This is a genomic window from Mesorhizobium sp. ORS 3428 (assembly GCF_001854785.1).
Lineage (GTDB): Bacteria > Pseudomonadota > Alphaproteobacteria > Rhizobiales > Rhizobiaceae > Mesorhizobium.
This window is the reverse complement of record NZ_MDFL01000126.1, coordinates 457082-514752: the sequence shown is the minus strand read 5'-3', so window position 1 is coordinate 514752 and position 57671 is coordinate 457082. Positions and strand designations below refer to the sequence as shown.

Sequence of the window (57671 nt, the reverse complement as noted above, 5' to 3'; positions counted from 1 at the left end):
TCCAATCGGCATTCACGGCATCGAGAAGCGCTTCGGCGCGCTCTCCATCCTCAGCGATCTCAGCCTCGATGTCGCGGCGGGTGAATTCCTGACGCTGCTCGGCCCGTCCGGGTCAGGAAAGACGACGCTCTTGATGATCCTGGCCGGTTTCGTGCGGGCCAATTCCGGCTCGATCAAGGTCGGCGGCGAAGAGATCATCACCGTGCCGCCGCACAAGCGCAACATCGGCATGGTGTTCCAGAACTATGCGCTCTTTCCCCACATGAACGTCTTCCACAACGTCGCCTTCCCGCTGAAGCAGCGGCGCGTTTCGGCGGCCGATACAAGGCAGCGGGTGGAGAATGCGCTCGACCTCGTGCGCCTGCAGGGGCTGGGCGAGCGCCGGGTGGACCAGCTCTCCGGCGGCCAGCGCCAGCGCGTGGCCTTGGCTCGCGCCATCGTCTTCGAGCCGCGCATCGTGCTGATGGACGAGCCGCTGTCGGCGCTGGACAAGGGCTTGCGCGAGCATATGCAGATCGAGTTGCGCAATCTGCACCGCCGGCTCGGCATGACGACGGTCTACGTCACCCACGACCAGCGCGAGGCGATCACCATGTCGGACCGCATCGCGGTCATGAATGCCGGCCGCATCGAGCAGATCGATCAGCCCGAGGCGCTCTACGCCAGGCCGAAGACCAAGTTCGTCGCCGGCTTCATCGGCGAATCCAACTTCATCCCTGTCGAATGCCGCGATGGCAGCGTCTGGTATGAGGGAAGCAGGCTGCGCATGAATGATCCGGCGCCGACCACCGGCCGGCATCTGATGGTGGTGCGGCCGGAGAAGCTGCGGCTTATCACCGATGCGGAACAGGCGGGCAACGTCAACGCACTGCCGGCAACCGTTGGCGACGTCATCTATCAGGGCGACAGCTTCATCTGCTACGCGACGCTTCTTGGAGGTCGGCAGATGACGCTGCGCGATTATTGCCGCTCCGACGTGCTGGCGAAACTTCCGGCGCCGGGCGAGCCGATCACGCTCGGCATCGACGCGCATGATGTCGTGCTGGTGGCGGATCAATGAGTGTCGGGTCCGCCAGCCTTGACCATGCCGGCAGGCCGGACGGCGCGCTGAACGCCGATGCGCTGCGCGCCGATGCAAGGCGGCAGGCGCTGGGACTTCTGGCGCTGCTGTCGCCCGGGCTGTTCCTTGTCTTCGCCGTCATCATCGTGCCGATCGGCTGGCTGTTCTGGCTCTCGCTCTTCGACGAGACCGGCCAACTCAGCCTCGCCAACTATGCGCGCTTCTTCGAGCAGGCGTCCTACATCAAGACCTTCGCCACCACCTTCAAGGTGGCCTTCGTCGTCACCGGCGCCTGCGTGCTGTTCGGCTACCCGCTGGCTTACATGCTGTCGCAACTGCCGCGCCGCGCCGCCTCGATCTGCCTGATCTTCGTCATCCTGCCGTTCTGGACATCGGTTCTGGTGCGCACCTATGCCTGGCTGGTCATCCTGCAGCGCAAGGGCCTGATCAACAACTGGTTGATCGATCTGGGCGTGATCGGCCAGCCGCTGCCGCTCGCCAACAACTTCGCCGGCGTCGTCATCGGCATGACCCACATCATGCTGCCGTTTCTGGTGCTGCCGCTCTACGCCTCGATGAAGACGATCGACACCGACTGCCTGCGCGCAGGCATGAATCTCGGCGCCAGCCCGGCAGCCACCTTCCGGCAGATCTTCTTCCCGCTGTCGCTGCCCGGCCTGGCGTCAGGCGTCGTCATCGTCTTCGTGCTCTGCCTCGGCTTCTTCGTCACGCCGGCGCTGATGGGCGGCGGCAAGGTCATCATGTGGGCGATGCGCATGGAGCAGGCTACCAGCCTCTATTCCAACTGGGGCGCGGGTGCTGCGCTCGGCGTCGTTCTGCTCGCCGTCACGCTGGCCCTGCTCGGCCTGTTCCAGCGGCTGCTCGGCGCGCGCGCCACCGGCGTCTGGAGCCAGCGATGAGTGCGGAAAACAGCCTGCCGATCACGCATTGGCAACGCCTCTGGCTCTATCTACTCGGCGGCCTCGTCATGCTGTTCCTGATCGCCCCGTCGGTGATCATCGTCATCATGTCTTTCTCCGGTTCGACGCTGCTGCAGTTCCCGCCCGAGCAATGGTCGCTGCGCTGGTACGAAAGCTATTTCGGATCCGTCGAATGGCGCGACGCGACCATCGTCTCGGTCAAGGTGGCGGTGATGACGGCGATCGTGGCAACGCCGCTCGGCACCGCCGCCGCTTACACCATCAATGCCGGCACGCTGCGGCTGACCGGCGCCATCAACGCGCTGCTTACGGCGTCGCTGATCATCCCCGTCATCCTGATCGGCATCGGCACCTTCTTTCTCTACGCGCGCATCGGCCTCAACAACACGCTGACCGGCCTCGTGATCGCCCACACGGTGCAGGCGCTTCCGCTGGTCGTGCTCACCGYCCTGTCGGGGCTGCGCTCCTACGACATGAACCAGGAGATGGTGGCGCGCAGCCTCGGCRCCGGCCGCTTCGCTGCCTTCTTCCAGGTGACCATGCCGCAGCTGCGCTTCTCGATCGTCTCCGGCGCGCTATTTGCTTTCATCACCTCCTTCGACGAGGTGGTGGTCTCGCTATTCATTTCGGGCGGCGACACCACGACGCTGACGCGCCGCATGTTCAATGCGCTGCGCGATCAGATCGACCCGACGATTGCCGCCATTTCGACTTGTCTGATCGTGCTATCGATCGTCTTGTTGTCCGCCGCTCAGCTTTTCGGCCGCGGACGTTGAATAGAGGGATATCCAATACCAGCATGCGTGATTTCCAGTTCCCAGGCCGCTCGCCGATCCGCGCCRCGGAAGCCATGGCCGCGACCTCGCATCCGCTGGCCACACTTGCCGCCATCGACATGYTGCGCTCCGGCGGCAATGCCATGGACGCGGCCRTCTGCGCGGCGGCCGTGCAGGCCGTGGTCGAGCCGCAATCGACCGGCATCGGCGGTGACTGCTTCGTGCTCTACTGCCCGAAAGGCGAAGGCAAGGTGCTCGCCTTCAACGGTTCGGGCCGCGCGCCTAAGGCTGCCACGGTCGACTGGTATCTGGAGAAGGGCTTCAGCGAGTTGCCCAAGCAAGGCGCCCACGCGGTCACCGTTCCCGGCGCCGTGGATGCCTGGTGCCGGCTGCTGCAAGACCATGGTCGCAAGGGGATCGCCGACGCGCTCGCTCCGGCCATCCGCTATGCCGAAGAAGGCTATGTCGTGCACGACCGCGTCGCCTTCGATTGGGCGGACCCGGAAACCGATCTGTCGGCCGACGAGGTGGCGTCGCGAATCTTCCTGCCGGGCGGCAAACCGCCGAGCGCCGGCGACATCCATCGCCAGCCGGAACTCGCCGAGACGCTGCGCATCATCGCAAAAAAAGGCCGCGCCGGCTTTTATGAAGGCAAAGTCGCGGAGGATATCGTCGGGCGGCTCCGCCAGCTCGGCGGCCTTCATACACTGGACGATTTCGCTGCAACGGAGGGCGACTACAAGACGGCGGTAAGTACCTCCTATCGCGGCTACGATATCCACCAGATGCCGCCCAACAACCAGGGCCTGACTGCGCTCCTGATGTTGAACATGCTCTCCGGCTTCGATCTCGGCGCGCTCGATCCGAATGGCGCAGAGCGCCTGCATCTGGAGATCGAGGCCGGCCGGCTGGCCTACCGGGATCGCGACAACCTGCTTGCCGACCAGGACCATGTCGCGGTGCCGGTGAAGGAACTTCTGTCCAAAGCCTATGCCGACCGGCTGCGCGCCGAGATCGACCCAGAGTGCGCCATGACGCATTTGCCGCCGGTCGATTTGCCGGGCAGCGACACGGTCTACATCACCGTCGTCGACCGCGACCGCAATGCGGTGAGCTTCATCAACTCGACCTACTATTCCTTCGGCAGCGGCGTCGTCGGCCCGAAGACCGGCGTCGTGCTGCAGAACCGCGGCACCAGCTTTCGGCTCGACCCGAAACATCCGAACGCAATAGCGCCGGGCAAGCGGCCGCTGCACACGATCATGCCGGGCATGATGACCAGGAACGGCCGCGCGGTGATGCCGTTCGGCGTCATGGGCGGCGGCTACCAGCCCTTCGGCCATGTGCATCTTTTGACCAATATGATCGACTTCGGCATGGACCCGCAGCAGGCGCTGGACGCGCCGCGCGTGTTCTACAACCACGACGTCGTAGAGGCAGAGCGAAGYGTCCATGCCGACGCAGTGGCGGGCCTGCGTCGAAGGGGGCATCAGGTGGTGGAACCCGATCATCCGCTTGGCGGCGGGCAGACCGTGCTCATCGATTGGGAAAAAGGCACGCTGACCGGCGCCTCCGATCCGCGCAAGGACGGGCTGGCGCTCGGCTATTGAGCAGGCTGTTGCTGGACATCCGCCGATCGTTCGAAACATAGTCTGGGAACCATGACCAAAAACGAAACTTCCATCGATCTTGCCCATCGCCTTGCCCCCGGTGATGAAGGCGCGCCGGCAATCCTGGCGCCCGACCGGACAGTGCTTTCCCATGCCGGGCTGCGCCGGCTGATCCATGGGACTGCTGCCCGGCTGAACGCGCTCGGTGTCGGCCGGGGCGACCGGGTGGCAATCGTGCTGCCCAATGGTCCGGAAATGGCGACCGCCTTCATCGCGGTGGCGGCAGCCGCTTCCACCGCGCCGCTCAATCCGGCCTACCGCGCCGACGAGCTCGACTTTTATCTGAGCGACATCGGCGTGAAGGCGATCCTTGTCGGCAAGGGCGAGGACGGCCCGGCGGTCGAGGTTGCGAAGCGTCTCGGCATCCCTGTGCTGCGTCTGATCGTGCCGGCCGGCGCGCCGGCCGGCGTGTTCACGATCGAGGGCGATCCGGTCGGTCCGCCTGCTTCGTCGGGCCTGGCGGAGGACAGCGACACCGCACTTCTCCTGCACACCTCAGGCACCACCTCGCGCCCAAAGCTGGTGCCACTCAGCCACGCCAACCTTGCCGCTTCGGCCGCGCATATCGGCGCGACGCTCGGTCTGACTTCCGCCGACCGCTGCCTCAACATCATGCCGCTGTTTCACATACACGGGCTGATCGCGGCGGTGCTCTCCTCGCTCGCCGCCGGCGGCAGTGTCTTCTGCACGCCTGGCTTCAACGCGCTGYGCTTCTTCCATTGGCTCGGCGAAGCGAAACCCACCTGGTACACCGCGGTGCCCACCATGCATCAGGCGATCCTGCCGCGCGCCGCGCGCAATCCCGAGCAAGTCGCCGAAGCAAATCTGCGCTTCATCCGCTCGTCTTCCGCATCCCTGCCGGCGCAGGTTATGGCCGAGCTGGAGGCGACCTTCGGCTGCCCCGTGATCGAAGCCTATGGTATGACCGAGGCCGCRCATCAGATGGCGTCGAACCGCCTGCCGCCCGGCCGGCGCAAGCCCGGCAGCGTCGGGGCGGCGGCCGGACCGGAAGTCGCCGTCATGGCGCCGGACGGACGGCTGCTCAAGGCCGGCGAGATCGGTGAGATCGTCATCCGCGGCCCGAACGTAACCGCCGGCTATGAGAAGAACCCCGATGCCAACGCCAGCGCCTTCGCCCATGGCTGGTTCCACACCGGCGACCAGGGCGTGCTCGACGAGGACAATTACCTGCGCGTCACCGGCCGGCTGAAGGAGATCATCAATCGCGGCGGCGAAAAAATCTCGCCGCTCGAGGTGGACGGCGTGCTGATGGACCATCCGGCCGTGGCGCAGGTCGTCACCTTCGCCATGCCGCATGACAAGCTTGGCGAGGAGGTCGCGGCCGCGATCGTGCTGCGCGAAGGCCAGAGTGCCAGCGAGGCCGACATTCGCACCTTCGCCGCGACGCGGCTCGCCGACTTCAAGGTACCGCGCAAGGTGGTGATCCTGGACGAGATCCCGAAGGGCGCGACCGGCAAGCTGCAGCGCATCGGCMTCGCCGCCAAGCTCGGTCTCGGCTGATGCGCATCACCGTCTTCGGCGCCGGCGCGATCGGCGRCTATCTCGCTGCCAAGCTGGCGATCGCGGGCTCGGTCGACCTGTCGATCGTGGCGCGTGGCGCGCATCTCGAAGCGATCAAGGCAAACGGACTTCGCCTGATTGAGGACGGCAAGGAAACAGTAGCTTCGGTGAGGGCGACGGCACGGGCCGGGGAGCTTGGCGAGCAGGACTATGTCGTGCTGGCGCTGAAGGCGCATTCGCTGGCGCCGGCTCTTCAAGAAATCGCGCCGCTGTTGGGCGCGCGGACGGCCGTCGTCACCATGCAGAACGGCGTGCCCTGGTGGTATTTCTACAAGGCCGGCGGTGCGCTTGAAGGCACGCGGCTTACCGCGGTCGATCCTGCCGGAAGGATCTGGGAGCGCATGGGGCCGGAACGCGTTATCGGCTCCGTCGTCTATCCGGCCGTCGAGGTCGACGCGCCCGGCCTGATCCGTCATGTCGAGGGCACGCGCTTTTCGCTCGGCGAACCTTCGGGCGAGAAGAGCGACCGTGTCGCAGCACTCGCGCGCGAACTGGTCAAGGCCGGGCTGCAGGCGCCGGTCCGCGAGGACATCCGTAGCGAAATCTGGGTCAAGCTCTGGGGCAACCTCTCCTTCAATCCGATCTCGGCGCTGACCGGCAGCACGCTTGCGGCAATCGTCGCCGACGAAGGCACGCGCGCCGTCGCCCGCACCATGATGCTGGAGGCGCAGGCGATCGGCGAGAGCCTCGGCGTACGCTTTCTCATCCCTGTCGACCGGCGCATCAAGGGCGCCGGCGATGTCGGCGAGCACAAGACCTCGATGCTGCAGGATCTGGAGCGTGGCCGCCCGATGGAGATCGACGCGCTGGTCACGGCCGTGCAGGAACTCGGTCGCCTGACCGGCCAGCCGACGCCGACCATCGACAGCGTGCTGGCGCTGGTGCGGCGGCTCGCAACAGAGCGCGGGTGTTATCGGTAAGACAATCCATCCCTCCTGACACGGATTGTCAGCTACCGGCAGGCCGGCGGTGGGCGGCGAGTATGTGGCGCCCTACTTGGTGTCCGTCTGAACAGGGAGGAAATCATGACCATCGCCGAAATTGCCAAGGATTTCACCGAACTCCTCAAGCGGGGCGACAGCCACAGCGCTGCCGCGAAATACAATGCCGACGACATCGTCAGCTACGAAGCGATGGAAGGRCCGATGGCCGTCTGCAACGGCAAGGAAGCCGTCAAGCAGAAGGGCRAATGGTGGGAAGCGAACCATGAGGTTCACGGCGGCTCGGTCGAGGGCCCGTATGTCAATGGCGACCAATTCGCATTGCGCTTCACCTTTGACGTGACGCCCAAATCTACCGGCGAACGCGTCAAAATGGATGAGGTTGGCCTCTATACGGTCAAGAACGGCAAGATTAGCGAAGAGCGCTTCTATTATTGAAGCCGCAGTAAGACCACCCTCTGCATGTCGGCCGGGACGATACCCGGCCGCCATGTGATCCATCTCAAATCGTCGTCACATCGGCGAGCTGGTCGAGCGCCGYGCCCCGGCCGTCGAAGAAGCCCATCTTGGCAAGCGGAATTTCTGTCGATCCGCTGGCAATGGAAAAGCGGTGATTCTAGGGTGCCGGCGAATCCAAAGCCCGCCCGAGGAGCATCTCTTGACGATCACAATGTACGGCATCACCACCTGCGACACGATCAAGAAGGCGCGCGTCTGGCTGGAGAGCCGTGACGTTCCCTACCGCTTCCACGACTACCGGGCCGAAGGGATCGAGGCGGGAAGACTGAATGGCTGGGTCGGCAAGGTCGGCTGGGAAAAACTGCTCAACAAGGCAAGCACCACTTTCCGCGAGCTGCCGGAGAAGGACAGGCAAGCGCTCGACGAGAAGAAGGCCAAGGCGCTGATGCTCGCCAAACCGACGATGATCAAGCGCCCGGTGCTGGAGGTCGGCGACCGCATCCTGGTTGGGTTCAAGCCGGAGACTTATGAGGAGGCGGTTGGTGGGTAGGAGGCAAGCTTCCTACGCCGCATTCCTTCGCGCCCCCCTCTGTCCTGCCGGACATCTCCCCCACAAGGGGTGAGATTGGCAGTTTCCGCGTCCCGCTCATTCTACAACGTTGGAGATTGGCGAAAGCCGGCATAACGGCTGATCTCCCCCCAAGTGGGGGAGATGTCCGGTAGGACAGGGGGGGGCGCTGTCCCGCCGGCGTCTCAATGCTTACGCATGCGTTTGCAAATATCCCATCAGCGCCACCGCATTGTTGTGCGCCTCGTCATGCGCGCCGTAGAGCAGCGTCACCTTGCCTTCGCCAAGCAGGCCGCGCAGTTGCGCCACCGCGTCCTCGTTGCGGTCGAGCTCGGCGCGATACCGCTTCTGGAATTCGGCCCAGCGCTCGGGATCATGCCCGAACCATTTGCGCAGCTCGTCGCTCGGCGCGATCTCCTTCAGCCAGAGCGCAAGCGCCGCGTCCGCCTTGCTGACGCCGCGCGGCCAGACGCGGTCGACCAGCACCCGCTGGCCGTCGCTGTTCTCCGGCGCTTCGTAGACGCGCTTTACCGCTATGTCCAAGCTCATCACGCCTCTCAGGCCCACTCGCCCTTGCGCATCACCGGCACGCGGCTGCCGTCCTTGCCGACGCCGTCGATGTCGACCTTGGCCGAGCCGATCATCCAGTCGATATGGATGAAGCTCCTGTTGCCGCCGCGCTGCGCGATCTCGTCCTGGCTCAGCGAGGCGCCGTTGACGAAGCACTTCGAATAGCATTGGCCGAGCGCGATGTGGCAGGCGGCGTTCTCGTCGAACAGCGTGTTGAAGAACAGCAATCCGCTCTTCGAGATTGGCGAGGAATGCGGCACCAGCGCCACCTCGCCGAGGCGGCGCGCGCCCTCGTCGGTGTCGAGCACCTTCTTCAACACGTCCTCGCCCTTCGATGCTTTGGCCTCGACGATCCGCCCGCCCTCGAAGCGCACCGAGATCTCGTCGATCAGCGTGCCCTGGTAGGAAAGCGGCTTGGTCGATGTAACATGACCCTCGACGCGCCAGGCATGCGGCGTGGTGAAGACTTCCTCCGTCGGGATGTTTGGGTTGCAGGTGATGCCGTTCTTCGCCGTCGAGGCGCCACCCATCCACTCATGGCCTTCCGCCAGTCCGACGGTCAGGTCGGTGCCCGGCCCGGTAAAATGCAGCGCATGGAAATTGTGGTCGTTCAGCCAGCTCGTACGCTCGGCCAAAGTGGCGTTATGCGCCTTCCAGTTGCCGATCGGGTCCTCGACGTCCACGCGCGAGGCCGAGAAGATGGCATCGGCGAGCTTGGCCACCGCAACATCGTCGGGCTCGCCCGGAAACACTTGGCGAGCCCAGGCAAGATCCGGATAGGCGACGATGTTCCAGTTGATGTCGAAGCCGGTGATCTTCTCCAGCGCCGGCTGGTAGGCCATCGAGTTCGCCTTGTTGGCGCGCGCAACCTTGGCCGGGTCCTGTGCGGAAAGCAGCGACGGGTCCTCGCCGCGCACCGCAAGCCGCGCCGCGTTGTTGGAGAAGGCTTTCGCCATGCCTTCATAGAGCCAGCCGGCGGCGCGGTCGAAGCCGGCATCGGCGCCATAGCGGAAGCGCGCCAGCGTGATCTCGTCGTCGTTGAAGATCGGCGTCACCAGCCCGGCGCCAGCCTTGTAGGCGTGTTCGACGATACGCCGCGTCAGCGGCAGCGCCGCGATCGACGATGTCAACACCAGATCCTGTCCCGGCTGCAGCTGCAGGCCGACCTTGACGGCGACCTCAGCCAGCCTGTCGAGCTTCACCGGGTCGATCGTTGCTGAGACGCCGCGCGAATGTGTGGTCATGATCGTGACTGCCGTTGTGTTGGGGTCTAGCCCTTACATAGACCGCTGCCGTTGGCCTTTCCACCGCGATCGACTGGGCCTGTTAAAAGCATGGTCCCGAAAAGTGCGCAGCGGTTTTTGCTGCGCTGACCTTCGGTTCGGACAAGATCATGCTCAAACGAGCTTAGGCCGCGCTGTCCAACGCCCTGAATTGCGCCGTGGTCGCCTCGATCTCTTCGCGGATCCAGGCCTTGAAATCGCGCACCTTGCGGCTTTCGCTTTTTGTCGCCGATGTCACCAGCCAGTAGCCCAGTCCGCTCTCGGCCCGCACGCCGAAGGGCGCCACCAGCCGGCCGTCGGCGAGCGCATCGGCGGTCAGCAATTGCCAGGCGAGCATCACGCCATGGCCGGCGATCGCCGATTCCAGGCAAAGCATCGGATCGGTGAAGCGCGCGCCCTTCAGGAAAGTGACCGGCTCGACGCCGGCCGCCTCGAACCAACTGTCCCAGCTGATCATGGCGCGCTCGTCGGTGATGGCGCAGGTCTGCGCCAGATCCTCGATCGACTTCAGCCTGGCTGCAATCGAGGGCGCGCAGACCGGAAAAACCTCCTGCGCGAGCAGCAGTTCGGCCCGGCCGCCCGGCCAATTGCCGTCGCCCAGCCGGATGGCGATGTCGATGTCGGAATGGTCGAGATCGGCGATCCTGACCGAGGCGTCGATGCGCAGCAGGACATTCGGGTGGCGGGCGAAATGCCGCGACAGCCGGGGCAGCAGCCATTTCGAAGCAAAGGCCGGCGCCACCGACACCACAAGCGTGCACTCGCTCGCCTCGTCCGCCAGTGCCACCGCTTGTGCCAGCTCGCGGAAGCCGGAGCTCAGCCGGGCCGTGAAGACGGCACCGAATTCTGTCGGCACCAATCCGCCTGGCGTTCGTTCGAACAGTGCCTGCCCCAGTTGCTTTTCCGTGCGCTTGATCTGCTGGCTGACGGCGCTTACCGAGACGTTGAGCTCGGCGGCCGCGGCGGCAAGCGAGCCCAGCCGGGCGACGGTTTCCACGGCGCGCAGGCCGTTGAGATGGACGCGGTTCAGCATAGCCATTCAGTTTTTCTAAAATGGCGGGACCGAAATCTCAATTGAATCCTGGCGGAAAAAGGCGGAATTTTACCGGGTGCAGGCCATATCTTTGGAGGCATCCGATGAAGATTTTGTCTTTGCTGAAGGGGCTTTCCGGTGCGGAGCCAAGACAGGTCCGGCGGGACGACGGCGAGGTCGCCCGCTGGGTAGTCGACCCGCTGTCGCATCCGGTGCTCGACACCATGTCGGAGCGCGAACTGGGCGACCTGCCGTTTCGGCTGACCGCCGGCCGTACGGCATACGAGACGGCTGGAGCGGGCTGCCGCTGAATCTCCGCGGGGCCGAAGATTGCTCTCTGCTTCTACAAAAGGCGCCAAACCTCATCGAAGTCGGCGCCGCCCCTCACCGGCCTGCCGGCATCCTCTCTCCATATAGTGACGGGGAGAGGGGGTGCTCTCATCGAGGGTTTCGCCAATCTCAAGCGTCGCAGGAAGGAAGCCAGCATTGCGACCAGCCTCTTCTCCCCGTCACTATACGGGGAGAAGTGCCCGGCAGGGCGATGAGGGGCGGCGTCGGAAGTTTCACCTTCAAGAGCCAAGGCGTTCGAGGCGCCTTGCCACCGTTCTGGCCCAACGCAAGCACGGTTGTTTCGCCTGCGCACACATCTATGTTGCGCTGCAATGAACACCGCCTCGCCATCCCCGTTGCGTCTCGCCCTTGCCGGCATGGTCGCGCTCGCCGTCGCCATGGGCATCGGACGCTTCGTCTACACGCCGATCCTGCCGGGCATGATGGAGGAACTGCACCTGACGCCGGCCGATGCCGGCTGGATCGCTTCCGCCAACTATCTCGGCTACCTCATCGGCGCGCTTGCCGCGGCAGGCGGCTGGGCGCATGGCCGCGAGCGTCTGCTGATGTTCGTCAGCCTGGCTGCCAGCGCCGTGCTTGCCGGCCTGATGGGACTGAACGAGACGATGGCGRCATTCATCGTCATCCGCTTCCTCGCAGGACTGGCCAGCGCCTTCGTCATGGTGTTCATGTCGTCGATCGTCTTCAGCCATCTTGCCTTGACCGGCCGTGGTGACCTGCAGGCGCTGCATTTTGGCGGCGTCGGCTTGGRCATTGCGGCATCATCGGCGCTGCTGGCCTTTCTCGTCACCGAACATGCGGGCTGGCCTGCGGGCTGGCTGTGGTCGGGTGCGATCTCCGCTGTCGGCCTGCTGCTTGTTGCRCTGCTTGCCGGCTCCGCCACCTCTGCCAACGGCGTCGACGGGCCCGAGCCGGCCTTGCCGAAGGACAGGTCGCTGACAAGAATGATCCTTGCCTACGGGCTGTTCGGTTTCGGCTATGTGGTGACTGCGACTTTCCTGGTCGCCATCGTTCGGCAGGGCGGCGGCGGGCGCGTCTTCGAGGCCGCGGTCTGGATGGTCACCGGCCTTGCCGGTTTTCCGTCGACCTGGTTCTGGCAGAAGCTTGCCGGCAGGGTCGGGCTCTCCGAGGCTTACTGCGTGAGCTGTCTGGTCGAGGTGGTGGGCGTCACCGCCAGCATCGTCGTCAAGGGATTCACCGGGCCGCTRCTCGCCGGCGTGCTTCTCGGCGGCACCTTCATCGCCATCACCGCGCTCGGCTTGCGAGCGGGACGGCAGCTTGCGCCGCAGGCGCCGCGCCGCATCTTTGCGGTGATGACCGCCGCCTTCGGTCTCGGCCAGATCGTGGGCCCGATCGCCGCTGGTCTGCTTGCCCAGGCCTCGGGCAATTACGTGCTTGCCTCGATCATGGCAGCCGTCGCCCTATTGTTTTCTGGCGTCATTGCCTGGACGGCGGCACCAAAATCGCCATGATTGTGGTCTTGCTCCGTGCCGGGCATCGGGCAGGGCATTTTCTTTCCCACTAATGTGTGAATTTATGCTCGCCGAACAGCAACGCCGCTGATTGCGATTCAATCGAGGAAACCCGCCACAGTGTTCGTATCCTTTTTCCCGCAGCCGAAACTCTTCTTCATCTCGGCCGCCGTCTGGAGCCTTCTTCTGGTCCTTGTTTGGTTCTTCGGTGGTGCGGACGTCGGCGCCATGGTCGGGCTGCCCCAAGCCGCAGCCGACGCGCCGCCGATTATCGGCGTCGCGGTCTTTTGGTCGCCGCCCTTTCTTTGGTTCTACGTGTATTTTGCCCTGGCGGTCGGGATCTTTTACGCGCTCTGGAGATGGTATTCACCGCACCCATGGCGCAGCTGGTCGATCCTTGGCTCCTCGCTGATACTTTTCACCACATACTTTCAAGTGCAGGTGAGCGTAGCAATCAACAACTGGTATGGCCCATTCTACGATCTCATCCAGGCGGCTCTGTCCAAGTCGCGCCCGGTTACGAATGCCGAATTCTATCATGACCTTGCGGACTTCGCCGGCATCGCATTTGTCGCGGTTGTCGTTGGCGTGTTGRCCCGCTTCTTCGTCAGCCACTACATCTTTCGTTGGCGTACGGCGATGAATGAATACTACATGGCCAACTGGGAGCACCTGCGCAACATCGAGGGGGCCTCTCAGCGCGTTCAAGAAGACACGATGCGGTTTTCAACGACGATGGAGGGCCTGGGCGTCAGTCTGGTCGAGTCAGTCATGACGCTGATCGCCTTCCTGCCGGTGCTGATGCGGCTTTCGGCCAATGTCACCGACCTTCCGTTGGTCGGCCAGGTGCCGAACGCCCTTGTGGTGGTCGCTATTATCTGGTCGCTGTTTGGAACGACTTTCCTGGCGATAGTGGGYATCAGGCTGCCAGGGTTGGAATTTCGAAATCAGCGCGTCGAGGCGGCCTACCGCAAAGAATTGGTCTACGGCGAGGATGATATAGAGCGGGCGCAGCCGCCGACGGTTGCCGAACTTTTCCAAAATGTCCGGAGAAATTATTTCAGGCTCTATTTCAACTACATGTATTTCAATGTTGCCCGTATCTTGTATCTGCAGACAGACAACATTTTCCCTTACATAGTACTTACGCCAACAATTATTGCTGGAAAAATTTCGCTTGGCGCCTTGAATCAGATTCTTAACGCGTTCGAGCAAGTGCGGACGTCATTTCAGTATCTGGTCAATTCTTGGACGACGATCGTCGAATTGTTGTCGATCTACAAGCGCCTGCGCGCGTTTGAAGCCACGATCAAAGGCGAGCCGCTGCCGGCCATTGACCGTCGCTTCATCGAGCACCGGGCCGAGGAGCCGGATCCCGCCTGATGCTATCGAAAAGGTGGGCGGCTCAGCCGCCCACCGCGGCCTGCGCTTCGCCCGGGTGTTGCCGCGCGAGATAGTCGCGGAAGCTGATGCACTCGACCTGCTTCATGACGCAGACCTCGCCGGCAAAACGCTCCAGCGCGTCCCAGTAGGCGCCGTTGTTCATTTGCGTGAAATGGAAGCCGAGTTCGAGTGGAATGCGCTTGCCATCGTACTGCGCATCGAAGGCGGCGCGGAACGTACGATAGGCGCGATCGGCGAACTCGTCCGCCATGGCCGGCTTCTCGACGCCGCCCGAATGGCGGAAATAGAGATTGTAGTCCATGGCGACCACCGGCTTCGATTTCGTCCCGTCCGGGATCTGCGGCAACGCAAAGCGGGTGATGCCGTTCTTCGTCGGCGGCAGGGCAGGGCCAGGCGAGACTCCGCTTGCATCGAACGCAAATCCGGCTTCCGGCAGCGCTTCGTAAAGCGCCTTGTCCGTGGACAGATACGGTGCGCGAAACCCGATCACCGCATGGCGCGCGAAATCCCGCCAATCGGCCGGCTCGGGTGAAATGCCGTTGATCGTATAGGCGTTCTCGAGGATGCGCCGGAACGCACTGAACTCGGCAAGCCAGTCGGCCTTGCTCCAGTTCTTGCCGTCGAAGTGGCCGCAGGCATGGCTGCCTATGTCATGGCCTTCTGCGGCCGCGAGCCGGATCTGTTCCAGCCTGTCTGCGACTTCCTGCTTCGAGGCGGCAAAGCCGATATTCGATTTGCCGGCCCCCTTGCCGGGCGCGATGTATTGCTGGCGTGTTTCAGGCGAGAGCAGGAAGACGCAGGACAGAAAATAGGTGAAATGCGCGCCGGTGCGTTTTGCCAGCGCTCGGCTGCGTTCCCATTGCGAAATCTCGCGCGCGCTGTCGAAGGAGATGAGGACGATCTGCTTTGGCTTTGCCGGCATGGGCTCTGGCGACTGGGGCGGGTCGGCGAAGGCTGCGGCAACGGAAGTGGCAAGCGAGGCGAGGCTGAACGCCAGGACGCGGAACGGATGTGGCACTGGAACCTTTCGGGGGGCGATCTTCGGACGGTTGGACAGCCGGCTATTGCCCAATTGTGGCATCGGTGCGTTCCGGCCCACCTGAAAGCCGCCTGGCCTGTCCCGCCGATTTTGCGGCGGTCCCTCTTCCATGCCGACAAAATTTCGCTAAAACGCGGGCTCAAGAAGCGCCCCGCCACGGCAATAGCTTGTGGCTGCAATGGTTTTTGATTGATGTCGGACGACAGTTTTATCCGGGAAGTCAACGAAGAGATTCGTCGCGAGCAGGCGCAGGCGCTGTGGGATCGTTTTGGTCCGGCCCTGCTTGGCCTCGCGATCCTGATCGTGGTGGCGACGGCCGCCGTCGTTGGCTATCGCTATTGGGATGAGAGCCGAGCCAACCGCTCGGGCGATGCCTTCTCACAGGCGCTCAAGCTCGCCAATGACGGCAAGAACGACGAGGCGATCGCCGCTCTCGATCAGCTGGAAAAGGACGGCTACGGCGCCTATCCGCTGCTCGCCCGGATGCGCGCCGCCACCGTCAAGGCCGACAAGGGCGACGTCGCCGCCGCCATCAAGGACTTTGACGAAGTTGCCGCCGACGGCGCCATTCCCGCCGGCATCCGCGACATGGCGCGGCTGAGGGCGGCATTGCTTCTCGTCGATCACGGCTCCTTCGCCGATGTTTCCAGCCGGGTCGAGGCCCTGACCGCCGACACCAATCCGCTGCGGAGCTCGGCGCGCGAGGCRCTCGGCCTTGCCGCCTGGAAGGAAGGCAAGTCGGCGGACGCGCTCAAACTGTTCGACCAGATCGCTTCGGATGACGGCGCCCCGCGCAATGTGCGCCAGCGGGCGCAGTTGATGGCCGAGCTGATCCGCGGGTCGGGCAACGCGTCGTGATCTTTGATGAGCTTCAAAGTTGCCATCATCGGCCGGCCTAACGTCGGCAAGTCGACCCTTTTCAATCGGCTGGTGGGAAGGAAGCTGGCGCTTGTCGACGACACGCCGGGGGTGACGCGCGACCGTCGCGTGCACGCCGCCAAGCTCTACGATCTCCGCTTCGATGTCATCGACACCGCCGGATTCGAGGACGCCGCGGCTTCGACGCTACCCGGCCGCATGCGCCTGCAGACCGAGATCGCGATCCGCGAGGCCGACCTGATCTTCTTCACCGTCGACGCCAAGTCGGGCCTGATGCCCGACGACCGGACCTTCGCCGAGGTGGTGCGCAGGTCCGGCAAGCCGGTCGTGCTGGTCGCCAACAAGGCGGAAGCCCGCGGTGCCGAGGCCGGCATGCTGGAAGCCTGGGAACTCGGTCTCGGCGAGCCGATCCCTGTCTCGGCCGAGCATGGTCAGGGCATGCCCGATCTGCGCGATGCGGTGATCGCGGCACTCGGCGAGGAGCGCGCCTTCGGCGAGGACAAGGAAGAAGCAAGTGACGAGATCGCCGTCAGCGAGGTGCTGATCGGCGAGGATATCGCCGATCCCGATGCCGAGCCCGCCTATGACGACACCAAGCCGCTGCGCATCGCCGTCGTCGGCCGCCCCAATGCCGGCAAGTCGACGCTGATCAATGCGCTGATCGGCGAGGAACGGCTGCTGACCGGCCCTGAGGCGGGCATCACCCGCGATTCCATCTCGGTCGATTGGGACTGGCGCGGCCGCCGGATAAAACTCTTCGACACGGCCGGCATGCGGCGCAAGTCGAAGGTCCAGGAAAAGCTCGAGAAGCTCTCCGTGCAGGACGGTCTGCGCGCCATCCGCTTCGCCGAGATCGTCATCATCGTGCTCGACGCAACCATCCCGTTCGAGAAGCAGGACCTGCAGATCGCCGACCTCATCATTCGCGAAGGCCGCGCACCGGTGATCGCCTTCAACAAATGGGACCTGATCGACAATCCGCAGGAGCTTCTCGCCGAACTGCGCGAGAAGACCGAGCGGCTTCTTCCCCAGGTGCGCGGCATCCAGGCGGTGACGGTCTCCGCCGAGACCGGGCGCGGCCTCGACCGGCTGATGGACGCCGTCATCAAAACGCACAGGGTCTGGAACAGCCGTGTCTCGACCGGCAAGCTCAACCGCTGGCTGGAAGGCATCCTCGCGCACCATCCGCCGCCCGCAGTCGCCGGCCGCCGGTTGAAGATCAAATATGTCACGCAGGCAAAGACGCGCCCGCCGGGTTTCGTCGTCTCCTGCTCGCGTCCGGACGTAATGCCGCAATCCTACGTGCGTTACCTGTCGAACAGCCTGCGCGAGGCCTTCGACATGCCAGGCGTGCCGATCCGCATGGCGCTGCGCACTTCGGACAATCCTTTCGCGGGTCGCGCGAAGAAGCGCTGAGGCTTGGGCAGAGGCGCGAAAGCCCCTCCAGTCGTCATCCTCGGGTCTGCGCTCCGCTACGCGTCGCTCCACCCGCGGATGACGAAGAGCTCTAAGCGACCTCTCGAAGCCCCTCACCGGTTCGCGCCCCCTCGGGCAGCGCYTCCACCGTCGACTGCAGCAGAATATCCGCCAGCCGCGCCGCCACCGGATCGAGCTCGGCGTCCTTCTGGTGCAAATGCAGCGCCATCCTCGGCAGGGCAGGGAGCCCAAGCGCTCCCGGCGCGATCGCTCTGACATTGGCGGGCAGGCCGATATCGGTGCGGATCGTCAGGCCCAACCCGGCCGCCACCGCCGCCCAGATGCCGCCGAGGCTGGGGCTCGAGAAGGCCATTCGCCAGGGAAGGCCGGCGCGATCGAGCGTCTCGGTCGCCACGGTGCGTAGCAGGCAGGGTGCCTCGAACGCCACCAGTGGCAGCGCCTGGCCGTGGGGGCCCACTTCCATCGGTTTCGCCGGGCCGATCCAGCGTGCCTGCACATCGGCGACATGCCGGCTGTAGGGCAACGTCGTGCCATCATGCCAGGCAAGCGCAATGTCGAGGTTGCCTGAGAGAATGCGCTCTGCAAGCTCGTGGCTGCGTCCGATCCGCGCTTCGATCCGGACCTTGGGATGGGCACGGGCGAAGCGGCCGAGCACGCCCGGCAGCACGGCCTCGCCGAAATCCTCCTGCAGGCCGAGCCGCACCCAGCCTTCCAGCTCGACGTCGCGGATGGCGGAGGCCGCCTCATCATTGAGCTCTATCAGGCGCCGCGCGTAGCCGAGCATCGTCTCGCCGGCTTCGGTCAGCGCCAGGCCACGCCCCGCCTTACGGAAGATCGGCGTCGCCGCCTGCTCTTCCAGCTTCTTCAACTGCGCGCTGACGGCGGAGGTCGAACGGCCGAGCCGCCCGGACGCCTTGGCGAAGCTACCGAGCTCCATGCCGGTGACGAAGGTCCTGAGGACGTCGAGGTCGAAGGTGACGCGTCGCATGATATCGTCCTGCTTTTCGGGATTGATGATCAAAAACTTCCTGATTTTTTGGATCAAGCTATGGCGCTACATCCGCCCCGTCAAGGCCGGTCAGCCGGCCGTCACGGGAATGGAATGATGTCAGCCATCGTCACCCGCACTGATTGCCAGCCGGATGGGCGAGACACCACTGCCGCCTCGGCCGGCCGGACTTTCGCACGCAACCATCGCTGGAAGGTGCCAGGCATCGGTGTCTCCGCCAATGCCGGCTTTTCCGCCACCTTCTCCGGCATACCGGCAACGGCGGTGGTGATGCGCCAGGGCTACCATCTCGGCAATGCCGAGCTTGGCCTGGCTCTCGGTCTGCTCGGCCTTGGCGTGGCGCTCAGCGAGCTGCCTTGGGGCGTGCTCACCGATCGTTGGGGGGATCGCCGCGTGCTGCTGACCGGGCTCACGGCGACGGCGGCATGGCTTTCCATGATGGCGCTGCTTGTCGTGCCGTCGAAAGGGGCCATTCCCGGTGTCGCGCTGCTTTCGGCGAGCCTGCTCGTTGCCGGCTTGCTTGGCGGCAGCGTCAACGGCTCCAGCGGCCGTGCCATCATGGGCTGGTTCGGCGAAAGCGAGCGCGGCTTTGCGATGAGCATCAGACAGACCGCCGTGCCGCTCGGCGGCGGGGTGGGCGCGCTCGTCTTGCCCTCGCTTGCCTTGGCCTTGGGCTTTGCCGCCGTCTTTGGCCTGCTCGCGGCAATCTCCGCGCTCTCGGCCTTCTTTGCCTGGCGCTGGCTGCACGAGCCGCCGACGCAAGGCAAGGCTCACGCTGCGGCGAGCGGCCCGGCGCCGCTAAGCAACATCGACGTCTGGCGCATCTCGACAGCCATCGGCCTGCTCTGCTTCCCGCAGGTCGCGGTGCTCACCTTCGCTTCCGTCTTCTTGCACGACTTCGCCGGCATGGGCACGCGGGTGACCAGCGCAAGCCTTGCCGCCGTGCAGATCGGTGCCATGGTGATGCGCGTTTGGAGCGGCCGCCTCACCGACCGCCACCGCAATCGGCGCCCTTTCCTGAGGTTCTGCAGCGCGCTCAGCGCGCTGGCGTTCCTGGTCCTCTGGCTGCTGGTGGTCTCAGTGGCCAGGCAGCCGGCGCTGATGTTGCTCCTGCCGGTCTTGGTGGTTGTGGCCGGCATCTCCGTCTCGGCCTGGCACGGTGTCGCCTATACCGAGCTTGCCACACTCGCCGGTGCCGGCCATGTCGGCACAGCGCTCAGCCTCGCCAACAGCTTCGTGTTTATCGGCTTCTGCCTCGTCCCGATCGCGATTCCATGGCTGTTGCTGCTCTTTGCATGGCCGGGCGTGTGGCTGGCGGCCGCGATCTGCGCGGCGATTGCATGGCCGATCTTCCTCCGCCCCGCCTGATTCTTGGCCGGTTTTCCACAGCAGTGCGAAGCCGGTTTGCCTTCAACATGAAAAAAACAAGATCGATGTCGTTAACCCCCCATCAAGGTTAATGCTTCATTTTGGCTCTCCKGGGTCAGTAGCGTTCTGGAGAGTTCCGTGCATCGACGCGCTTTTGCGCGGCTCGTCGCCGCCGCCGTTGCGAAAAAACGTTCCGTACTTCCTCCTTTGGTCCTTGGGCTCGGCATCTGGGTCGGGTTTCCCTCCGTCGTCGCCTACCAGGACATGGCCAGCCTCGTTTCCGGGCTGGAGTCGCCCAACGCCCGTTGGAACGCTTATGTCGAGAGATCCGTCGCCGGCTCGGTACATGCCGCCGAGATGCCGTTCGCCGATTCCGCCGCCACCGGTTCGATCTCCGGCTCCGGTGTGGAATTGCCCGGTATCGGCGCTGTGGCTTTTCGCRGCAAGGGCAATGCCGCCGGCACGACGCCGGACGAGGATCGCGTCGTGCGTGCCGACAAGAAAGGCCGCCTCGTCCAGGTCTCGCCGRTCGCGCCGCCGAAGAACTTTAGCGCCGGCTCGATCTTCGASCGCACCTCCTTGCTGCTCCGCCCCGCGATGGACAGTGGCCTGAAGCTCACTTTCGCCAAGCCCGGCATCAAGGGCAAGGAAATCCAGATCGCCCAGGTCTTCCATATCCGCGAGGACAAGAAGCCGGATCCCGGCGTGCCGGCCGCGCTCGCCGCCCTCGTCAACAACGACAAGCCGGATATTCTCGCCACCGCCTATGCCCAGTCGGCGCCCGACTACGCCAAGGCCTCGCCCTTCGAGGCGCTGCTGCAGGCCGACCCGAACGATGGCCGCTTCATCCCGCCGATGGGCAAGGGTGACCACGCGTGGATGCAGAACCCGCTTCCGGCAGCTGTCTTCTCCAAGCCGGAGCAGGAATGCCTCGCCAAGGGCATCTATTTCGAGGCGCGCAGCGAGCCTGTGCGCGGCCAGGCCGCGGTGGCGCAGGTGATCCTCAACCGCGTCCGCAACCCGGCCTATCCGAAGACGATCTGCGGCGTCGTCTACCAGAACGACAACTGGTTCAATCGCWGCCAGTTCTCCTTTGCCTGCGACGGCAGGAAAAAGCGCATCGACGACCCGGTCGCCTACAAGACCGCCCAGGATGTCGCCATGGCGGTGACCGCGGGCAAGATATTCATCCCCGAGGTCGGCTCGTCGACGCATTACTATGCCAACTACGTCCATCCGGGCTGGGCGCGCGCCATGCAAYGCATGACGAGGATCGGCCTGCATATCTTCTACCGCACCYATGGCGGCGGCTGGAGCTGAGCCGATCGAGCGAGGGCTCCGGCAGCGTTCTCCGCGGCCCGCCGCACGCGCCGATCGGTGCGGCTTGCCGCGCGGATTCGCCCCAAGTCCTTGCATGGGTGCGGCGGGCACGATGTCGCACCTGCGTAAACGGTTGATTTAAAATAGAAAAATACATCACTTTGAAGTTCGGCCCGTGGCTTGACGGGCGCGGACCCTCTAACTATGTTGCCGGCGACTTTTGAAGCGGACGGACGGTGATAGTCTGCCCGGGCAGGGGGGTTGCGATGGCCGACAAAAATGGGCCAGACGGAACCGGAGAAACCGGCCGCGGCAAACTGCCTGAAGCCACCAACCGCGACGACGAACTTGAGCGCCGCCGGCGCGAGCTTGAAGCATCGCTTGCATCAAGACGCACGGACCGGCTCGAGGGGAAAGACGAAGCGAAAGCTGCGACCGGTTACGGTCAGGCACTGAAGCTGTCCAGCGAGTTCATCGCCGGGGTGGTGGTCGGTGTCGGCTTGGGCTGGATCATCGACCGCCTGGCGGGAATCGCGCCATGGGGTCTGATCGTCGGCCTGCTGCTGGGCTTTGGCGCCGGCATACTCAATGTCCTGCGTTCGGCGGGACTTGCGCCGGAATTCGGTCAGGGCGGCAAGCCGCGCGAGCCGAAGGAATGAAGTGAGGCGCCGAAAGGCGCGAAAGCGAACTTAAGAAGCCGGTTGCGGCTTTGACGGGGATTAAAAGTGGCTGCTGACAAGGTCGATCCGATTCACCAGTTTCAGATCCATCCGATCGTCCCGATTCACATCGGCGGCTACGACGTTTCCTTCACCAATTCCGCTCTTTTCATGGTCGTGACGATCGTCGTCGCTTCCGCCTTCCTCTACATGAGCACCGCCAGYCGCAGCCTCGTTCCAGGCCGCCTGCAGTCGGTTTCGGAAATGGCCTACGAGTTCGTCGGCAACATGCTGCGCGACGCGGCGGGCAAGCAGGGAATGCAGTTCTTCCCGCTGGTATTCTCGCTGTTCATGTTCGTGCTTGTCGCCAACCTGCTCGGCCTGTTCCCGTATTTCTTCACCGTCACCAGCCACATCATCGTCACCTTCACACTGGCGATCCTCGTCATCGGCACCGTCATTGTCTACGGTTTTGCCAAGCATGGCCTCGGCTTCCTCAAGCTGTTCGTGCCGCATGGCGTGCCCGGCTATCTCTTGCCGTTGGTGGTGGCGATCGAAATCGTTTCCTTCGTCTCGCGTCCCGTCAGCCTCTCTGTTCGTCTTTTCGCCAACATGCTGGCCGGCCACATCACGCTGAAAGTTTTCTCGGGCTTCGTCGTGAGCCTGAGCGCACTGGGCGCTCTCGGCGTCGCCGGTTCGGTGTTGCCGCTTGCCATGGCTGTTGCGCTTTCTGCGCTCGAAATGCTGGTTGCCTTCCTGCAGGCCTACGTGTTCGCGGTGCTGACCTGCATGTATCTGAACGACGCTCTGCACCCGAGCCACTGATCGATTTTCACCGGCGTCCCGGCGCCAGCATACCCAACGTACCAACCGCAACGACTACGGAAACCACAGGAGTTTGAAATGGACGCAACTGCAGCAGCTGCTATCGGCGCTGGTATCGCCTGCATCGGCATGGGCGGCGCGGGCATCGGCCTCGGCAACATCTTCGGCAACTACCTCTCGGGTGCCCTGCGCAATCCGTCGGCAGCTGACGGCCAGTTCGGCCGCCTGATCTTCGGCTTCGCCGTGACCGAAGCTCTGGGCATCTTCTCGCTCCTCATCGCGCTGCTGCTGGTCTTCAAGTAAGAGCCAGGGCTGACGAAAGGGGCCGCACGGTGCGGCCCCGTAGTATGGACAGGGGAATGAGATGTTCGTGACATCTGCCTTTGCGCAAGAGACCGCGCCGGCTGCGGCCGAAGGCGGTACGCATGCCGGCACCACCGTGCCCGCCGAGGAGCATGAAACGTTCCCGCCGTTCAATCCCGCGACCTTCCCGTCGCAGATCCTGTGGCTCGTCATCACCTTCGGGCTGTTCTATCTGTTCCTGAAGCGGGTTGTGATGCCGCGCGTCGGCGGTATCATCGATGTCCGCAACGATCGCATCACCCAGGACCTCGACCAGGCTGCACGGCTGAAGGGCGAGGCCGATGCCGCCGTTGCCGCCTATGAGCAGGAACTGACGGAAGCCAAGGCACGCGCCAACGCGATCGGCCAGGAGGCGAGCGACACGGCCAAGAAAGAGGCCGAAAGCACGCGGAAGAAGCTCGAGGCGGAACTCGAGAAGAAGCTCGGCGAGGCCGAGGCGAGCATCGCCTCGATCAAGGCCAAGGCCATGAAGGAAGTCGGCACGATCGCCGAGGACACCACGTCGGCCATCGTCGAGGCGCTCGTCGGCGGCAAGACCGACAAGGCCGAAATCTCGGCCGCGGTCAAATCCGCGACCCGGTGAGGAGGGCATCATGGACGCCACATCACTCGCGACACTCTGGGCAACCATTGCCCTGATCATCTTCCTCGGCGCCGTCATCTATCTGAAGGTGCCGAGCATGCTTGCCAAGTCGCTCGACGCCCGTGCGGCCAAGATCAGCGGCGAGCTCGAGGAAGCGCGCCGCCTGCGCGAGGAGGCCCAGCAGTTGCTTGGCCAGTATCAGCAGAAGCGCAAGGAAGCCGAGAAGGAGGCCGCCGACATCGTCGCCGCCGCCAAACGCGAGGCCGACCGGCTCGCCGCCGAAGCGCAGAAGAAGACCGAGGACTATGTCGCCCGGCGCACGGCGCTTGCCGAGCAGAAGATCAGTCAGGCCGAGCGCGAAGCGATCGGCGAGGTGCGCGCCAGCGCTGTCGACATCGCCGTCGAGGCCGCCCGCGCCCTGCTTGCCGCCAAGGTCGACGCCAAGGCCGGAGCGGAACTGTTCAAGTCCGCGCTGCAGGACGTCAAGGCCAAGCTGAACTGAGCCTCAAGGCTCCGAAACCATCAAAGCCGCCTGGGCAACCCGGCGGCTTTTTTGTTTCGGGAAAAGCGAGGCGCCGAAGCTGCCAATCTCCCCCCTTGTGGGGGAGAGGCTCGGCAGGGCAGAGGGGGGCGCGAAGGATCGCCGGCGTCAGATTTTCTTCGACCGCGCCGAATGCAAATTACAGAGGGAACCTGAGCGCTACGGGTTGATATGTTAGCGGGACAGCGCCCCCTCTGTCCTTCGGGRCATCTTCCCCACAAGGGCAGGGCAATCGCATATGGAATTGCCGAGTCTCCGTCGCTCACTCCAGACCGAGAATCTCTTCTACCTCGACTATCTCAACGCCACCCAACCGGAACGGCGCAAATGACGCCCGGTGCAGGCGTGCCACTGGCCCATGCGTCTCGATGGCGGTCCGGTGTCGAACCGTCGCGTAGCCCATATGCACTTCGAAGCCGTAGTGCTCGTGATGGYCGCCGCAGCCGCACATCATGCGGTCGCGCATCACCTTGGCGACGATCGAGGCGGCGGCGATCGACTGCGAGCGCTGGTCGCCCTTGATCAGCGCTCGGCCCTCGCAGGGGAGGCCGGGCGGCACGTCTCGGCCGTCGGCCAAAGCCAGTTTCGGCTGCAAGGACAGGCCGGCGGCGGCGCGGCGCATCGCTTCCAGGCTGGCTTTCAAGATATTGCTGTTGTCGATGCCTTCGGCGCTGATTGACGCCATCGAGACGCTGAGCGCCGAGCCGAGGATCTTGAGGAACAGCGCCTCGCGCTGCAGATGGGTGAGGCGCTTGGAATCGTCGAGGCCTTCCGGGATGTTGGCCGGGTCGAGCACGACGGCGGCCGCCACAACCGGCCCGGCGAGCGGGCCGCGACCGGCCTCATCCATGCCCGCGACAGGCCAGAGCCCGTCGGCCATCGCCTTCGTCTCGATGGAGAAATCGGGCTTCTCGACCATTTCAAACAGAAGCGGAGAATCGGAACGCGCGCGAGCCATGGTGCGGCGAGGTTCGCATCGGCTCCGATTCTCCGCAAGTCCCTCCGGGTCGGGTGGGGCATAGGACCGGGAGGGCACCGTCTCACAGCCGGGGGGACAGGGGCCGGACGGATTCTGCTAAAGCGGATAGCAATCCAGGACGAAAAAGCGCTTTTCCTGGAATTGCTTAGCGCCGGTCTCCATCGACCGGCACAGTCTTCAGAGCAGCATCAGCTGCTCACCGGCATTGGAGCCTGCGACGAATTGGTCGGTCCTGAGCGACCGCCGCTCGGCATTGATCCCGAGCCGCTTGGCGGCGATCTCGAAGCGCCGGCCGATCTGCCAGGCATAGGGTCCGGCGCCTTTCATGCGCTTGCCCCATTCCGAATCGTAATCCTTGCCGTCGCGCATCGAGCGGATCAGCGACATCACGTGCCGGTAGCGATCCGGATAATGCCGCAGCAGCCAGTCCTTGAAGATTGGCGCCACTTCAAGCGGCAGGCGCAGCACGACATAGCCCGCCTCCCGCGCGCCGGCGGCGCGCGCCGAATCGAGGATGCGCTCCAGTTCAGGGTCGTTGAGACCGGGAATGATCGGCGCCACCATGACGGAGGCCGGGATGCCGGCATCCGAAAGCTGGCGGATCGCCTCCAGCCGCTTGGTCGGGGTCGAGGCGCGCGGTTCCATGGTGCGCGCCAGCATGCGATCGAGCGTCGTCACCGACAGCGCCACCTTGGCAAGGCCGCGTTCGGCCATGCGCGACAAAATGTCGATGTCTCTCGTCACCAACGCCGACTTGGTGACGATGCCTACCGGATGGCCGCGCGCCTCCAGCACCTCCAGGATCTCGCGCATGATCCGATACTGTTTCTCGATCGGCTGGTAGGGGTCGGTGTTGGTGCCGATGGCGATGGTGCGCGGCTGATAGCCCGGCTTCGACAATTCCCTGTCGAGCATGCGCGCGGCGTCCGGCTTGGCGAAGAGCTTGGATTCAAAATCGAGCCCCGGCGACAGGCCCATGAAGGCGTGCGTCGRCCTGGCAAAGCAGTAGACGCAGCCATGCTCGCAGCCGCGATAGGGATTGATCGAACGGTCGAAGGAAATGTCCGGCGATTCGTTGCGCGTGATGATGGTGCGCGGCTTCTCGACCTGAACCTCGGTCTTGAAGGGTGGCAGCTCTTCCAGCGAATTCCAGCCGTCGTCGAACACATGCCGGCTGACCGGCTCGAAGCGGCCGGACGGATTGATGCCGGCCGAGCGTCCGCGATTGCGGTMAGGGCGCACGCGCATGCCGCTCTGTTCCATCATCRCATTGGCCATCTCGGCCCTGCCTGCTCCGAAAGCGGCAATGTCGGCACGCACGATCTGTTCCATTTTTGCCCTCTCCCAGGGACTGTCCGCAGGCTGTCGAATCGCTCTGTTCATGAAACTATTCCTATTTCGCTGATGAGAACAAAGCAAGAACTTTTTGCCCTGTGCTGTGCAACTGGCGCGGCGCCCGGCTTTCCGCTATTCGGCTAGGAATGCTCAGCGTTCTCATCGAAACCCGCAACGACGAAGAAGGCCTCGCCCGCACGCTTGCCTCGCTGATTGGCGGCGCGGTCGAGGGCGTCGTGCGCGACGTCATCGTCTGCGACGCCGGTTCGACCGACCAGACGCATCGCGTCGCCGAGCATGCCGGCTGCCATTATTTAGCCGGCAGCATCGCTGCCGGCATCGGCCAGGCAAAGGGCGACTGGCTGCTGCTTCTGGAGCCCGGCGCGCGGTTGGCCGAAGGCTGGATCGAGGAGGTGGTGGCCCATACGGCAAGGCAGACAATGCCGGCGCGCTTCTCGCGCGCCCGCGGCAATCGCACGCCGTTCCTGGCACGCGTCTTTTCGGGCAACCGCGCGCTGGCCGAAGGCCTCGTCATCAGCAAGCGCCAGGCTTTGGCGCTGGCGAAAAGCGCGCGCAGTGCCGAAGCCTTGGCGCGCGGTCTGGCGACGAGAAGATTGAATGCCGAAATCTGGGTGGCACCGCCGAAGTGAGTTTTCCTTCCTTCTCACCGTTTCACGGGGAGAAGGTGCCGGTCCACCCTCCGCAGCTGCTGCGGAGGACGGGCAGGCGGATGAGGGGGCGGCGCCGACGTTTCCAGCGATCGCTCAGGAGAGCGCATCCTCCGCTCTGCCGGTGGTCATTGCGCCAAGCTTGGCGCGGGTGCCGTTCTGCTGGCAGACGAGGTACCGATCGGCGCTTTGCCTATGCCTTACGAGGCGATCTGGCCGCCGCGCCGCAAATGCTCGTCGAGGCGCGGCATGATTTCCACGAAGTTGCAGGGCATGTGCCGGTAGTCGAGCTGCGGCTTCAGGATGCCGTCCCAGGCGTCCTTGCAGGCGCCGGGCGAGCCTGGCAGCACGAAAACGAAGGTGGCGTTGACGACGCCGCCGGTCGCCCGGCTCTGGATCGTCGAGGTGCCGATCTTGTCGTAGGAAATGCGGTGGAAGACTTCCGAAAACCCGTCCATGCGCTTTTCGAAGATCGGCTCCAGCGCTTCCGGCGTAACGTCGCGGCCGGTGAAGCCGGTGCCGCCGGTGGTGATGACGACATCGACCGCTTCGTCCTTCGACCAGCCGAGCACTTTTTCGCGGATCTTTTCCTCGTCGTCGGTAACGATGTCGCGGGCGGCCAATATGTGGCCTGCCTCCGCAATGCGGTCGGCGAGCGTCTGGCCCGATTTGTCGTCGGCAAGGCTGCGCGTGTCCGAAACCGTCAGCACCGCGATGCGCACCGGGATGAAAGGCCGGCTTTCGTCGATTCTGGCCATCAGTCGGCCTCCATGCTGCGCGTCGCGGCGACGAACCAGTCGGGATGGTGGCGGCGGATCTCGATTGCCRCGCGCTTGGCGATATTGCCGGTCTCCAACAGGCCGAAACACGTGGCGCCAGAACCGGACATGCGGGCGAAGGCGGCGCCCGCTTCTTTGAGCGCCGTGAGCGCCTCGTCGATGCCGGGCTGGATCGAACGGGCGGCGTCTTCCAGATCGTTGCGCGTCTTTGCCAGCCAGTCGAGTATGCCGTGGAAGTCCAGCCGTCGTGGCAAGGCAGGCAACGCGTCATTGTCGCGTCTGGAAAGCGCCTTGAACACCTCGGGTGTCGAAACCGCCACGCCCGGGTTGACCAGCACCATTGCCAGCGCTGGAAATTCAGCGAGCGGCGACAATTCTTCGCCAACGCCGCGTGCAATCAGCGGCTTAGCCTCGAGGCACATCGGCAGATCGGCGCCGAGCGCCAGCCCGATCCGGGCCAACTCGGCGCTGTCGATATCGAGCTCCCAGAGGCGGGCAAGACCGTTGAGCGTGGCCGCCGCATCGCTCGAGCCGCCGCCGACGCCGGAGGCGATCGGCAGGTTCTTCTCCAGCCGAATGGYGACGGGCGCTGTCTGTCGCGAGCCGGCTTGCCTGCGGAGAGCCTCGCGCGCCCTCACCACCAGATTGTCGCTGTCGATCGRCACGCCGGCGGCGAAAGGACCGGACACCAAAAACTCATCGCACTCGGCCGGCCCGATCTCCAGCCGGTCGCCGAAGCGGGTGAAGACGGCAAGGCTGTCGATGAGATGGTAGCCGTCGGCGCGCCGCCCAGTCACATGCAGCGCCAGATTGATCTTGGCAGGGGCAAGCCAGGTCCGGGTCTGTGTCCCTGGCTCCACAATGTCGGCTGCTGGCGAGATGGTGTTCAGTCCTTGGCCAGACGGTACTCGCCGGTCTTCGGATCCTTGACCAGCGTTCCCATCGTGCCGTTGGCCGCCTGTTTCTCGGTCCGCCGGATCTTGGCCGTCACGCGCTCGGCCTCGCGGATGAAAGCGCGGTAGCCGAAATRGGCGGCGGCGCCGACGACGACAAAGAAAATGATCTGCGGCATCTCGAAACTCCTTCCGCGTTTGCGCGGCAAGGCCGGCCGGACGGGTCGGTCAAGCTTTGATGGTAAACGCAATCACCACCTTTTCAAAGTCCGAAGCGCGCCCACAATGCGCGCTCTTCCGCCGCATCGATGATGCCATTCGCGGCCGCGGCGGCGATGTCCGGCGCCGAAAAGCGCGAGCCGAACAGGCCGAAACGGCCGAAAAGCCCGCGCGGCGCGGTGATGAGCTTGAGCTGCGTCTTTTCGCCGAAGCGGGTCTTCAGCACACTGCGCATGTCGCCCAGCGCATCGACCAGACCGAGCTCCAGGCCTTTCTTGGCGGTCCAGAACAGGCCGGTGAAGAGATCCGGATCGTCCTTGAGCTTCGTGCCGCGCCGCTCTTTCACGAGATCGATGAAGGTCTCGTGCACTTCAAGCTGCAGCGCCTTCAGCCGCTCGACGTCTTCCTTCTTCTCCGGCTTGAAGGGGTCGAGCACCGCCTTGTTCTGGCCGGCGGTGTGGACGCGCCGCTCGACGCCGATCTTCTTCAACAGTTCCGGGAAACCGAAGGAGGCGGAGACGACGCCGATCGAGCCGACGATCGAGGAGGGGTCGGCGAAGATCTCGTCGCCGGCKATCGCGATCATGTAGCCGCCGGAAGCCGCCACGTCCTCGACGAAGACCAGCACCTTCTTGTTCTTCTCCGCAGCCAGGTCGCGGATGCGCTTGAAGATCAGCCTTGACTGCACCGGAGAGCCGCCGGGCGAGTTGATCGAGATGGCTATCGCCGGCGCGTCGAAGGCGAACGCCTTTTCAATGACGCCGGCCGTCGAGGCGAGCGACAGGCTCGGCCGGAATTGGCCGCCGCCGGGCAGGATGGTGCCATGCAGCCGGATGACGGGAATGGTGACGACGGTGGAGCGCCAGGACTTCGGCAGCAGGCGGTTGAAGAGGCGTTTCACGAAAGCTTGTCTCCGGAAGAAGTGCAAGGCGCAAGGTGAGACCTCATCCCTGCTCCCGGCATGTAGGAATTCGCTAGCCAACGGCAATGCCGTATCGCCGACCTCTAATCAATCGCCAAACAGCGAAGCCAGCCCATTGTTGATCATCGAGGTCCGCTCGGTCGGCTCGTTGCCCGACGGTCCGTGCAAGGTGAGCGGTGRCCGGATCGACAGCTTGCCGCGCGCGCCGAGCACCGCCCTGACGACGATGCGGATCGCCGCGGCCTCGGGACGCGGGTGCACGCAGAGCATCTCGGTGTCGCCGAAACGGCCCTCGATCGCATCGAGAATGGCGACAAGCTGCTCCGGCCGGGCGATCACCGCCAGCCCGCCACGCGGTTTGACGACGGCGGCGGCGCTCCTGATCCAGCGCTCGAACAGCCCGTCCTCGGAGACATGCGCCTCCCTGCGCAATGCGTTTGGCGTCGAGCGATCTTCGACGGCGTTGAATGGCGGGTTCATGATGACGAAGTCGAAGGAATTGTCGGCGAGCCCTGCTTGGACGCGCGCCCGGCCGGCTAACGTGACATCCGCCGTCAGCACCGAGGCGCGGTCGCCGAGATGCGCATTGCCGGGATGCGCAAGCGTGGCGGCGGCAAAGGCGGCCATCTCGGCGGAGCGCTCGACCAGCACCGCGCGCGCCTTCGTGCAGCGCGACAGGACGGCGAGCGCGGCGGCACCGGCGCCGGCGCCGAAATCGGCGATCCGGCCGGCAAAGCCCGACGGCACGGCTGCTGCCAGCATCATGGCGTCCATGCCCGCGCGATGGCCTTGGCTCGGCTGCACCAGCCAGAAGCGGCCGCGATGAAAGGCATCGACCGTGTGGGCCGGTGTGTCCGAGGCGAGGGCGGTTGACGTTGCCATTATTTCCGGCGGATTTCGTTCTCGATGCCCGCATCCTTCAGGATGCGCCGAGCCRCATCGGCCTTGTCGGCATCGACCATGATGCRCCTGGGCAGGGCGCCGATCGATCCGTCGAGCACGCTCATATTCTGGTCGGCGACGAAACAGGCGATGCCGGCGTCCCGCATCAGCGATTCGATGAAGGAGATGAGGACGGCGTCGTTGGTGCGGACGAGTTCTATCATGAAACAAAAATCGCAGGTTGCGCCGTTCATGTAAACGTCGAGGCAGGCCAGCGCCAGGCCGCCCGCGCCAATTCGCCTCTTGCAGTGCCCGGTTGTGCCGACCTAGAGTCCGAATGGGACCAGGGTGTTGTCGTGCGCGTCAACTAGACGGGAGTGATCGTGGTGGGTGTCGTTCTCAATATCGAAGGCAAGCGGGAAGCCGCTTCCATCAAGGATCTTATCGATCTGACGGCAGCCGACATGGGACGCGTCAATGAGCTCATCCTGTCGAAGGCCGGTTCCGACGTCGAGATGATCCCGGAGATCGCCAACCACCTGATCTCGTCCGGCGGCAAGCGGCTGCGGCCGATGCTGACGCTGGCCGCCGCCCAGATGTTCGGCTATGCGGGCGAAGGTCACGTCAAGCTCGCGACCTCGGTCGAGTTCATGCACACGGCGACACTGCTCCATGATGACGTGGTCGACGAGAGCGCGCTTCGCCGCGGCAAGAAGACGGCGCGCATGATCTGGGGCAACCAGGCAAGCGTGCTGGTCGGCGATTTCCTGCTCGGCCAGGCCTTCCGTATGATGGTCGAGGTCGGCTCGCTGGAGGCCTTGGACATTCTGTCGACCGCCGCCTCCATCATCGCCGAGGGCGAGGTGATGCAGCTTGCCGCCGCCAAGAACCTGGAGACTACAGAGGACGAGCATTTCGCCGTCATCAAGGCCAAGACCGCGGCCCTGTTCTCGGCTGCAGCCGAGGTCGGTCCGGTGATCGCGCTGGCCTCGCGCAACGACCGCGCGGCGCTGCGCTCCTACGGCATGAATCTCGGCCTCGCCTTCCAGCTCATCGACGACGCGCTGGACTATGGCGGCTCCAGCCAGGACCTCGGCAAGAATGTCGGCGACGATTTCCGCGAGGGCAAGGTGACGCTGCCGGTGATCCTCGCCTACCGTCGCGGCACCAAGGCCGAGCGCACTTTCTGGAAGCGCGCCATCGAGGACAATGCCACAGACGATGCTGGGCTCGAAAAGGCGATCGGCCTGATGACCCGCCACGGCGCCATCGCCGACACGATCGGCCGCGCGCGCCACTTCGGCGAGATCGCCCGCGACGCACTGGCGCCGCTCGAGGAGACGCCTCAGAAATCGGCGCTGATCGACGTCATCGATTTCTGCATCAGCCGCGTCAACTGACAGCCAGTCGGCTCCTGCTGTTTGCCCGGTATCTGCTGGGACGGGCACCTGTGAATCTCGCTGCAACCGTCTCGACAGACGGCTGCCGCCAGCCTGGCGCGGATGCGCAAGGCGTTTTCCTCTGGCCTGACGCGCCAGGCGTGCTCAGGCTGCGAATGGTTCCCCCTGTGCAGCACGATCGCCGCCGGCGGATTTCGCGAGACGCGTCTCTAGCCGGCCGATACCGCCGGGTTCCGGCGCCGGACCTTTTTGGWCGCGCGGGATCGTTTTTTAAGCTGGATGATCGCATTGTGATTCGCGCCGGATTGAAGCCTGTCCCCAAAAAGGCCATGCTTTGTCTGAAAAGATCGAGACTGTAGGCGGTCCGGCAAGGGCGGGATCCCGTCTGGCTGAAAGGGATAAGATGCAGCAACGACGTACGCGCTGGCTGACAAGGCTGGCATTTCTGGCGGGTGTGGCGCTTTCGGTGCTGCCTGCCCACGCCAAGGACAACGGCCAACCGGTCCAGATCACGTCCTTCTCGGGCGCCTATCTGGCTGCCCACATCGCTGAGAGCGACAACGATCTCGACAACGCCATCGCCTATTACAAGCAGGCGCTGGCCTTCGCCCCCGATGACACGGACCTGCAGCAGAGCCTGATGCTGGCGCTTGTCGCGAAGGGCCGCTTCGAGGAATCGCTGGTCTATGCCGACAAGCTGAAGCAAGTGCCCGAAGTCGAGCGCTTCTCGCGCCTGGCGCTTGCGGTCGATTCCTTCCACAAGAAGGATTACGCCAAGGCCCAGTACTGGCTGAAACTGTCGCTCGAATCCGACCTCGACCGTCTGCTCTCCGGCGTCCTGGACGGCTGGGCCAAGGAAGGTGCTGGCGATGCCACCGACGCGATGGCTTCGATCGACAAGCTCAAGGGGCCCGACTGGTTCGGTCTGTTCAAGTCCTTCCACCGCGCGCTGATCGCCGACGCGGCCGGTCTTTCCGACAAGGCCGATGAAATCTATGCCGCTACCCTGGCCGACACCGCCTCAGGCAGCTCCGCGCCCGAGACCTGGATGCGCAACGCCCAAGCCTACGCCTCCTTCCTCGCCCGCAAGGGCGACAAGGCAAAGGCTCTTACGGTGCTCAACCAGGCCGAGGCCTTCGCGCCGGGCAAGCTCGAAATCACCACGCTGCGCGACAGGATCAGCAGGGGTGACAAGATCGAGCCCTTGGTTGCCAGCCCGGCGGACGGCGCCTCGGAAATCCTGCTTGACCTTGCCACCGCGCTCAACCGCGGCGGCGGCGAGCCATTCGTGCGCCTCTACCTGCAATATGCGCTGGCGCTGAAGCCGGACAGCGACGCGGCCCTCGTTCAGCTCGCCGCCGTCGCCGAGCAGTTGAAGGACGGCGAAGCCGCCATCGCGCTCTATCGCCGCATTCCGGCCTCCTCGCCCCTGAAGCAGCTTTCGGAGCTGCAGCTCGGCCTCAACCTCGCCGATATCGACCGCAACGACGAGGCGATCGCGCATCTCAAGGGCTATGTCGACGCACACCCGACCGACATGCGCGGCTATATCGCGCTCGGCGGCGTCTATTCCTCCAAGGAGGATTACCGCTCGGCCGCCAATCTCTACGACAAGGCCGTCGATATGCTGAAGACGCCGACAGCCGCCAACTGGAACATCTTCTACCAGCGCGGCATCGCCTATGAGCGGCTGAAGGAATGGCCGAAGGCCGAGCCGAATTTCCGCAAGGCACTGGAGCTGCAGCCCGACCAGCCTCAGGTTCTGAACTATCTCGGCTATTCCTGGGTCGACATGAACATGAACCTCAAGGAAGGCCTGGCGATGATTCAGAAGGCCGTGGATCTCAGGCCAAGCGACGGCTACATCGTCGATTCGCTGGGCTGGGCCTATTATCGCCTCGGCCGCTTCGACRACGCCGTCCGCGAAATGGAGCGCGCCGTCTCGCTGAAGCCGGAGGATCCGGTCCTCAACGATCATCTGGGCGACGCCTACTGGCGCGTCGGCCGCAAGCTGGAAGCGACCTTCCAGTGGACCCAGGCACGCGACCTGAAGCCGGATCCGGACGTGCTCGCCGCATTGCAGCAGAAGCTGCTCAAGGGCCTGCCGCCGATCGAGTCCAACACGGCGCAGGAAACCCAGAAGGTCAAGCCGGTCACGCCACCCCCGCCGAAGGGTTGAGGCCTGCGATTTTTACAGTTTGGCGGGACGCTTCGGGGTCCCGCTTTCTGTTTCAGCGCGGCGTCTGTCGAGATTCAGAAAAGCTTGCGGTAGACCACGAACCCCGGGCGCTCGCCGGCCGTGTCGTAGAGCTGCATCGCCGTGTGGTTGGTTTCGTGCGTCAACCAGTAGACGCGGTTCGCGCCTGCGGCCTTGGCGCGCTCGTAGACGCCTTCGATCAGCGCCCGGCCGATGCCTTGCCCACGCGCGGCCTCTGCCGTGAACAGGTCCTGAAGGTAGCAGCTCGGCGCGATCGCCGTGGTCGAGCGGTGGTAGAGATAGTGGACGAGGCCGAGCAGGCACCCGTCGCGTTCGGCTACCAGCGCATGCATCGGCTCATAGGCATCGAAGAAGCGCGACCAGGTCATCTGGGTAATCTCGCCGGCGAGCGCCGTCTGGCCCGAGCGGCCATAGAATGCATTGTAGCCGTCCCAGAGCGGCAGCCATTGTTCGTAATCCTGCCGGGAGACGAGGCGGACGATGAGTTGACCGGGCATGGCGGAACCTTGTCTTTGCGGTGAGGCCAGCAAACGGCGGGCGCCAACGCCCGGCAATGGGCCAGCCGCCGGCAAAGCGTTCCACCTCTCCTAGTTCGGCGCCAAGGCGCTGCCTTGACGCTCGCCGGCCCGGCAACTAGGGAAAGCCCAATCCCGCGCTTTCCGAGGCCGCCGTGACGATCGAGATACCTGCCCACATGCATCCCAGCCGCTCCTTCCAAGGGCTGATCCTGACCTTGCACAACTACTGGGCCGATTATGGCTGCGTCATCCTGCAGCCCTACGACATGGAAGTCGGCGCCGGCACCTTCCATCCGGCAACCACCTTGCGCGCGCTCGGTCCGCGCCGCTGGAACGCCGCCTATGTGCAGCCGTCGCGCCGGCCGAAGGACGGCCGCTACGGCGAGAACCCGAACCGGCTCCAGCATTACTATCAGTACCAGGTGATCCTGAAGCCGAACCCRCCAAACCTGCAGGAGCTTTATCTCGGCTCGCTTGAGGCGATCGGCGTCGATCCGCTACTGCACGACATCCGCTTCGTCGAAGACGACTGGGAAAGCCCGACGCTGGGCGCCTGGGGCCTCGGCTGGGAATGCTGGTGCGACGGCATGGAAGTCTCGCAGTTCACCTATTTCCAGCAGGTCTGCGGCATCGAATGCGCGCCGGTGGCGGGCGAGCTCACCTATGGGCTGGAGCGGCTCGCCATGTATGTGCAGGGCGTCGACAATGTCTATGACTTGAACTTCAACGGCCGCGAGGGCGCCGAGAAGGTCACTTATGGCGACGTCTTCCTGCAGGCCGAGCAGGAATATTCGCGCCACAATTTCGAATTCGCCAATACGGCGATGCTGCTTCGCCATTTCGAGGACGCCGAGGCCGAGTGCAAGGCGCTGCTCGCAGCGGGGGAGCCACTTTCCCCCCTGGAGGGGGAGATGTCGGCGAAGCCGACAGAGGGGGTCGCAGCAGAAGGCACCGCCAATAAGGCGTCGAGCTTGTCGCACGCGACCCCTCCCGGCCAGACTGCGTCTGGCCACCCTCCCCTCAAGGGGGAGGGATATCACCGAATGGTCTTCCCGGCCTACGACCAGTGCATCAAGGCCAGCCACGTCTTCAATCTGCTCGACGCGCGCGGCGTGATCTCCGTCACCGAGCGCCAGAGCTACATTCTGCGCGTCCGCAACCTGGCGAAGGCTTGCGGCGAGGCGTTCCTGAAGACGCAGGCGGGCGGCCTGGCAGCTTAGCCCAAGGTCGCATTGGCGATCTCGGCGACTGCAATTGGCAGCACGATCTGGGCTGCCGCGCCATCGATTGTGCGCAGCGCCTGTCTTACTCCCGGCATCGCGATCGTGCCATGCACCTGGGAAGCGAAGCAGGCGCTCAGTGCCAGGATCTGCAGGGTTCTCGATGCCGTCTTCATGGTCGTCCAGCCAATGGTTCTCTGCCTGAGCGTTGGTCGCTTCAGCGCTGCGTTCGGTTCATGGGAGTTTCTGCTCCAAGGACGGGCGGGTCCGCGTCCTCCCGACRGCAGTCACGAAAATTTCCGGAAATCGGCGGTAGCCAAGGCCCTGCTAGCGGGGTGACAGCARCCGGCCGAGTTGCTATGCCCCGCCCGGACCTGTTTGCCGCAAGAGCCTCATCGATGCCTGACTTGCTTCTAGAACTCCGCTCGGAAGAAATCCCCGCGCGCATGCAGCGCAAGGCTGCCGGCGATCTGAAGAAGATGGTGACCGACGGTCTGGTCGAGGCGGGTCTGACCTATGAGGCGGCGCGCGAATACTGGACGCCGCGGCGCCTGGCGCTCGATATCCGCGGGCTCACGCCGCGCTCGAAGGACATTCGCGAGGAGATCAAGGGTCCCTCGACCGCGGCGCCCGAGCAGGCGGTGCAGGGCTTCCTGCGCAAGGCCGGCCTTGCCTCGATCGCAGAGGCGCATGTCCATTCCGATCCGAAGAAGGGCGACTTCTATGTCGCCCACATTTCCAAGCCGGGCAGGGCGGCGGAAGCGATCATCGCCGAGCTGGTGCCGGGCGTCGTCAAAAACTTCCCCTGGCCGAAATCGATGCGCTGGGGGCCGGCGTCGGCCAAGCCCGGCTCGCTGCGCTGGGTGCGGCCGCTGCAATCGATCGTCTGCACCTTCGGCCCAGAGACCGAGGAGCCGGTGGTGGTCGATTTCGAGATCGATGGCATCCGTTCCGGCAACATCAGCTATGGCCACCGCTTCCACGCGCCGGGCCCGATCACCGTGCGCCGCTTCGACGACTATGTGGCCAAGCTCGAGGCGGCCAAGGTCGTGCTCGATGCCGACCGCCGCAAGGAAATCATCTTGGCGGACGCGCGCAATGTTGCGTTCGCCAACGGCCTCGATCTCGTCGAGGACGACGGCCTGCTGGAAGAAGTCTCCGGCCTGGTCGAATGGCCGGTCGTGTTGATGGGCGAATTCGAAAAGGACTTTCTCACCATTCCCGGCGAGGTCATCCGCCTCACCATCCGCGCCAACCAGAAATGCTTCGTCACCCGGCCGCATGGCGCGGCCGAAGACCTTTCGGACCGCTTCATTCTGGTCGCCAACATCGAGGCCGCCGATGGCGGCAAGGAGATCGCTTACGGTAACGGCAAGGTGGTTCGGGCGCGCCTCTCCGACGCGTTCTATTTCTGGAAGACCGACCAGGGCGACCTGCCGGATCTCGACCAGCTGCAAGACTCCGCGACAAGATTCGATCTGGATTTGAAGAAGCCGCTCGACCAGCGCATGGCGCGGCTCGATCACCTCAATGTCACCTTCCATGCCAAGCTTGGCACTCAAGGGGCCCGGGTGGAGCGCATCAAGCGGCTGGCTGAGGAATTGGCACCGGTCGTTGGCGCCGATTCCGCGCTCGTCGCTCGCGCCGCCGTGCTCGCAAAAGCCGACCTGCAAACCGAGGTGGTCGGYGAATTCCCCGAGCTTCAGGGCGCCATGGGCCGCAAATATGCGCTGCTGCAGGGCGAGCAGCCGTCCGTGGCCGCGGCCGCCGAGGAGCACTACAAGCCCCAGGGCCCGTCCGATCGCGTGCCGACCGATCCTGTCTCGGTTGCTGTTGCGCTCGCCGACAAGTTCGACACGCTCACCGGCTTCTGGGCGATCGATGAAAAGCCAACCGGCAGCAAGGACCCGTTTRCGCTGCGGCGTGCAGCGCTTGGCGTGGTCAGGATCCTGATCGAGAATCGCATTCGCCTGGAGTTGACTTCGATCTTCGCCAAGGCCTTTGYGAACTTCGCGGGCGGTGCTGCGCAGATTTCCGACTTGCTCGCCTTCTTCCACGACCGCCTGAAGGTCTATCTGCGTGAAAGCGGTGCGCGATACGACTTGATTGACGCCGTGTTGTCGGCGGGTTCGCGCACGGTCTCCGCCACAAGAGGGCAGATCGGCAAGTCGCCCAACGACGACCTCCTGCAGATCGTTCGCCGCGTCGAGGCATTGGGCTCTTTCCTCGACACCGAGGACGGCAAGAACCTGCTTGCCGGCACCAAGCGTGCCGCCAACATCCTGGCCGCCGAGGAGAAGAAGAAAACGGTCATCGCCGAGACTGTTGAGCCGGCGCTGTTCCGCGAGGAGGCGGAAAAGAAGCTGTTTGCCCCGGTGAATCAAGCCGAGAAGGAAGCCGGCCAAGCGATTCAAAATGAAGATTTTTCCGCAGCCATGCTGGCGCTTAGCGTGTTGCGTGAACCCGTTGATTCATTCTTTGAAGGCGTTCTCGTGAATGATGAGGACCAGGCCGTGCGCGCCAACCGCCTGGCGCTGCTTGCCCGCATCCGCGCCGCCACCGACCAGGTCGCCGATTTTTCAAAAATCGTCGGCTGACGGCTCGGAAAGCGCGCGGTCCGAGGCTGCCTGCATTCGCCAGGATGYGGGCATGCTTCAACAATCCGGCATCCGAAATTTGATGTGCCGGAGCCGGCTTACAGTCATATGACGATGACCTCCGCATGGGAGAACCAATGCATGTCGCCCGGAAGCGTGCAGCGGTTCTGGGACAACGACATGCATCAAACAAAAGACGTTCCCTAACCACGGAGGCATRCCATGAATTCCGGACACGACATCGAATTGACCGAAGAGACCCCGGCCGCCGCCGAGGCCATCGAATCCGCTCCCCACAACATCCTCGACCACGCCGCCGCTGCGGCGGTGGAAGCCGCCGACCCGTCTGAAGAGGACGAGGAAGAGGGCGAAGACGAAGACGCCGATGAGGAAGCCACGGCCTCGGGCGACGACGAGGATGAGGACAGGGAGGACGACGAGGACGGCGACGACGAGGACGCCGACGAAGACGAGTCCGAAGACGATACGGAAGAAGCGGCCTGAGCCGTTTCTCGTGGTGTGAAAAAAGGGCGGCGCAGCAAAGCGTCGCCCTTTTTCGTCGACCCGCGTGGACCGGGCCGCCGCGAGCCTAGCCTACATCGTCTTGCCGACGCGCGGCAGTTTCTTGGCGTTCTGCGATTGCACTTTCGGCTGCGCATGGCCGCCGGAGGTGTTGGCCGTTGTGGTCGGCCTGTTGTCGGCAGCCTTGGTATCGCGGTTGGGAGCTGCCGCGGCGGTGCCGTTGGGTGGCGTGGCGGTAGTTGGCGCGGTGCCGTTTGTCGGTGTCGTGGACGCCGGCGCGGTCTTGGCCGCATCTGTCGGCGCAGGCGTCGCGAAGGCGCCGCCGACGATGCCGCCGCGAATGATCATCGGCGCCTGCACGGACCTCTGCCCAGACTTCTCCGGGATCGCCGCGACCTTCTCATCCGTGACCACGGGTATGGGATCGCCGAGCGCTACGATCGATGGTGTCGACGCGCCAGACTCGATCGCGTCCAGCCTGATCACGGATGGCGTCGAGGTCGAGACGCCAAGCACGACAATGGACGAAGCCTGTGCCAAACCGGTCGTCGCCAAAAGGCCGATACTGATTGCCGCCAGCACGCGCATCGCGATAACTCCCCGAGCCCAACCACCGGAAGTCCGCACCCTAGTGCGGGCAAATTGATGCCGGCTTGCGCGGAAACTTAACATTTTAGGGATTGATAAATCGCCAATGCCCGCCTTGCCCGGCCCTGCCAGCCGTATTACGGGACCGGCGTAACGATGATGGTGACGAAGTTGGCTGAGATACTTGCTGTCGGCGAGGCAATGGAGCGGGCGCTGGCGCTGCTCGACGGTGGCGATGTCGTCGCCATCCCGACCGAGACGGTTTACGGGCTGGCGGGCGATGCGACCAACGGTGCTGCCGTGGCGCGCATCTTCGAAGCCAAGGGCCGCCCGCGCTTCAATCCGCTGATCGCCCATGTCGCCGACCTCGCGATGGCCGAACGCATCGGGGCGTTCGATCCGCTGTCGGCAAGGCTAGCAGAAGCCTTCTGGCCGGGCCCGCTGACGCTGGTGCTGCCGCAGCGCGCGAAAAACGGCATCCACCCGCTGGTCACCGCGGGGCTGGAYACCATAGCGCTGCGCATGCCGAAGGGCTTCGGCGGCGAACTGATCGCGAGGCTCGGCCGGCCGCTCGCCGCCCCCAGCGCCAACGCCTCCGGCAGGATCAGCGCCACGACGGCGCAAGCCGTGGCAGCCGATCTCGGGGAGAAGATCAAGCTGGTAGTGGACGGCGGCGCGACACCGGTCGGCCTGGAATCGACCATCGTCAAGATCGAGGACGGCAAGCTGAGCCTGCTGAGGCCGGGCGGCATCGCCGCCGGCGACATTGAAGCCGTTGCCGGCGTTAAACTGTTGCGCGGCGCAGCCGGCATCCAGGCGCCCGGCATGCTCGCCTCGCACTATGCGCCAGGCGCGTCGATGCGGCTCAATGTCGGAAAGATCGCGAGCGGCGAGGCGCTGCTCGCCTTCGGCCGCGACCGCGCCGAAGGCTGGCGGGATGCGGTGGCGGTGCGAAATCTTTCCGAGGCGGGCGATCTGCGCGAGGCAGCCACCAACCTGTTCGCCTATATGCAGGCGCTGGACCGCAGCGGCGCCGCCACCATTGCCGTCGAGCCCATCCCGCTCGAGGGCCTGGGCGAGGCGATCAACGACCGGCTGGCGCGCGCTGCCGCCCCGCGTGACAAGACGGCTTGAGCGCCATAGGTTCTGGTCCCATGAACGATCAAGCCGACGACCAGCCCCTCGATCTCGATCCCGCCCTTATCGACCGTTTCGCGGCCATCGTCGGCGACAAATACGCGCTGCGCGACCAGGCAGACATCGCGCCCTACATCACCGAGCGGCGCGGCCTCTGGCATGGCCGGACATCGCTGGTGCTGCGTCCAGGCAGCGTCGAGGAAGTGAGCCGCATCATGCGGCTGGCAACCGAGACCGGAACGCCGATCGTGCCGCAGAGCGGCAACACCGGCCTGGTCGGCGCCCAGGTGCCGGACAAGTCCGGGCGGGACATCGTGCTGTCGCTGTCGAGGCTGAACCGCATCCGCGAGATCGACGTGCTGTCGAACACGATCACCGCCGAGGCCGGCGTCATCCTGCAGACGTTGCAGGAAGCGGCCGACGCCGCCGACCGGCTGTTTCCGCTGTCGCTTGCCGCGCAGGGTTCCTGTCAGATCGGCGGCAATCTATCCTCAAACGCCGGCGGCACCGGGGTGCTCGCCTACGGCAATGCGCGCGAGCTCTGCCTCGGCGTCGAGGTGGTGCTGCCGACCGGTGAGGTATTCGACGATCTGCGCAAGCTGAAGAAGGACAACACCGGCTACGATCTGAAAGACCTCTTCGTCGGCGCCGAGGGCACTCTTGGCGTCGTCACCGCCGCGGTGCTCAAGCTTTTCCCCAAGCCGAAGGGCAGGGAGGTCGCCTTCGTTGGCCTGTCCTCGCCGAAGGCGGCGCTCTCGCTGTTCAGCTTGGCGCTGGACCAGGCGGGCGCCGCGCTCACCGCCTTCGAACTGATCGGCAAGCGGCCTTACGATTTCACGCTCCGGCATGCGCAGGGCGTGACGCGGCCGCTGGCCGACGACTGGCCATGGTATGTGCTGATGCAGATCTCCTCCGGCCGCTCGGAAGCCGACGGCAGGGCGCTGATCGAGGAGGTGCTTGCTGCCGGCCTCGAGCAAGGCATCGTCGGCGACGCGGTGGTCGCGGCAAGCCTTGCCCAGGGCGACGCCTTCTGGAACTTCCGCGAGGTACTGCCGGAATGCCAGAAGCCCGAGGGTGCCTCCATCAAGCACGACATTTCGGTGCCGATCGCCTCGATCCCGGACTTCATCGACAAGGCAGCCGGCGCCGTCGCTTCRGTCAGCCCCGGCGCGCGCGTCGTCTGTTTCGGCCATATGGGCGACGGCAACCTGCACTACAACATTTCGCGCCCCGAAGGCGGCGACGACGAGGCCTTCCTTGGCCTCTACCGCCCGATGAACAAGGCGGTGCACGACGTCGTCCGCTCCTTCCACGGCTCGATCTCGGCCGAGCATGGCATCGGCCAGCTGAAGCGCGACGAACTGATCGCGACGGCGCCGCCGATGGCGATCGACCTGATGCGCCGGGTGAAGGCAGCTTTCGATCCGGTCGGCATCATGAATCCCGGTAAGGTTATCTAATTCTTCCAAAGACTTGTGGCTGGTCGCAAACCGATAACCATCGGCTCCGATCAGCAAAATTTAACTGACTTTCTTAAGCGCGCCGGTAAGGAGCGAGCGCTAGTCTTTCTCCCATAACGAGGCCGGAAAAACCGGCCCGGAGAGAACCGGAAAACGGCCCTCAGGAGAAACAGGAAGGCACTCGATGAACACTGGACTGAAGCCAGTCTGGGCGGGGCGCAACATGCGTCTCGACCCGTTTCGCCTGCCGCAAATGGTAAGCTATGCCACGCGCGACGATTTCGGCGATGTCACCTTCACGATCGATCAGCGCGGCGCGGTCATCCGGCGCATGCTGGAGATGAGCGGGGTGCCGGCGATCATCGCGCTGCCCGCCAATGCGTTCCGCGGCGTCGCCGCCCGCGCCATGGAAGACCCGGACGGCAATGTTACGGTGACCCTGGAACTTCTGCACAATGATCCGATGCTTTCGGTGCCGCTGCTCGTCGCTGACGATCTCGACGACGTCGCCGCCGACTGGCGCGCCTGGGCCGACGCCTACCGCCTGCCGATGCTCCTGATCGAGGCCGACGGCATCGCCCGCACGCTTGAAGAATCGCTCGGCGCCGCCATCAAGGCGCTGCCGCCGCAGGAGCGTCGCAAGGGCCGCGTATCGAACATGCGCCGCCCGCGCTTCCTCGCCCGCCGCAAGGCCGGCAACCTTGGCCTGAGGCTCGTCATCGGCGGCGAGGAGATCATCGCGCGGGAGTAGGCTGCTTGTCACGCTGGCGATTGGCGAAACCGCCGATGAAAGCTTTCTTCTCACGCGCTACCTTGCCGCTGTGCATTCACCATGCCTCCAAGGTCGGCGCTGCCCCTCATCGGGCTGCCGCCACCTTCTCCCCGTAGAGTGACGGGGAGAAGGAAGACTACACCAGCGGCTTCAGCGCCACCCACAGCGCGCCGCCGATCAGCCCCAGAAAAATCAGCCAGCCGACCTGGTTGTTCGACTTGAACAGCTTCAGGCATTGGTCGGGATCGTTGATGTCGAGCCGGATGATCTGGCGCGCCATATGCGCGCCGGCGGCGATCAGTCCGGCCAGCGCCGGCATCGGCACCTGCGCCGAGGCGAACGCGATGGCGAAGCAGATAAGCGTGCCGCCATAGAGCCCGGTGAGCCAGGTCTTGGTGTTGTCGCCGAACAGGCGGGCCGTCGAGCGCACGCCGACAATGGCGTCGTCTTCCTTGTCCTGGTGCRCATAGATCGTGTCGTAGCCGATCACCCACAGGATCGAGCCGATATAGAGCATGATGGCGGGGCCATCGATGTCGCCGAACTCGACCGCCCAGCCCATCAGCGCCCCCCAGGAGAAGGCCAGCCCAAGCACGAATTGCGGCCAGTTGGTGATGCGCTTCATGAACGGATAGACGGCGACGATTGCCAGCGAGGCGATGCCGAGCGGAATGGCGAAGCTGTTGAACTGCAGCAGCACCGCGAGCCCGACGAGCGCCTGGATGATCAGGAACGCCCAGGCCTGGCGGCGCGTCACCTTGCCCGCCGGCAGCGGCCGCGAGCGCGTGCGCTCGACCTGGCTGTCGATGCCCGCGTCGACAATGTCGTTGTAAGTGCAGCCGGCGCCGCGCATGGCGACGGCGCCGATAAAGAACAGCAGCAGATACCAGGGCGCCGGCAGCAACGTCAGCAGCGGATCGGTCGGGCGCGGATAGGCGCTGGCCGCAAGGGCTGCCGACCACCAGCAGGGCCATAAAAGCAGCTGCCAACCGATCGGCCGGTCCCAGCGTGCAAGCTGCGCATAGGGCCAGGGCGAGCGTGGCAGCACCCGGTAGACCCAATGGCCGCTCGGCGCGTCGGCGACACGGCCCTGGGCCGCTTTCGACTGGATGGTTTCCATTGCGCTGGAGTGGCAGCAGCGACGGGCGCCGTCAAGCGGCCGCGATGTCGCTTGGTTGGTGAAAACATCGTGATCCAGCAAGGCCATCGCTGCTCGTAGGATAGCCGGGGCGCTATTGTTCTCGTGTGCAATTGTCACCAAATTGCCGACACGCCTTGACCCGTCGCCCCTGGATCAATAGCGGGTTCAGGGAGATGATCAGCAAGAGGTGGCCATGAACGTTCTTCTTCTCGGTTCGGGTGGCCGCGAACACGCGCTGGCCTGGAAGATCTCCGCCTCGCCATTGCTCACCAAGCTCTATGCCTCGCCCGGCAACCCCGGCATCGGCCGCGTCGCCGAACTGGTCAAGCTGGATATCTCCGACCATTCCGCTGTGGCCGCCTTCTGCCAGCAGAAGAAGATCGATCTCGTGGTGGTCGGTCCGGAGGCCCCGTTGGTGGTGGGCATTGCCGACGACCTGCGCGCCTGGGGTGTCCGCGTCTTCGGCCCATCCAAGGCGGCGGCGCGGCTTGAGGGCTCAAAAGGCTTCACCAAGGACCTTTGCGCGAAATTCAACATCCCCACCGCCGCTTATGGTCGCTTCAGCGACCTTTCCTCGGCGAAAGCCTATGTCGAAAAGACGGGCGCGCCGATCGTCATCAAGGCCGACGGGCTGGCAGCCGGCAAGGGCGTCACCGTCGCCATGACGCTTGATGAGGCGATGGCCGCCCTCGACGCCTGTTTCGACGGCTCGTTCGGCGCGGCGGGCGCAGAGGTCGTGGTCGAGGAATATCTGACGGGCGAGGAGGCGAGCTTCTTCTGCCTGTGCGACGGAGCAACTGCTTTGCCCTTCGGCACCGCGCAGGACCACAAGCGCGTCGGCGATGGCGATGTCGGGCCGAACACCGGCGGCATGGGCGCCTATTCGCCGGCGCCGGTGATGACACCGGAGATGACCGAGCGCACCATGCGCGAGATCATTGAGCCGACCATGCGCGGCATGGCCAATATCGGCGCGCCTTTCGGCGGCATCCTCTTCGCCGGTCTGATGATCACCGACCAGGGGCCCAAACTCATCGAATACAATGTCCGCTTCGGCGATCCCGAATGCCAGGTGCTGATGATGCGGCTGAAGGACGACCTTCTCGTCCTGCTCAACGCCGCCGTCGACGGCCAACTGGCGCATATGTCGGCGCGCTGGAGCGACGAAGCCGCGCTGACCGTGGTGATGGCGGCGAGGGGCTATCCCGGCACGCCGGAAAAAGGCTCGGTGATCCGCGGCTTCGACGAGGCCGCGGGCGAAGGCGCCGAAATCTTCCATGCCGGCACCGCCATCAACGGCGGCGCGCTGGTCGCCAATGGCGGCCGCGTGCTCAACGTCACGGCAACCGGCGCCACCGTCGGCGAGGCGCAGGGACGAGCCTACGCGGCGCTTGACCAGATCGACTGGCCGCAAGGCTTCTGCCGCCGCGACATCGGCTGGCGCGCCGTCGAGCGCGAGAAGGCCGGCCCCTGATCAGGCAGCCTTGCTTCTGCTGCCCTTGCGTGCCCAGGCCGGCAGCCAGTCGCCATGGGCGGCGATCAGGTCGTCGACCAGCGACCAGATCTGATCGAGATCGAGCTCGGCCGCGGTGTGCGGATCCATCATCGCCGCGTGATAGATATGCTCGCGGTTTTCCGTCATCAACGCCCGCACCGTCAGTTCCTGCACGTTGATGTTGGTGCGGATCAGCGCCGTGAGCTGCGGCGGCAGCTCGCCGATATAGGTCGGCTGAATGCCCGAGGCATCGACCAGGCACGGCACTTCCGCAGCGCAGTCGAAAGGCAGCGAGTTGATGCAGCCATTGTTGCGGACATTGCCRTAGATCACCGACGGCTCGCCGGTCCACACCGAATTCATGATCGAGGAGGCATATTCCTTCGATTGCTCGACCTCGATACGGTCGGCGGAACGATAGGCCTCGGCCTGTCGCTTCCAGCCCTCGATCTGCTCGATGCAACGCTTGGGATATTCGTCGAGCGGAATGCCGAATTTCTCGATCAGGTCGGGGCGGCCCTCCTTGATGAAATAGGGTGTGTACTCGGCGAAGTGCTCCGAGCTTTCGGTGACGAAATAGCCGAGCCTGGTCAGCATCTCGTAGCGCACCTTGTTCGGGCAGCGCGGGTTCCAGCCCGGCTTCGGCGCGCGGCCTTCGCGATAGGCGCGGATGAGGTCGGGATAGAGGTCGCGGTAGGAGCCGTCCGGCTGGCGATGCTCGAATTTGAGATAGAAGGCCATGTGATTGATGCCGGCCGAGCGGTAGCGGATCTCCTCGTAGGGAAGGTCGAGGTCGTGCGCTAGTTCCATCGCCGTGCCCTGGACCGAATGGCAGAGGCCGACCTGCTTGATTTGGGGGTATTTCTCGGCGATCGCCCAGGTGTTGATCGCCATCGGGTTGACATATTGCAGCATGATCGCCTCGGGACAGACGGCCAGCATGTCCTCGCAGATCTTCCACAGATGCGGCACGGTTCTGAGGCCCCGCATGATGCCGCCGACGCCGAGCGTGTCGGCGATCGTCTGACGCAGGCCGTATTTCTTCGGCACTTCGAAGTCGGTAACGGTGCAGGGCTCATAGCCACCGATCTGGAAGGCGACGACGACGAAGTCGGCGCCGGAAAGCGCCTTACGCTGGTCGGAATAGGTCTCGGCCTTCGCCTTGACGCCGAGCGTCGCGATCAGCTTGTTGACGACGATGGCGCTTTCCTCCAGCCGCTGYGCGTTGATGTCCATCAGCGCGATCGTGGCGCCCGAAAGCGCCGGCCGCTGCAGCACGTCGCCGACGATGTTCTTCATGAACACCGTCGAGCCGGCGCCGATGAAGGTGATCTTTGGATTTCTAGTCACTACGAACCTCCGGAATATAGTCACGCCACGTCGAATGCGGCCCTGACGAGCCGTTCGGTGTAGCCGGTCTTGGGATTGGAAAGGACCTCGTCGACGGGTCCCTGTTCGACGATCTTGCCGTGCTGCATGACGATGACGCGGTGGCAGAGCGCCCGCACCACCTTGAGGTCGTGCGAGATGAAGAGGTAGCTCAAGCCGCGCTCGTCCTGCAGCTTGCGCAGCAGGTCGATGATCTGTGCCTGGACGGAAAGGTCGAGTGCCGATGTCGGCTCGTCGAGCAGGATGAATTCGGGTTCGAGCGCGATGGCGCGCGCAATCGCGATGCGCTRCCGCTGGCCGCCGGAGAATTCGTGCGGGAACCGCGACAGGATATCGCCCGGCATGCCGGCGCTGACGAGAGCCTCGCGCACCCGCTCGACCCGCTCGCGCCGTGTCGCGCCCAGCCTGTTGACGACCAGCCCTTCCTCGATGATCTGGCCGATCGTCATGCGCGGATTGAGCGAGGAGAACGGGTCCTGGAAGACGATCTGCATGCGCGAGCGCAGCGGCCGCATCTCGGTCCGCGACAGGCCCTGGATCGGCCGGCCGTCGAAACGGATCTCGCCGCGCTTGGTCTCTTGCAGCCGAAGCAGCGCCTGGCCGAAGGTGGTCTTGCCGGAACCGGATTCGCCGACCAGCCCCAGCGTCTCGTGGCGGCAAAGTTTCAAATCGAGGTCGTCGACCGCGACCAGCTCGCGCCAGTCCGGTTTCAGGAACGTGCCGTGGCGCAGCGTGAAGCAGACCCGCACGCCGTTCGCCTCGAGGATGGTGCCTGACCCGTCGGGCAGCGGCTTCGGCCGTCCGTGYGGCTCGGAGGCGAGCAGCCGCTTTGTGTAGGGATGCTGCGGGTCGGCGAACAGCCGCTCGGTGACGTTGTGCTCGCGCATCTCGCCATGCTGCATGACGTAGACATAGTCGGAGAACTTGCGCACCACGGTGAGGTCGTGGGTGATCAGGATCACCGCCATCCGCAGCTCTTTCTGCAGGTTGCGGATCAGGTTCAGGATCTGCGCCTGGACCGTGACGTCGAGCGCGGTGGTCGGCTCGTCGGCGATCAACACGTCGGGATCGTTGGCCAAAGCCATGGCGATCATGACGCGCTGGCGCTGGCCGCCAGAGAGCTGGTGCGGATACTGCTTGAGCCGCGCTTCCGGCTCGGGAATCTGGACATGCCGCAACAATTCGAGCGCCCGCGCCCAAGCCTCTTTGCGGCTCACCTTGCGGTGCACCCTGATCGCTTCGACGATTTGGCTGCCGACCGTGTAGATCGGGTTGAGCGAGCTCATCGGCTCCTGGAAGATCATCGAGATGCGGTTGCCGCGCAGCTTGCGCCGGGCGCCTTCCGGAAATTTCAGGATGTTCTGGCCACAATATTCGACGGTGGACCTCGGCGACACGGTCGCCCGCCGCGACAGCAGCCCCATGACGGTGCGCGCCGTAACCGACTTGCCGGAACCGGATTCGCCGACGATCGCGATCGTCTCGCCGCGATAGAGCTGGAAAGACACATCCTTGACCGCCTCGACAGTGCCGTGCTCGACCTTGAAGGCAACCTCGATGTTGYGGGCGTCGATGACCGGCTGATCATGGCGTCCGTTGTGATCGTGCCGGATGGCAGGTGCGAAGGTTTCTGCGAGCACGACGGTCGTCATCTCTGCCACCTCAATAGGGATCGACCGCGTCGCGCAGGCCGTCGCCCAGCGCGTTGAAGGCAAAGACGGTGATCAGCACGAAGCCCACCGGCGACAGGATCCACGGATAGGTGCCGATGACCGAATAGGTCGCCGTATCCTGCAGCATCAGGCCCCAGRAGATCAGCGGCGGCTTCACCGCGAAGCCGAGGAAGCCGAGGAAGGATTCCAGAAGCACAACCGTTGGGATCGCCAGGGTCACGGCGACGATCACATGGCTCATCACATTGGGGAAGATGTGCTGCATGATGATGCGCCGGTCGGTGGCGCCGACCGCCATGGCGGCGCGCACATAGTCGATCCGCGCCAGCGCCAGCGTCTTGCCGCGCACCTCGCGCGACATCTGCGCCCAGCCCAGGGCGGACATGACGATGATGACGAAGGCGAGGAAGACATCGGTCGGCGCGGTGACCGGGATCAGTGTCGTCAGCGCCAGATAAAGCGGCAGTTGCGGAAAGGCGAGCACCAGTTCGACGAAGCGCTGCATCCAGACGTCGAACTTGCCGCCGAAATAGCCGGAAACCATGCCGACGGTGGTGCCGATGACGGTAACGATGAAGACGACTGTCAGCGCGATCATCAGCGAGACGCGCGAGCCGTGGATGGCGCGAGACAGCACATCTCGGCCAAACTTGTCGGTGCCCAGGAAATGCACAGGCTGGCCGTCCATCGAGCCGAAGAAATGCCGGTCCGCCGGGATGAGGCCGAGAAGCTTGTAGGGTGCGCCCTCGACGAAGAAGCCGAGCAGCCGCGGATGGTCGTAGTCGGGGCCGACGATCGGCTGGAAGGTGACCGGGTCGAGGTCGGTCGATTCGGCCAGCGCATAGATCCTCGGCCGCACGACGAAATTGCCGTCCTTGTCATGGAAGCTGGGCACCTGCGGCGGCGCGAAGGCGATGTCAGTCTCCTTCGGATCCAGAGGCGCCAGGAATTCCGCGAAGACGGCCATGACGAGCAGAAGCAGGACCAGGCATAGTCCGGCCATGCCGGTCCAGGAGCGCCTCAATCGACGCCAGACGAGCGCGATGTAGCTCTCATTGCCGTGCGCGGGGTGGCTGATGACGCCTTCGGCCGGCAGCGGCGGGGGTGATGGATCGCGGGCCAGCATCTAGCGCTCCCCGAACTGGCGCACGCGCGGGTCGAGCAGCGCGAGCAGCATGTCGGCGATGATGTTGCCGACGATCAGCGTTGCCGACAGCACCATCATGAAGGTGGCCGTCACATAGACGTCGCCGACCGCCATCGAGCCGACGATCGCCGGGCCGACGGTGGGCAGCGCGAAGATGATCGCCGTCTCGATCTCGCCGGTCAGCATGTAGGGCAGCACCACGCCCTGATACATGACGAGCGGATGCAAAGCGTTGGGCACGGCATGCCGCATGACCACGGCGCCGCCGGTCAATCCCTTGGCCTTCGCCGTCTCGACATATTGGGCATTCAGCGTGTCGAGCAGGTTCCCGCGCATCACCCGCATATTGTAGGCGAGGCCGCCAAAGGTCGCGATCGCCACCACCGGCCAGACATGTTTGACGAGGTCGACGAACTTCGCCCACGACCATGGCGCGCCGCCATATTGCGGCGAGAAGAACGAGCCGATTTCCGACACGTTGAACTGGAAGACCAGCAGATAGACGATGATGAGCGCCATCAGGAAGCGCGGCACCGTCATGCYGAGGAAGGAGATGGCCGAAAGTGTGGAGTCGATCCAGGTGTACTGCCGGGTTGCCGCCCAAATRCCGAAGGTGATGCCGAGCACCGAGGCGAGCAGATGGCAGACCAGCGCCAAGAGCAGCGTGCGCGGCAGCCGCTCGCCCACCACATCGGCCACCGGCTTGTTGTAGTAGAGGCTGTAGCCGAAATCGCCGCGGGTGATGATGCCGCCGATCCAGTTGAGATACTGGAYGGACAGCGGCTTATCGAGGCCATGTTCCTTCCGGTAGGCCTGGGCCTGTGCGTCGGCCTCGGCGTAGGAGGCGCCGCCCTGGTTGATGAGCTGCGATTTGATGTAGTCGGCATAATCGCCGGGCGGCGCCTGGATGATGGCGAAGGTGACGAGGCTCAAAATGGCGAGGACGGGAAGCGCCGACGCTATGCGCATGAGCAGGAATCGCAACATGGACGGTCTGCTTCCTTTCTCGCCGGTTTACGCGTTCGGTGCGTTTCGAGGATTTGCCTTGTCCGGCCGCGCCGCAGCGCGGCCGGACATCTCTTCGTCAGGGAGGTAAAGCTTAATCCATTGGCCCCCTAGTCCATCGGCCCTTTATCTCCGGGCTTGCCGGGAAGTTTCTGGGGAAAGAGTTCATACTTGGCCTGCTTGTTGGCGGCGACGAAGACACGTTCGCGGATGATCGAATCCTCCGCCCAGTTGAACATGAAGATCGGCGTGCCCTGCGGAATGTTGGAGAAGCGCTTGTTGATGATGAGCGCGCCCGGATATTCCGTCAGTCCGACATTGTAGACGTTTGCCGTCGAAATCTCCTGGAACTTCTTCATCAGGCTGGCGCGCTCGTCATTGTCCTGGCTCGATACGAACTTGTTGACGATGTCGACAAGGTCCTTCTCGAACGGCATCAGATCGACCTCGCCGCTTTCCGGCGCGCGATGGTTCCAGCTGGTCTTCGGACCGACGGGAGCGAGCTGCTCGGTGTTCTGCACCACGGAGGTCAGTTCGGTGTCGTTGCGCCGGATCAGCCAGTCGAAGCGGCCGGAATATTCGGCGGCGTCGCGCTGCGTGCCGTTGACTCCGTTGATGACGACCCTGAGCCCGAGCTTTTCCATCTGCGCGACCACGCCTTCGGCAAGGCTCTTGTCGGTCGTGTAGTCGTTGTTGACCAGCATCACGATCTCGACATTCTTGCCGCCGGCGGTGCCGGCCGGGAAGTTCACGAAGCCGTCGCCATCCGTGTCCTTGAGGCCGGCCTTGGCGAGCTCGGCCTTGGCGCCTTTGAGGTCGAAGGGATAGTAGACGGTCGACTTGCGGTCGTAGAAGCTGGTGCCGGAGGAGAAGCCACCGGGATAGATGGCGGTGAACGGGCCCTTGACCAGCGAGTCGCCGAGCGCCTTGCGGTCGAGCGCCATGGTGACCGCCTTGCGGAAGTCCTCGTTGCGGTTCAGCTCGCGCAGCGCCTGGCCGCGCTCGTCCGGGTTGCCCCATCCGTTGGCGGAGAAGTTGAAGCGCAGATTGTAGCCGATGAGGCGCGGGCCGAAGGCAAGGCGTGCCGGCGCGTTCTTCTCGGCCGCGCGCTTCAGCGAGGCGACGAAGTTCTCCGGCTGTTCGAGATTGGAGAAGTCGCCGGATCCGGCCACTGCCTGGACGTCACGATCGGCCCAGGTCGAGAGCTTGTATTGCAGCTCGTTGAGATAAGGCAGCTGGTTGCCCTTCTCGTCGACCTTCCAATAATAGGGGTTGCGGCGCAGGACGATGATGTCGTCCGGCCGGTATTCGACCGGCACCCAGGCGCCCATCACCGGCATGTTCATGAATTCCGGCGGGAAGGCGTTCTTGAACTGGTCGTAGGTGTTCTTCGAATATTTCGGATGCTTCGGCTTCAAGATATGCGAAGGGCCGGGGCAGAAGGTGCCATAGGCCATCGCATAGAGATATTGCTTCGGGAACGCCTCCTTGAAGGTCCATTCGACGGTGTAGTCGTCGATCTTCTTCAGCGTCGTGCCGACGCCGAAGGTTTCCTGCGTCGCGCCGTTGAGCGGCGAGACATTGGGATCGAGAACCTCGTCCTCCCAGTAGAACATCAGATCGTCGGCATTGAAGGGCGCGCCGTCCGACCATTTGGCGCCTTCGATGAGATGCATGGTGAGCTTGTGGCCGTCTTTCGACCATTCCCAGCTCTTGGCGAGGTTCGGCAGCGGCTCGGTGTCCTTGGCCTCGACCTGGAACAGCGGTGCCGTGCGCGTCAGGCATTCGGATAGCCCGATGTCGATGCCACCCCAGCCTTGCGTCTGGCCAGCGCCGTAGTTCCAGCCTTCCGGCCGGCCGCCGATGACGTGGCGCATCGTGTCGCCATAGACGCCGATGCCGTCAGGCATGTTGCCGGTCTTGAAGACCAGCGGCTCCTTCGGCAGCCGGTCCTTGACCGGCGGCAGCTTGCCGGTCTTGACGTATTTCTCCGTCACCCAGTCCGGCTCGTGATATTCGGGCAGCGCCTTGAACTCCAGGATGGAGTCGCGCGCCACATAGTGGATCTTGCCTTCCGCTGGGAACGTCGCCGGTTCCGGCGGGATCGTCGGTTCGGAAGCGAAGGCGGTAAGTGCCGGAATTGAAACGCTCAATGCCAGTCCGGCGGCAATTCCGATTCTGTATAAGTTCCTCATCGTCTCCTCCCAGATGTTTGGACCTCTGTTGCTGCCCGCCCCTTATTTTGGGCAACTGACTTTTGGCTGACCCGCCTCCCGCGCGTGCGACCTCGTGCCCAAGCTTCAGCCGGCCTGCTTCAGCGCCGCCTTCTCGGCGCGCAATTCCTCGATCGAGCGCACGCTGCGCCGTGCCGCCCCCGCCCATTCGCGGGTCTTGACCTTCGATTTCGCAAGCCGCTCTTTTGCCGCCGGAACGGCACGCGCATATTGCGGCAGCCAGGCGGCCTGGGCGACAACCATCTCGTCCACCATTTGCCAGACTTCCTCCGGCGTCGAAACCGCGCCGACCAGTGGATCGTGCAGCACGGCGAGTTTCAGGAGATCGATGTCGCCAGCGATCGCGGCATGCACAGACATGCGCTGGACGTTGATCGAGGACATGCAGGTGGCCGCACATGCCTCCGGCAATGTGATGCCGGCCGCCATGTTGATGCCGAAGCGGTCGACGAAGCCGGGCGACTCGATGATGGCATCTTGCGGCAGATTGGTGATCACGCCGTTGTTCTTGACGTTGAAATGGCCGCGATAGACACGGTTGGTCTCCAGCGCTTCGAGGATGTGGCTGGCATGCTCGTTGGATCGCCTGACCGGGTCGATCGGCTTCGACGCCGCTTCGAGGAACTGCGGATATTCCGTCTCGAACCAGTTGCGGGTCTCGGTCGAGTAGCGGAGGTAGYCGCCCGTCTCGCCATGGATCCAGTCCGACATGTCGATCCAGCGCGTGATCTCGTCCGGGCGCTTGCGGTACCAGGGCAGATATTCGGAGAGATGCCCGTTGCTCTCGGTCGAATAGACGCCGAAGCGCTTCAGCACGTCGATTCTCAGCTTTTCCTGCTTCGAATAGACCGGATGCGCCTCGAAGGCGGCGACCAGTTCGTCCTTGCCGATCTGGCGGCCGTTCAGCCTCAGCTCGATGAACCAGGTCTGGTGGTTGATGCCGGAACAGACATAGTCGAGTTCCTTGGGCGATTTCGCGCCGAGCACCTCGGCGATCTGCTCGGCGCCGTGCTGGACGCCGTGGCAGAGACCGAACGTGTCGACCTTCCCATATTCGATCGCGGCCCAGGTGTTCATCGCCATCGGGTTGGCATAGTTCAGGAATTTCGCGCCGGTCGCGGCGACCTCGCGGATATCCTTGCAGAAGTCGAGGATCACCGGGATGTTGCGCTGGCCGTAGAGGATGCCGCCGGCGCAGATCGTGTCGCCGACACACTGGTCGATGCCATATTTCAGCGGGATGCGGATGTCGTCSGCATAGGCTTCGAGGCCGCCGACGCGCACGCAGCTGATGATATAGCGCGCGCCCTCGAGCGCCTTGCGGCGGTCGGTCGTCGCCGTCACCTTGGTCGGCAGCCTGTTCGCCTCGACGACCCTGTCGAGGATCGCCTTAATCATCCCGAGATTATGCTCGCTGATGTCAGTCAGCGCGAATTCGATGTCCTTGAACTCTGGAACGCACAGGATGTCGGTGAACAGCTTCTTGGTGAATCCGACGCTGCCGGCACCTATAATAGCGATTTTGAAGCTCATCACCTTCACCTCGATCCAATCGAATGTTAGGCAAAGGAGCAGCAAGGGAGGACATGGCCGCACGCCAGCCGGCATGCACGCCATCCGAGCCGGAAATCCGGCTCTTTCTCCTCCCGCCCGCTCCTCGACCGCGGGTCTTTCCCGTTCTTGAGGAGCCCGATTATGCGCTTATTCGGGGGCGCGGCCAGAGAAGGATTATGCTTTCGAGGGTAATTTTGTGCTGCGGGACCTGATAGCGAACGGAAGGCTGATGCGTACGATCTCGCTGCCGCGCGGCCGCCAGCGTCTGCATGCCATGCCGACCAGCACCGGCTACGAGGTGCGTGAGGACGAGGTCTACGACTGGGACGGGCGCAAGCGCGGCCAGACGCCGTTTACCGTTCTTCAGCACACGATCAGCGGTACCGGCCAGTTGCGCTACGAGAGCCGCAACTATCGCCTGCAGGCGAACGACACGCTGCTGGTGCTGGTCCCGCACAACCATCGCTATTGGCTCGCCAAGGGAGACCGCTGGGAATATTTCTGGATATCGATGAATGGCGAGGAGGCGCTGCGCATCCACAAGTCGATCCTGAGCGTCTCAGGGCCGGTGTTCCGGCTGCAGGCGGCGACCATCGATCATCTCGCCGATTGCAGTCTGCGCCTGATCAAGGGGGCGGCTTCGCCAGGCGCTGCCTCGGCGATTGCCTATGAGGCGGCGATGGCGCTTTACGACGATATCTTCGGCTCGCACGCCTTCGCCGAAAAGCAGAGCGCCATGCAGCCGGTCATCGATCACATCAACGCCAATCTCGACAAGCCCTTGCCGGTGGCGGAGCTGGTTGAAATCAGCGGTCTTAGCCGCGCGCATTTCTCGCGTTGCTTCGCCGAAAGCGAAGGGTTGCCGCCCGCCGAGTTCGTCCTCCAGCAAAGGCTCCAGCGCGCGGCGAAGCTGCTGACGAAAGCCGACTTCCTGCCGGTCAAGGAGGTCGCCGTCATGTGCGGCTTCGATGATCCGAACTACTTCTCAAAGGTCTTCCGTCGGTGCTACGGCATCACCCCGACGCAGTTTCGCACCACCGGCATGTACGCCAGCCTGGGCAACCATCGTTGACGGGATTGTTGGAATGATCAGCGGCGGTTTCGGTCGAGCGTCGTCGATGCGGTGCTGAGCGGATCGGCGGCGGCGAAGGCGGYGTCGAGCTGTTCGGGCGTGCGCCTCCCGGACCGCTTCCAGGCGACATATTGCACGATGCCGAAGCTCGGCCGCTGCGGCACGGTCTTCACCACGGGCATGCGGAAGCCGTTGCGGAATTTGTCCCACCGTGCGCCGAGCACCGCGACGAGTTCCTCGAAGGTCGGCGGCGTCGCGACATCGGCATAGGTGATGGTGACCTTCCCCGCCAATGCGGCTTGGCGCGGGATCGGCACCGGGATCGAGGCGAGGTAGTCGGACGGGACGTCCAGCAATCCGCCGAAGGCCCATTGCCGGCGCAATTCGCTGGCGTTCATCGGCGCGACGCTGACATCGATGTCGTTCGGCGTGCCGGGCACGCGATAGGGGCAGCTGAAGCGGCCGCAATTGGCCTGCGACGAGAATTGCCAGAGCGCGTAGCCCTGCCAGTTGCCCATCGGGAAATGCACGTCGATATCCGGCTTGTAGCGTGCATACCAGAGCGGCAGCCTGGACAGCAGCCGGTAGGTGTAGCGGTTGTCGGCGATGTACTGGGCGGTCTYGCCGTTGGTGTAGAGCACCGGGAAACGGCCGACGCGTCGATGCACCTGGCGCACGAATTCTTCCGCGTCTTCCAGCGACATCCATTGCGTCGGGTCATTGCCCTCGAGGTCGAGGGCAATGAGATCGTCCGGCGCGGGCTCGGCGAAATCGATGAAATTGTTGGCCTRCTCGACCGGATTGCCGGGGCGGGCGAGATGATAGGCGCCCCATTTCAGGCCGAGCGCCTTGGCCACCACCTTGCGCGTCTGGAAAAGCTCGCGCGTCACCGCATGCCGCTTCCACAGCGCCTTGCACAGCTTCACATCGGTCTCGCTGCCGAAGCAGAAGTAAGGCGGCGGCAGCCCGTCGGATGCCTTGTTGATGAAGCCGACGATGCGCTTGTCAGTGGCAAGCTGCGCCCAGTCGATGGAGTTGTATTCGTAGGCGTCGATTACCAGCGCGCGGTCGGCATTCTTCCACGGCTCGGAGAAATCCGAGGCCTTTGCCGCCGTGCCCAGCACCATCGCCGCCGCGAACAGTGCCAGGCGGCGAAGAGGGCGCGCCGGCTTTTTCAATCAGGGTGTCCCCACTGACCAGGGGACGATCCTGAACCGCTATGGTTAAGGAAGTGCTTTCAAGCCCGTGGGACGCTCAGCGCCGGAACAGCGTCCTGCACCTCGAACGGGTCGGGCGCCGGCTCCTGCGGCAGTGTGCCCTCGGCAGCGCTTGCGATGGTGCGCGAGCGAGCACTGCGGCGAGCACAACAGGCCGCGATCCGTCCAGTAGGCCGGGCCGCTTTCGAGCTTGCCATGATGGTACCAAAAGCCCGCGGCCCGGTAGGGAAGGCCGCATTCGATGCAACGATAGGCGTCAGGTCTGGCAAGTATGAAAAAATCTCGGCTCAGCTTGTCTCCGGTTGCCACCGGCAAATCCAACGAGCCGAATGTAATTCTTGTCGCAGAAGTTCGAGAGGCAATAGCAGCCTTGAAAGTTGGCCCCGTGGATGACGACGTCCGTGAGTTGCTGCAAAATCCGCGTGACAATGTTTGACGTTTACGTAAAAAGAAACTGACGAGGACGGACCCAAGGCCGGGTGGTTTCGCCGCGGCTGAGGTCC

55 protein-coding genes and 1 pseudogene (1 of these 56 cut by a window edge) are annotated in these 57671 nt (G+C 64.3%); 31 read left to right on the top strand and 25 right to left on the bottom strand.

The genetic code is table 11. The features are described 5' to 3' along the window. From ORS3428_RS21230 to ORS3428_RS21195, 8 genes are all read left to right on the top strand, one after another. Positions 1 to 1060 carry the 3' portion of an ABC transporter ATP-binding protein gene (locus ORS3428_RS21230; RefSeq protein WP_071100294.1) on the top strand. Its footprint begins 23 nt before the window's first position, so the window shows 1060 of its 1083 coding nt (coding positions 24-1083); its start codon lies off the left edge, out of view; its stop codon occupies positions 1058 to 1060. Then, positions 1057 to 1980: an ABC transporter permease gene (locus ORS3428_RS21225; RefSeq protein WP_071100204.1), complete on the top strand. Its 924-nt coding sequence runs from the start codon at positions 1057 to 1059 to the stop codon at positions 1978 to 1980. Before ORS3428_RS21230 ends, ORS3428_RS21225 begins: the two co-directional genes overlap by 4 nt. Further along, positions 1977 to 2777, top strand: a complete 801-nt coding sequence (locus ORS3428_RS21220) for an ABC transporter permease (protein ID WP_071100203.1) — start codon at positions 1977 to 1979, stop codon at positions 2775 to 2777. Before ORS3428_RS21225 ends, ORS3428_RS21220 begins: the two co-directional genes overlap by 4 nt. A gap of 23 nt (positions 2778 to 2800) precedes the next feature. After that, entirely contained in the window at positions 2801 to 4387 is a 1587-nt protein-coding gene (gene ggt, locus ORS3428_RS21215) for a gamma-glutamyltransferase (protein ID WP_071100202.1), read from the top strand. 51 nt (positions 4388 to 4438) lie between these two features. Further along, positions 4439 to 5968 (top strand): acyl--CoA ligase, encoded by a 1530-nt coding sequence (locus ORS3428_RS21210; protein ID WP_071100201.1) that lies wholly within the window; start codon positions 4439 to 4441, stop codon positions 5966 to 5968. Next, positions 5968 to 6948 carry a 2-dehydropantoate 2-reductase gene (locus ORS3428_RS21205; protein ID WP_071100200.1) on the top strand — a complete coding sequence of 327 codons (981 nt, stop codon included), beginning with the start codon at positions 5968 to 5970 and terminating at the stop codon, positions 6946 to 6948. Before ORS3428_RS21210 ends, ORS3428_RS21205 begins: the two co-directional genes overlap by 1 nt. Before the next feature lie 105 nt (positions 6949 to 7053). Continuing rightward, positions 7054 to 7407 carry a nuclear transport factor 2 family protein gene (locus ORS3428_RS21200; RefSeq protein WP_071100199.1) on the top strand — a complete coding sequence of 118 codons (354 nt, stop codon included), beginning with the start codon at positions 7054 to 7056 and terminating at the stop codon, positions 7405 to 7407. Between the two features lie 220 nt (positions 7408 to 7627). Then, entirely contained in the window at positions 7628 to 7978 is a 351-nt protein-coding gene (locus ORS3428_RS21195; protein ID WP_108723114.1) for an ArsC family reductase, read from the top strand. Positions 7979 to 8188: 210 nt separating this feature from the next. On the opposite strand, the gene ORS3428_RS21190 is transcribed toward ORS3428_RS21195, so the two are convergent. The 3 genes from ORS3428_RS21190 to ORS3428_RS21180 all read right to left on the bottom strand — a co-directional run bounded on the left by ORS3428_RS21190 (position 8189) and on the right by ORS3428_RS21180 (position 10888). After that, positions 8189 to 8545 carry a DUF488 domain-containing protein gene (locus ORS3428_RS21190; protein ID WP_071100197.1) on the bottom strand — a complete coding sequence of 119 codons (357 nt, stop codon included), beginning with the start codon at positions 8543 to 8545 and terminating at the stop codon, positions 8189 to 8191. Positions 8546 to 8553: 8 nt separating this feature from the next. Then, complete coding sequence (locus ORS3428_RS21185; protein WP_071100196.1) at positions 8554 to 9810, bottom strand: aminopeptidase; 1257 nt, start codon at positions 9808 to 9810, stop codon at positions 8554 to 8556. A 163-nt stretch (positions 9811 to 9973) separates the two neighbouring features. Next, on the bottom strand, positions 9974 to 10888 hold the full coding sequence (locus tag ORS3428_RS21180) for a LysR substrate-binding domain-containing protein (RefSeq protein ID WP_071100195.1): 915 nt from the start codon (positions 10886 to 10888) through the stop codon (positions 9974 to 9976). Positions 10889 to 10986: 98 nt separating this feature from the next. On the opposite strand from ORS3428_RS21180, the gene ORS3428_RS21175 reads away from it, so the two are divergent. The 3 genes from ORS3428_RS21175 to sbmA all read left to right on the top strand — a co-directional run bounded on the left by ORS3428_RS21175 (position 10987) and on the right by sbmA (position 14088). Beyond that, positions 10987 to 11193: a hypothetical protein gene (locus ORS3428_RS21175; protein ID WP_071100194.1), complete on the top strand. Its 207-nt coding sequence runs from the start codon at positions 10987 to 10989 to the stop codon at positions 11191 to 11193. 351 nt (positions 11194 to 11544) lie between these two features. Continuing rightward, positions 11545 to 12705: a YbfB/YjiJ family MFS transporter gene (locus ORS3428_RS21170; protein ID WP_172833712.1), complete on the top strand. Its 1161-nt coding sequence runs from the start codon at positions 11545 to 11547 to the stop codon at positions 12703 to 12705. Between the two features lie 120 nt (positions 12706 to 12825). Beyond that, entirely contained in the window at positions 12826 to 14088 is a 1263-nt protein-coding gene (gene sbmA, locus ORS3428_RS21165; protein ID WP_071100193.1) for a peptide antibiotic transporter SbmA, read from the top strand. 22 nt (positions 14089 to 14110) lie between these two features. On the opposite strand, the gene ORS3428_RS21160 is transcribed toward sbmA, so the two are convergent. Next, on the bottom strand, positions 14111 to 15127 hold the full coding sequence (locus ORS3428_RS21160) for a polysaccharide deacetylase family protein (protein WP_071100292.1): 1017 nt from the start codon (positions 15125 to 15127) through the stop codon (positions 14111 to 14113). A gap of 213 nt (positions 15128 to 15340) precedes the next feature. Between ORS3428_RS21160 and ORS3428_RS21155 the strand changes: the two genes are divergently transcribed. Both ORS3428_RS21155 and der read left to right on the top strand, forming a co-directional pair. After that, a complete protein-coding gene (locus tag ORS3428_RS21155; RefSeq protein ID WP_071100192.1) occupies positions 15341 to 16006 on the top strand; it encodes a tetratricopeptide repeat protein in 666 nt (221 codons plus the stop codon). Positions 16007 to 16012: 6 nt separating this feature from the next. After that, positions 16013 to 17443 (top strand): ribosome biogenesis GTPase Der, encoded by a 1431-nt coding sequence (gene der, locus ORS3428_RS21150; RefSeq protein ID WP_071100191.1) that lies wholly within the window; start codon positions 16013 to 16015, stop codon positions 17441 to 17443. A gap of 91 nt (positions 17444 to 17534) precedes the next feature. Here the strand turns inward: der and ORS3428_RS21145 are convergent, their stop codons facing one another. Beyond that, a complete protein-coding gene (locus tag ORS3428_RS21145; protein ID WP_071100291.1) occupies positions 17535 to 18452 on the bottom strand; it encodes a LysR substrate-binding domain-containing protein in 918 nt (305 codons plus the stop codon). A gap of 117 nt (positions 18453 to 18569) precedes the next feature. Between ORS3428_RS21145 and ORS3428_RS21140 the strand changes: the two genes are divergently transcribed. The 7 genes from ORS3428_RS21140 to ORS3428_RS21110 all read left to right on the top strand — a co-directional run bounded on the left by ORS3428_RS21140 (position 18570) and on the right by ORS3428_RS21110 (position 24093). Beyond that, positions 18570 to 19841 (top strand): MFS transporter, encoded by a 1272-nt coding sequence (locus tag ORS3428_RS21140; protein ID WP_071100290.1) that lies wholly within the window; start codon positions 18570 to 18572, stop codon positions 19839 to 19841. Positions 19842 to 19979: 138 nt separating this feature from the next. Continuing rightward, the gene (locus ORS3428_RS21135) at positions 19980 to 21161 is read left to right on the top strand and encodes a cell wall hydrolase (RefSeq protein WP_071100190.1); all 1182 of its coding nucleotides are present in this window, start codon (positions 19980 to 19982) and stop codon (positions 21159 to 21161) included. A gap of 266 nt (positions 21162 to 21427) precedes the next feature. Next, entirely contained in the window at positions 21428 to 21820 is a 393-nt protein-coding gene (locus tag ORS3428_RS21130) for an AtpZ/AtpI family protein (RefSeq protein ID WP_071100189.1), read from the top strand. Between the two features lie 66 nt (positions 21821 to 21886). After that, positions 21887 to 22645 (top strand): F0F1 ATP synthase subunit A, encoded by a 759-nt coding sequence (locus ORS3428_RS21125; protein WP_071100188.1) that lies wholly within the window; start codon positions 21887 to 21889, stop codon positions 22643 to 22645. A gap of 78 nt (positions 22646 to 22723) precedes the next feature. Next, a complete protein-coding gene (locus ORS3428_RS21120; protein WP_040971820.1) occupies positions 22724 to 22948 on the top strand; it encodes a F0F1 ATP synthase subunit C in 225 nt (74 codons plus the stop codon). A 61-nt stretch (positions 22949 to 23009) separates the two neighbouring features. After that, entirely contained in the window at positions 23010 to 23591 is a 582-nt protein-coding gene (locus ORS3428_RS21115) for a F0F1 ATP synthase subunit B (protein WP_071100187.1), read from the top strand. 10 nt (positions 23592 to 23601) lie between these two features. After that, positions 23602 to 24093 carry a F0F1 ATP synthase subunit B gene (locus ORS3428_RS21110; protein WP_071100186.1) on the top strand — a complete coding sequence of 164 codons (492 nt, stop codon included), beginning with the start codon at positions 23602 to 23604 and terminating at the stop codon, positions 24091 to 24093. 301 nt (positions 24094 to 24394) lie between these two features. Here the strand turns inward: ORS3428_RS21110 and ORS3428_RS21105 are convergent, their stop codons facing one another. After that, the gene (locus ORS3428_RS21105) at positions 24395 to 25090 is read right to left on the bottom strand and encodes a ribonuclease HII (RefSeq protein ID WP_071100185.1); all 696 of its coding nucleotides are present in this window, start codon (positions 25088 to 25090) and stop codon (positions 24395 to 24397) included. A 198-nt stretch (positions 25091 to 25288) separates the two neighbouring features. Next, positions 25289 to 26443 (bottom strand): PA0069 family radical SAM protein, encoded by a 1155-nt coding sequence (locus ORS3428_RS21100; RefSeq protein ID WP_071100184.1) that lies wholly within the window; start codon positions 26441 to 26443, stop codon positions 25289 to 25291. A 149-nt stretch (positions 26444 to 26592) separates the two neighbouring features. Between ORS3428_RS21100 and ORS3428_RS21095 the strand changes: the two genes are divergently transcribed. After that, complete coding sequence (locus ORS3428_RS21095) at positions 26593 to 27096, top strand: glycosyltransferase family 2 protein (protein ID WP_071100183.1); 504 nt, start codon at positions 26593 to 26595, stop codon at positions 27094 to 27096. Between the two features lie 218 nt (positions 27097 to 27314). Here the strand turns inward: ORS3428_RS21095 and moaB are convergent, their stop codons facing one another. From moaB to ORS3428_RS21065, 6 genes are all read right to left on the bottom strand, one after another. Further along, positions 27315 to 27872 carry a molybdenum cofactor biosynthesis protein B gene (gene moaB, locus ORS3428_RS21090; protein WP_071100182.1) on the bottom strand — a complete coding sequence of 186 codons (558 nt, stop codon included), beginning with the start codon at positions 27870 to 27872 and terminating at the stop codon, positions 27315 to 27317. Continuing rightward, a complete protein-coding gene (locus ORS3428_RS21085) occupies positions 27872 to 28753 on the bottom strand; it encodes a 4-(cytidine 5'-diphospho)-2-C-methyl-D-erythritol kinase (protein WP_071100181.1) in 882 nt (293 codons plus the stop codon). The genes moaB and ORS3428_RS21085 overlap by 1 nt, the downstream gene beginning before the upstream one ends. A 26-nt stretch (positions 28754 to 28779) precedes the next feature. Next, a complete protein-coding gene (locus ORS3428_RS21080; RefSeq protein WP_071100180.1) occupies positions 28780 to 28965 on the bottom strand; it encodes a hypothetical protein in 186 nt (61 codons plus the stop codon). A gap of 83 nt (positions 28966 to 29048) precedes the next feature. Continuing rightward, positions 29049 to 29906, bottom strand: a complete 858-nt coding sequence (locus tag ORS3428_RS21075; RefSeq protein ID WP_071100179.1) for a S49 family peptidase — start codon at positions 29904 to 29906, stop codon at positions 29049 to 29051. Positions 29907 to 30014: 108 nt separating this feature from the next. Continuing rightward, on the bottom strand, positions 30015 to 30809 hold the full coding sequence (locus tag ORS3428_RS21070; protein WP_071100178.1) for a tRNA1(Val) (adenine(37)-N6)-methyltransferase: 795 nt from the start codon (positions 30807 to 30809) through the stop codon (positions 30015 to 30017). After that, positions 30809 to 31033 carry a putative signal transducing protein gene (locus ORS3428_RS21065; protein WP_071100289.1) on the bottom strand — a complete coding sequence of 75 codons (225 nt, stop codon included), beginning with the start codon at positions 31031 to 31033 and terminating at the stop codon, positions 30809 to 30811. The genes ORS3428_RS21070 and ORS3428_RS21065 overlap by 1 nt, the downstream gene beginning before the upstream one ends. Positions 31034 to 31195: 162 nt before the next feature. Here ORS3428_RS21065 and ORS3428_RS21060 point away from each other — a divergent pair, with 162 nt between their 5' ends. Together ORS3428_RS21060 and ORS3428_RS21055 are read left to right on the top strand one after the other, a co-directional pair. Beyond that, positions 31196 to 32209, top strand: coding sequence for a polyprenyl synthetase family protein (locus tag ORS3428_RS21060; protein WP_071100288.1), 1014 nt, complete (start codon positions 31196 to 31198; stop codon positions 32207 to 32209). Positions 32210 to 32612: 403 nt separating this feature from the next. Continuing rightward, entirely contained in the window at positions 32613 to 34388 is a 1776-nt protein-coding gene (locus ORS3428_RS21055) for a tetratricopeptide repeat protein (RefSeq protein ID WP_071100177.1), read from the top strand. Between the two features lie 74 nt (positions 34389 to 34462). Here the strand turns inward: ORS3428_RS21055 and ORS3428_RS21050 are convergent, their stop codons facing one another. After that, a complete protein-coding gene (locus ORS3428_RS21050; RefSeq protein ID WP_071100176.1) occupies positions 34463 to 34924 on the bottom strand; it encodes a GNAT family N-acetyltransferase in 462 nt (153 codons plus the stop codon). A gap of 173 nt (positions 34925 to 35097) precedes the next feature. On the opposite strand from ORS3428_RS21050, the gene ORS3428_RS21045 reads away from it, so the two are divergent. Then, on the top strand, positions 35098 to 36165 hold the full coding sequence (locus ORS3428_RS21045; RefSeq protein WP_083355230.1) for a glycine--tRNA ligase subunit alpha: 1068 nt from the start codon (positions 35098 to 35100) through the stop codon (positions 36163 to 36165). Here ORS3428_RS21045 and ORS3428_RS21040 read toward each other — a convergent pair. Next, positions 36162 to 36341: a hypothetical protein gene (locus tag ORS3428_RS21040; protein ID WP_071100175.1), complete on the bottom strand. Its 180-nt coding sequence runs from the start codon at positions 36339 to 36341 to the stop codon at positions 36162 to 36164. The genes ORS3428_RS21045 and ORS3428_RS21040 overlap by 4 nt on opposite strands. A gap of 222 nt (positions 36342 to 36563) precedes the next feature. On the opposite strand from ORS3428_RS21040, the gene glyS reads away from it, so the two are divergent. Together glyS and ORS3428_RS33375 are read left to right on the top strand one after the other, a co-directional pair. Then, positions 36564 to 38762: a glycine--tRNA ligase subunit beta gene (glyS, locus tag ORS3428_RS21035; RefSeq protein ID WP_071100174.1), complete on the top strand. Its 2199-nt coding sequence runs from the start codon at positions 36564 to 36566 to the stop codon at positions 38760 to 38762. Between the two features lie 222 nt (positions 38763 to 38984). Then, the gene (locus ORS3428_RS33375) at positions 38985 to 39266 is read left to right on the top strand and encodes an ATPase (protein ID WP_071100173.1); all 282 of its coding nucleotides are present in this window, start codon (positions 38985 to 38987) and stop codon (positions 39264 to 39266) included. 90 nt (positions 39267 to 39356) lie between these two features. On the opposite strand, the gene ORS3428_RS21025 is transcribed toward ORS3428_RS33375, so the two are convergent. Then, positions 39357 to 39872: a hypothetical protein gene (locus tag ORS3428_RS21025; RefSeq protein WP_071100172.1), complete on the bottom strand. Its 516-nt coding sequence runs from the start codon at positions 39870 to 39872 to the stop codon at positions 39357 to 39359. A gap of 171 nt (positions 39873 to 40043) precedes the next feature. Here ORS3428_RS21025 and ORS3428_RS21020 point away from each other — a divergent pair, with 171 nt between their 5' ends. The 3 genes from ORS3428_RS21020 (at position 40044) to ORS3428_RS21010 (ending at position 43220) form a co-directional block, all read left to right on the top strand. Beyond that, positions 40044 to 41006, top strand: a complete 963-nt coding sequence (locus tag ORS3428_RS21020; RefSeq protein ID WP_071100287.1) for an L-threonylcarbamoyladenylate synthase — start codon at positions 40044 to 40046, stop codon at positions 41004 to 41006. A 20-nt stretch (positions 41007 to 41026) separates the two neighbouring features. Then, positions 41027 to 42469: an FAD-binding oxidoreductase gene (locus ORS3428_RS21015; RefSeq protein ID WP_071100171.1), complete on the top strand. Its 1443-nt coding sequence runs from the start codon at positions 41027 to 41029 to the stop codon at positions 42467 to 42469. 184 nt (positions 42470 to 42653) lie between these two features. After that, on the top strand, positions 42654 to 43220 hold the full coding sequence (locus tag ORS3428_RS21010; RefSeq protein ID WP_071100170.1) for a DUF6101 family protein: 567 nt from the start codon (positions 42654 to 42656) through the stop codon (positions 43218 to 43220). Between the two features lie 157 nt (positions 43221 to 43377). Here ORS3428_RS21010 and ubiA read toward each other — a convergent pair whose 3' ends face one another. Next, complete coding sequence (gene ubiA / locus ORS3428_RS21005) at positions 43378 to 44361, bottom strand: 4-hydroxybenzoate octaprenyltransferase (RefSeq protein WP_071100169.1); 984 nt, start codon at positions 44359 to 44361, stop codon at positions 43378 to 43380. Positions 44362 to 44575: 214 nt separating this feature from the next. On the opposite strand from ubiA, the gene purD reads away from it, so the two are divergent. Further along, positions 44576 to 45856, top strand: a complete 1281-nt coding sequence (gene purD / locus ORS3428_RS21000; RefSeq protein WP_071100168.1) for a phosphoribosylamine--glycine ligase — start codon at positions 44576 to 44578, stop codon at positions 45854 to 45856. On the opposite strand, the gene ORS3428_RS20995 is transcribed toward purD, so the two are convergent. The 6 genes from ORS3428_RS20995 to ORS3428_RS20970 form a co-directional block, all read right to left on the bottom strand. Continuing rightward, on the bottom strand, positions 45857 to 47227 hold the full coding sequence (locus ORS3428_RS20995; protein WP_071100167.1) for an alpha-glucosidase/alpha-galactosidase: 1371 nt from the start codon (positions 47225 to 47227) through the stop codon (positions 45857 to 45859). It abuts the gene before it with no gap. Between the two features lie 20 nt (positions 47228 to 47247). Beyond that, positions 47248 to 48918: an ABC transporter ATP-binding protein gene (locus ORS3428_RS20990; RefSeq protein ID WP_071100166.1), complete on the bottom strand. Its 1671-nt coding sequence runs from the start codon at positions 48916 to 48918 to the stop codon at positions 47248 to 47250. Between the two features lie 10 nt (positions 48919 to 48928). After that, positions 48929 to 50065 carry an ABC transporter permease gene (locus tag ORS3428_RS20985; RefSeq protein WP_071100165.1) on the bottom strand — a complete coding sequence of 379 codons (1137 nt, stop codon included), beginning with the start codon at positions 50063 to 50065 and terminating at the stop codon, positions 48929 to 48931. Continuing rightward, positions 50066 to 51073, bottom strand: a complete 1008-nt coding sequence (locus ORS3428_RS20980) for an ABC transporter permease (RefSeq protein WP_071100164.1) — start codon at positions 51071 to 51073, stop codon at positions 50066 to 50068. It abuts the gene before it with no gap. Between the two features lie 128 nt (positions 51074 to 51201). Then, positions 51202 to 53286, bottom strand: a complete 2085-nt coding sequence (locus tag ORS3428_RS20975) for an ABC transporter substrate-binding protein (RefSeq protein WP_071100163.1) — start codon at positions 53284 to 53286, stop codon at positions 51202 to 51204. Positions 53287 to 53391: 105 nt separating this feature from the next. Then, a complete protein-coding gene (locus ORS3428_RS20970; protein WP_071100286.1) occupies positions 53392 to 54858 on the bottom strand; it encodes an alpha-glucosidase/alpha-galactosidase in 1467 nt (488 codons plus the stop codon). Positions 54859 to 55108: 250 nt separating this feature from the next. On the opposite strand from ORS3428_RS20970, the gene ORS3428_RS20965 reads away from it, so the two are divergent. Next, entirely contained in the window at positions 55109 to 55951 is an 843-nt protein-coding gene (locus ORS3428_RS20965) for an AraC family transcriptional regulator (protein ID WP_108723111.1), read from the top strand. A 17-nt stretch (positions 55952 to 55968) separates the two neighbouring features. On the opposite strand, the gene ORS3428_RS20960 is transcribed toward ORS3428_RS20965, so the two are convergent. Both ORS3428_RS20960 and ORS3428_RS34065 read right to left on the bottom strand, forming a co-directional pair. Further along, positions 55969 to 57078, bottom strand: a complete 1110-nt coding sequence (locus tag ORS3428_RS20960) for a glycoside hydrolase family 25 protein (protein ID WP_071100285.1) — start codon at positions 57076 to 57078, stop codon at positions 55969 to 55971. 110 nt (positions 57079 to 57188) lie between these two features. Continuing rightward, positions 57189 to 57441: pseudogene (locus ORS3428_RS34065) on the bottom strand (hypothetical protein). Between the last annotated feature and the right edge of the window lie 230 nt (positions 57442 to 57671).

Bases quoted from the DNA above. Each gene is read 5' to 3' on its own strand.
- ORS3428_RS21225 (WP_071100204.1), top strand. From the start codon at position 1,057: ATGAGTGTCGGGTCCGCCAGCCTTGACCATGCCGGCAGGCCGGACGGC.
- ORS3428_RS21190 (WP_071100197.1), bottom strand. From the start codon at position 8,545: ATGAGCTTGGACATAGCGGTAAAGCGCGTCTACGAAGCGCCGGAGAAC.
- ORS3428_RS21185 (WP_071100196.1), bottom strand. From the start codon at position 9,810: ATGACCACACATTCGCGCGGCGTCTCAGCAACGATCGACCCGGTGAAG.
- ORS3428_RS21180 (WP_071100195.1), bottom strand. From the start codon at position 10,888: ATGGCTATGCTGAACCGCGTCCATCTCAACGGCCTGCGCGCCGTGGAA.
- ORS3428_RS21175 (WP_071100194.1), top strand. From the start codon at position 10,987: ATGAAGATTTTGTCTTTGCTGAAGGGGCTTTCCGGTGCGGAGCCAAGA.
- der (WP_071100191.1), top strand. From the start codon at position 16,013: ATGAGCTTCAAAGTTGCCATCATCGGCCGGCCTAACGTCGGCAAGTCG.
- ORS3428_RS21140 (WP_071100290.1), top strand. From the start codon at position 18,570: ATGTCAGCCATCGTCACCCGCACTGATTGCCAGCCGGATGGGCGAGAC.
- ORS3428_RS21130 (WP_071100189.1), top strand. From the start codon at position 21,428: ATGGCCGACAAAAATGGGCCAGACGGAACCGGAGAAACCGGCCGCGGC.
- ORS3428_RS21120 (WP_040971820.1), top strand. From the start codon at position 22,724: ATGGACGCAACTGCAGCAGCTGCTATCGGCGCTGGTATCGCCTGCATC.
- ORS3428_RS21115 (WP_071100187.1), top strand. From the start codon at position 23,010: ATGTTCGTGACATCTGCCTTTGCGCAAGAGACCGCGCCGGCTGCGGCC.
- ORS3428_RS21110 (WP_071100186.1), top strand. From the start codon at position 23,602: ATGGACGCCACATCACTCGCGACACTCTGGGCAACCATTGCCCTGATC.
- ORS3428_RS21095 (WP_071100183.1), top strand. From the start codon at position 26,593: ATGCTCAGCGTTCTCATCGAAACCCGCAACGACGAAGAAGGCCTCGCC.
- moaB (WP_071100182.1), bottom strand. From the start codon at position 27,872: ATGGCCAGAATCGACGAAAGCCGGCCTTTCATCCCGGTGCGCATCGCG.
- ORS3428_RS21050 (WP_071100176.1), bottom strand. From the start codon at position 34,924: ATGCCCGGTCAACTCATCGTCCGCCTCGTCTCCCGGCAGGATTACGAA.
- ORS3428_RS21040 (WP_071100175.1), bottom strand. From the start codon at position 36,341: ATGAAGACGGCATCGAGAACCCTGCAGATCCTGGCACTGAGCGCCTGC.
- ORS3428_RS33375 (WP_071100173.1), top strand. From the start codon at position 38,985: ATGAATTCCGGACACGACATCGAATTGACCGAAGAGACCCCGGCCGCC.
- ORS3428_RS21025 (WP_071100172.1), bottom strand. From the start codon at position 39,872: ATGCGCGTGCTGGCGGCAATCAGTATCGGCCTTTTGGCGACGACCGGT.
- ORS3428_RS21010 (WP_071100170.1), top strand. From the start codon at position 42,654: ATGAACACTGGACTGAAGCCAGTCTGGGCGGGGCGCAACATGCGTCTC.
- purD (WP_071100168.1), top strand. From the start codon at position 44,576: ATGAACGTTCTTCTTCTCGGTTCGGGTGGCCGCGAACACGCGCTGGCC.
- ORS3428_RS20975 (WP_071100163.1), bottom strand. From the start codon at position 53,286: ATGAGGAACTTATACAGAATCGGAATTGCCGCCGGACTGGCATTGAGC.
- ORS3428_RS20965 (WP_108723111.1), top strand. From the start codon at position 55,109: ATGCGTACGATCTCGCTGCCGCGCGGCCGCCAGCGTCTGCATGCCATG.